The 57671-nt window shown below is 43.9% G+C and carries 37 protein-coding genes and 1 pseudogene (1 of these 38 running past the window's edge); 9 read left to right on the forward strand and 29 right to left on the reverse strand.

The annotated features are described in order from the left end of the window. From ACSQ8O_RS35615 to ACSQ8O_RS35650, 8 genes are all read right to left on the reverse strand, one after another. Positions 1–3101: carbohydrate-binding protein (locus ACSQ8O_RS35615; protein ID WP_436245584.1), on the reverse strand; the 3101-nt coding region annotated here is incomplete at its 3' end. Positions 3102–3229: 128 nt separating this feature from the next. Further along, complete coding sequence (locus ACSQ8O_RS35620; protein ID WP_436245585.1) at positions 3230–4222, reverse strand: S-layer homology domain-containing protein; 993 nt, start codon at positions 4220–4222, stop codon at positions 3230–3232. A 528-nt stretch (positions 4223–4750) separates the two neighbouring features. Further along, positions 4751–5797, reverse strand: a complete 1047-nt coding sequence (locus ACSQ8O_RS35625; protein ID WP_436245586.1) for an ABC transporter substrate-binding protein — start codon at positions 5795–5797, stop codon at positions 4751–4753. A 22-nt stretch (positions 5798–5819) separates the two neighbouring features. Beyond that, complete coding sequence (locus ACSQ8O_RS35630) at positions 5820–7883, reverse strand: methyl-accepting chemotaxis protein (RefSeq protein WP_436245587.1); 2064 nt, start codon at positions 7881–7883, stop codon at positions 5820–5822. A 76-nt stretch (positions 7884–7959) separates the two neighbouring features. Next, positions 7960–8922: a galactofuranose ABC transporter, permease protein YjfF gene (gene yjfF / locus ACSQ8O_RS35635; protein ID WP_236284279.1), complete on the reverse strand. Its 963-nt coding sequence runs from the start codon at positions 8920–8922 to the stop codon at positions 7960–7962. Continuing rightward, complete coding sequence (locus ACSQ8O_RS35640; RefSeq protein ID WP_436245588.1) at positions 8915–9940, reverse strand: ABC transporter permease; 1026 nt, start codon at positions 9938–9940, stop codon at positions 8915–8917. Before ACSQ8O_RS35640 ends, yjfF begins: the two co-directional genes overlap by 8 nt. 5 nt (positions 9941–9945) lie before the next feature. Then, positions 9946–11457 (reverse strand): sugar ABC transporter ATP-binding protein, encoded by a 1512-nt coding sequence (locus tag ACSQ8O_RS35645; RefSeq protein WP_436245589.1) that lies wholly within the window; start codon positions 11455–11457, stop codon positions 9946–9948. A gap of 97 nt (positions 11458–11554) precedes the next feature. After that, positions 11555–12589, reverse strand: a complete 1035-nt coding sequence (locus ACSQ8O_RS35650; RefSeq protein WP_056619125.1) for an ABC transporter substrate-binding protein — start codon at positions 12587–12589, stop codon at positions 11555–11557. A gap of 306 nt (positions 12590–12895) precedes the next feature. Between ACSQ8O_RS35650 and ACSQ8O_RS35655 the strand changes: the two genes are divergently transcribed. The 3 genes from ACSQ8O_RS35655 to ACSQ8O_RS35665 are packed head-to-tail and all read left to right on the forward strand — an operon-like array spanning position 12896 to position 17267. After that, the gene (locus ACSQ8O_RS35655; RefSeq protein WP_436245590.1) at positions 12896–14647 is read left to right on the forward strand and encodes a cache domain-containing sensor histidine kinase; all 1752 of its coding nucleotides are present in this window, start codon (positions 12896–12898) and stop codon (positions 14645–14647) included. A gap of 6 nt (positions 14648–14653) precedes the next feature. Further along, positions 14654–16300: a response regulator gene (locus ACSQ8O_RS35660; RefSeq protein ID WP_436245591.1), complete on the forward strand. Its 1647-nt coding sequence runs from the start codon at positions 14654–14656 to the stop codon at positions 16298–16300. Further along, positions 16293–17267 carry a sugar ABC transporter substrate-binding protein gene (locus ACSQ8O_RS35665; RefSeq protein ID WP_436245592.1) on the forward strand — a complete coding sequence of 325 codons (975 nt, stop codon included), beginning with the start codon at positions 16293–16295 and terminating at the stop codon, positions 17265–17267. Before ACSQ8O_RS35660 ends, ACSQ8O_RS35665 begins: the two co-directional genes overlap by 8 nt. Before the next feature lie 92 nt (positions 17268–17359). On the opposite strand, the pseudogene ACSQ8O_RS35670 reads toward ACSQ8O_RS35665, so the two are convergent. The 9 genes and pseudogenes from ACSQ8O_RS35670 to ACSQ8O_RS35710 form a co-directional block, all read right to left on the reverse strand. Then, positions 17360–17597 (reverse strand): annotated as a pseudogene (locus ACSQ8O_RS35670) (sigma factor-like helix-turn-helix DNA-binding protein); the annotation flags it as partial. A gap of 163 nt (positions 17598–17760) precedes the next feature. Beyond that, the gene (locus ACSQ8O_RS35675) at positions 17761–19617 is read right to left on the reverse strand and encodes a hypothetical protein (RefSeq protein WP_436245593.1); all 1857 of its coding nucleotides are present in this window, start codon (positions 19615–19617) and stop codon (positions 17761–17763) included. 93 nt (positions 19618–19710) lie between these two features. Continuing rightward, the gene (locus tag ACSQ8O_RS35680) at positions 19711–24789 is read right to left on the reverse strand and encodes a CBM96 family carbohydrate-binding protein (protein WP_436245594.1); all 5079 of its coding nucleotides are present in this window, start codon (positions 24787–24789) and stop codon (positions 19711–19713) included. 99 nt (positions 24790–24888) lie between these two features. Next, positions 24889–26484 carry an extracellular solute-binding protein gene (locus ACSQ8O_RS35685; RefSeq protein ID WP_436245595.1) on the reverse strand — a complete coding sequence of 532 codons (1596 nt, stop codon included), beginning with the start codon at positions 26482–26484 and terminating at the stop codon, positions 24889–24891. Positions 26485–26539: 55 nt separating this feature from the next. Then, a complete protein-coding gene (locus ACSQ8O_RS35690; RefSeq protein WP_436245596.1) occupies positions 26540–27430 on the reverse strand; it encodes a carbohydrate ABC transporter permease in 891 nt (296 codons plus the stop codon). A gap of 3 nt (positions 27431–27433) precedes the next feature. Further along, the gene (locus tag ACSQ8O_RS35695) at positions 27434–28408 is read right to left on the reverse strand and encodes an ABC transporter permease (protein WP_436245597.1); all 975 of its coding nucleotides are present in this window, start codon (positions 28406–28408) and stop codon (positions 27434–27436) included. A 153-nt stretch (positions 28409–28561) separates the two neighbouring features. Further along, on the reverse strand, positions 28562–30913 hold the full coding sequence (locus tag ACSQ8O_RS35700) for a helix-turn-helix domain-containing protein (protein ID WP_436245598.1): 2352 nt from the start codon (positions 30911–30913) through the stop codon (positions 28562–28564). A gap of 45 nt (positions 30914–30958) precedes the next feature. Continuing rightward, positions 30959–32578 (reverse strand): response regulator transcription factor, encoded by a 1620-nt coding sequence (locus ACSQ8O_RS35705; protein ID WP_436245599.1) that lies wholly within the window; start codon positions 32576–32578, stop codon positions 30959–30961. Continuing rightward, on the reverse strand, positions 32559–34358 hold the full coding sequence (locus ACSQ8O_RS35710) for a sensor histidine kinase (RefSeq protein WP_436245600.1): 1800 nt from the start codon (positions 34356–34358) through the stop codon (positions 32559–32561). Before ACSQ8O_RS35710 ends, ACSQ8O_RS35705 begins: the two co-directional genes overlap by 20 nt. Positions 34359–34535: 177 nt before the next feature. On the opposite strand from ACSQ8O_RS35710, the gene ACSQ8O_RS35715 reads away from it, so the two are divergent. From ACSQ8O_RS35715 to ACSQ8O_RS35725, 3 genes are all read left to right on the forward strand, one after another. Beyond that, on the forward strand, positions 34536–35894 hold the full coding sequence (locus ACSQ8O_RS35715; protein ID WP_436245601.1) for an ABC transporter substrate-binding protein: 1359 nt from the start codon (positions 34536–34538) through the stop codon (positions 35892–35894). 88 nt (positions 35895–35982) lie between these two features. Continuing rightward, positions 35983–36921 (forward strand): carbohydrate ABC transporter permease, encoded by a 939-nt coding sequence (locus ACSQ8O_RS35720; protein WP_056619091.1) that lies wholly within the window; start codon positions 35983–35985, stop codon positions 36919–36921. Between the two features lie 11 nt (positions 36922–36932). Further along, positions 36933–37772, forward strand: coding sequence for a carbohydrate ABC transporter permease (locus ACSQ8O_RS35725; protein ID WP_436245602.1), 840 nt, complete (start codon positions 36933–36935; stop codon positions 37770–37772). A 78-nt stretch (positions 37773–37850) separates the two neighbouring features. Here ACSQ8O_RS35725 and ACSQ8O_RS35730 read toward each other — a convergent pair whose 3' ends face one another. From ACSQ8O_RS35730 to ACSQ8O_RS35770, 9 genes are all read right to left on the reverse strand, one after another. After that, the gene (locus tag ACSQ8O_RS35730) at positions 37851–38654 is read right to left on the reverse strand and encodes a polysaccharide deacetylase family protein (protein WP_436245603.1); all 804 of its coding nucleotides are present in this window, start codon (positions 38652–38654) and stop codon (positions 37851–37853) included. Positions 38655–38669: 15 nt separating this feature from the next. After that, positions 38670–39581, reverse strand: coding sequence for a carbohydrate ABC transporter permease (locus tag ACSQ8O_RS35735; protein ID WP_436245704.1), 912 nt, complete (start codon positions 39579–39581; stop codon positions 38670–38672). Between the two features lie 2 nt (positions 39582–39583). Further along, on the reverse strand, positions 39584–40534 hold the full coding sequence (locus tag ACSQ8O_RS35740) for an ABC transporter permease (RefSeq protein WP_436245604.1): 951 nt from the start codon (positions 40532–40534) through the stop codon (positions 39584–39586). Positions 40535–40621: 87 nt separating this feature from the next. Further along, on the reverse strand, positions 40622–42301 hold the full coding sequence (locus ACSQ8O_RS35745; protein WP_056619081.1) for a hypothetical protein: 1680 nt from the start codon (positions 42299–42301) through the stop codon (positions 40622–40624). 99 nt (positions 42302–42400) lie between these two features. Next, positions 42401–45190, reverse strand: coding sequence for a sensor histidine kinase (locus ACSQ8O_RS35750; protein WP_436245605.1), 2790 nt, complete (start codon positions 45188–45190; stop codon positions 42401–42403). Beyond that, positions 45190–45969, reverse strand: a complete 780-nt coding sequence (locus tag ACSQ8O_RS35755) for a response regulator transcription factor (protein WP_436245606.1) — start codon at positions 45967–45969, stop codon at positions 45190–45192. The genes ACSQ8O_RS35750 and ACSQ8O_RS35755 overlap by 1 nt, the downstream gene beginning before the upstream one ends. Positions 45970–46090: 121 nt before the next feature. Beyond that, positions 46091–47164, reverse strand: coding sequence for a sialidase family protein (locus tag ACSQ8O_RS35760; RefSeq protein ID WP_436245607.1), 1074 nt, complete (start codon positions 47162–47164; stop codon positions 46091–46093). A 37-nt stretch (positions 47165–47201) separates the two neighbouring features. After that, entirely contained in the window at positions 47202–48152 is a 951-nt protein-coding gene (locus ACSQ8O_RS35765) for a D-2-hydroxyacid dehydrogenase (protein ID WP_436245608.1), read from the reverse strand. A gap of 23 nt (positions 48153–48175) precedes the next feature. Then, on the reverse strand, positions 48176–49345 hold the full coding sequence (locus ACSQ8O_RS35770; RefSeq protein WP_436245609.1) for a mandelate racemase/muconate lactonizing enzyme family protein: 1170 nt from the start codon (positions 49343–49345) through the stop codon (positions 48176–48178). Positions 49346–49741: 396 nt separating this feature from the next. Here ACSQ8O_RS35770 and ACSQ8O_RS35775 point away from each other — a divergent pair, with 396 nt between their 5' ends. From ACSQ8O_RS35775 to ACSQ8O_RS35785, 3 genes are all read left to right on the forward strand, one after another. Next, a complete protein-coding gene (locus ACSQ8O_RS35775; RefSeq protein WP_436245610.1) occupies positions 49742–52177 on the forward strand; it encodes a sialidase family protein in 2436 nt (811 codons plus the stop codon). A 354-nt stretch (positions 52178–52531) separates the two neighbouring features. Beyond that, positions 52532–52717: a hypothetical protein gene (locus ACSQ8O_RS35780; RefSeq protein ID WP_436245611.1), complete on the forward strand. Its 186-nt coding sequence runs from the start codon at positions 52532–52534 to the stop codon at positions 52715–52717. Positions 52718–52851: 134 nt separating this feature from the next. After that, positions 52852–56127: a hypothetical protein gene (locus ACSQ8O_RS35785; RefSeq protein WP_436245612.1), complete on the forward strand. Its 3276-nt coding sequence runs from the start codon at positions 52852–52854 to the stop codon at positions 56125–56127. Between the two features lie 439 nt (positions 56128–56566). On the opposite strand, the gene ACSQ8O_RS35790 is transcribed toward ACSQ8O_RS35785, so the two are convergent. From ACSQ8O_RS35790 to ACSQ8O_RS35800, 3 genes are all read right to left on the reverse strand, one after another. Beyond that, complete coding sequence (locus ACSQ8O_RS35790; protein WP_436245613.1) at positions 56567–56839, reverse strand: hypothetical protein; 273 nt, start codon at positions 56837–56839, stop codon at positions 56567–56569. Positions 56840–56929: 90 nt separating this feature from the next. Further along, positions 56930–57076, reverse strand: coding sequence for a hypothetical protein (locus tag ACSQ8O_RS35795; RefSeq protein ID WP_436245614.1), 147 nt, complete (start codon positions 57074–57076; stop codon positions 56930–56932). A 73-nt stretch (positions 57077–57149) separates the two neighbouring features. Next, positions 57150–57671, reverse strand: the 3' end of a protein-coding gene (locus tag ACSQ8O_RS35800; protein WP_436245705.1) for an OmpL47-type beta-barrel domain-containing protein. Its footprint extends 3948 nt past the window's final position; 522 of the gene's 4470 nt are visible here — the last part of the coding sequence; the start codon falls outside the window, past its right edge — the gene reads right to left on this strand; it ends in the stop codon at positions 57150–57152.

The following is a 57671-nucleotide window of genomic DNA, read 5'->3' on the forward strand; positions in this document are numbered from 1 at the left end:
AGGCTCTGTGCATCCGTAATTGCTGTTGTCAACGCTGTCTTAACCACTGCAATAGCGCCTACTGAAATGCTCTTACTGCCAAGAGCAGCGTCAATCACGGTTCCTTCCGGAGCCACACCGAACTTTGCCTGTGTAGCTGCAATCGTCCCGCTGGTATTCTGAACACCAGCCTTTACCTTGAAGGATAGATTCAGCACGGGTGTACTGACTCCAGATATCCCAACTCCGGTATTGGCGGTTATGAGTCTAACTTTTCCAGCAGTAGCTTTGTCCTCTGTCACGATCTGGATGTTGTTGGCACCTGCCGCACTCACATAGTCAAATACGTTGGAGTCATAAGATATGGTGATGTCCTGCGCATAAACACTTTGTGTCACGTTGTCCGCACTAACAGCCACTGTAAAGCTGCTTCCAGGCTGCACGCTGCTGTCTGCTGAAATCGTAGCTGTAGGTACTAGTGGCTGAGGCCAAACAGGGTCTGTGGTAGCGTTGCTTGTCGTTAAATAGATTCGGTCGATGGCAAGGCCATCTTCTCTTCCCCAGAAGTTCAATTCATGTACGCCAGCGGTAACATTCAAAGTAGCTCCGCCAAACATACCACCGCTAGAACCACTGATATTCGCCCATTTATACTGAGTACCAAGAGTAAGACCCTCAATACCGTTAGTAGTGAATTTATACTGATTATCTAATCCAACGTGGATGGAGTCCGAATCGAAGCCAAGCGTCTTGACAAGTATCCAAACATTATAGGTTGCTGAAGTTGGAAAGTTGACTTTATATCCAAGTCTGGAATTGGCTGCAAGTGAAGCTGCATCCGTACCTGACGCAGTGAACACCGTATTAGGCCCGAAAAACATCGCTTTCGTGGACTGTCCATCAACAAGCGACCAAGTATGACCATTTATGGTGCCATATACATAGGCATTGACTGTGTTTTCTGCTGCTGTTTCTGCCTCAATGGCCACAACAGAAGGCGTATTGACAATTACACTAATTTGCGATGTTACAGCAGCGCCTAATGCTCCCTTAAAACTTACAGTAACATTTGCTGTTCCGCTTGCTTTAGCCGTTATAGTACCGCCCGCAACTTCTGCAATAGCAGGACTTGGATTGGTATACGTTGCTGTTTTGGTTACATCTTCCGTGTGTCCGTCAACATATTCTGCTGTTACTTTAAAGGTTGCAGTTTTGCCAGAATCCAACGTAACTGAACCATTGTCAATGGTAATCTTCTTCACCGTCAGTTCGCTGTTCAAGTCTTTTACAAGCATATTAACTGTATCTGTTTTTCCACCATAGCTTATGTCAATGCTTGTGGAGCCATAGCCCACCCCAGTGACAACTCCGTTGTTTACACTTACAATACCGCCTTGTGCCGGTGTTGCAAGGGCCTGAGCACTAATATCTGAAATTGTTCCATCGGCGTATATGGCTGAAACCTTCAGGTTCGCCTGATTGGTTCCGGAAACAGTATCAATCTTTTGTTTATCAATGGATGCGTTGATTGCAACTAGATCATGAGCAGCTGTCTTTTGCTCGAATTGCCAAGAATCTACCTTGAAGAGATTACCTGTTGATGCTCCCGTGTATACCATATATACATTATGGACACCTGTAGCACCGGAAACACTCGTTGTTTTCGTCTTCCAAACATCGTCTCCGCCTGTGTTGGAAATGGGAAGTGTCCCGATCAATGGGCCAGTAGCACTGTCAAGATGAAGTTCAATGTTTCCACCGCCCGAACCACTTGCAACATTAGCTTTGAATGTTCCTGCGCCTGTAGCTCCAAAATCAACTTTGGATACCGCAGTCCAGTCTCCATCATTTATGCTGCTGACAGCCAGATTTACACTGCTTACCATGCCTCCTGGTTGTGTAGTAGTTTCAGTGGATATTCCGCCATTCCAACCAATTGTTTCGGCCTCAACCCTTGTATAAGGATTCAAATTTTGGAGCTGAGGAACACCTGCGTAATCACCAGTAATAGGATTGATAACACCGTTTGCATCAAAACTTACCTTATTGATGTTTGTATTACGGTATCCATGCGGTTGCCCACCCATTTGTGGATACATACCGCTTTCAGCCATTGCCTTTGCTACGGTCTGTGCGTGGTAGGTAACATACCACTGGTTGTTGAATTCAAAAATCGCATGGTGGTTGTTACCTCCAGCACCAAAGAACGTAGCAGGGTTGGGCAGTATTGTTTTGACAAAGGTAAATGGCCCCATTGGGTTGTCACTTACCATATAGCCAATTGCTCCCGTAGGGATATCCGACGGATGCCCGCTAGAGAAGTTCGTACAATAGGAGTAATAATACTTCCCGTTGTATTTGTGGATACCTGAATCCTCAAACAACCACGGTGGATTGATGCGTCCAAGAGTTCCGCCGCTTACACTCAAATCCAAACTGATCATATCCGCACCAAGCTTTGCAACACGTGCGGTTCCCGGGTCAGCATCTTTTCCGGCTGGAATACCGCCACCGAAATACAAGTAACCGCTTCCATCATCGTCAACCAGTACCGCTGGGTCAAAAAGCCATGTAACATCACTAGCCCCAGGAGTACTTCTGCTTACCAATTGTTTGCCAATTGGATCTGTAAATGGGCCGATCGGACTATCCGCTGTGAGCACACCAATGCCGCTTCCATTATCCGCAAAATAAAGGAAGAACTTCTCCTTGCCATCTATCGTTTTATGTGCAGCCGCCGGCGCCCAGGAGTTGTTTGCCCATTTGGCCGCGCCTTGCGGCCCTGCTACTAGGATTTCCCCATGGTCTGTCCAGTTCACCATATCATCGGACGAAACAACCGTAATCTTATTAATCTTACCGTATCCATTATCCTTAACTGTCCCATCAGCATTGTACTCCAATACATCATTGGTCATGTAGACATAAACTCTGCCGTTATATACCATTGCATAGGGATCCGCACCAAATTTTTGCGAAAATAGCGGATTGTTATTACCAGGTGTTTTAGCCAGCGCTGGAGTGAGCGTCGAAGCTGCTGCCTGCTTCTCCATAACTGGGCTTAATGTGAATGCAAGAGTTAAAGCCATCGTCATCCCCAGCATTTTGTTCAATTTCTTCATAGAACATCCTCCACCTTATTATTTGAATTTTCAATTAATTTTAGATTTGAATCCTCCTGAAAGCACACACCTTCTTTCAAGACAGGGTAGCCATTGACTATTCCGTCTCGGAATGCCGCCATCTTAGTCTACATGTTCAATACCCTGTGTATAATAACGGCTGCTTCTGCTCTTATCGCCGTATCATTTGGCTTGATCATGCCATTGTAGCCCTGAATGATTCCTTCCTTGAGCAATTGAGCCAGGGGGCCTGATGCATAAGCTGCTACCTCACTCGAATCACTAAAGCTGCTTAAGTCTGAAACTGACTCGTCCAGCATTTTTCCGGCTATCTTCATTGCTCGTGCTGCCACCACCATCATATCCTGTCTGGATATGCTTAGCCTCGGCTCGAACAAGCTGTCGCTCGTTCCCTGAGCAATTCCAAGTTTCATGGCTACCCCTACCTCTTGGTAATAATAGTCTGACTGTTCTACATCATTGAAATTGCCAACTACTTCTGCATTAAGATGTAAAGCTCTGACCAGCAAGCAAATGAAGTCTGCCCTGGTAATATTGTCCCCTGGGCTAAAGGTAGTAGCCGACGTTCCTTTGATGATTCCCGAAGATGCTAGCGCTTCTATCTCCGTATTTGCCCACTCATAGCCTTGGAGATCGACGAAGGCAGTTCCATAACTGTATACAGTTGCTGCAAGACTCGAATCCAGTGCCTTCACGGATACCAGCTTAATATTGGCATTTCCCTGGGCCTTCCCTTTGAAGATGATGGTACTCAGGGGTAATTTCCCTTGCACTCCGGCCTTCTTACCAACCTGTGTAAAGGCTATCGTCATTTTCCCGTTATCTACCTTTGGAGGTATGTAAAAACCCTCCAGCTTCGATTCCCCTTTAACCAACTCAACGATTTCAGGATCGAATGTAATCAGCACTTCATATGCATAAAGGTCTTTTAAGTTGTTTCCATTCACCGTAACTTCCAGCTCTTGATCAAGTAAAACGCTTTCAACGCTTTCACTCAGTGTGAAGACGGCATCTCCTTCTGCATATCCTGCTCGGGGGAAGCAAGTAACTATCATCACTACAATTAAATATAATACGAAAGTTAATTTCCCTTTTCTCATGTTAATCTCCTTAGAATGCATAATATCCCATCCCCGGACCCACAGATAGTTAACTTATTCAACTATTTTTGTTGAAGCATACGCAAGGTTAGTAAGATAAACCTTACATTCTTTCGGAAACTAAGTTCCCACTCATTAACAGCTACCATCGTCAGCTTTGACCAGTACTCTGCGCTGAACATCTCCCCCCGAGGGGAGAAGTCTTTTAATAGTGTTTAGATCAAAGATTGAGCAGACCCCATACCTTTTTTCTTACTCATTCTAAGACTCCTCTCGTATTCCATCTTTACTTCCATTTGATTACACTCCTTATAGTAATTTGTAATTACCAAAAATACTGTGGTGTGATAATTACTAAGTTCAGTATAACTCGAACGCAATCAATTCAGAATGTAATTTCTTATTCGAAAAGTGAATATTTCTACGAATATACGATATAAATTCAACCAATAAGTGGATCTTATAAAAGTATACATTTACTATAAAATAACAAACGTTATAATTTTACAATTTATTCCAATTATTCTTCTAATAACTACGAGATGCTATTTCTTTCTCTGCTGTCACTTGTGTAAATACATTTTCAGGGGTAACAATACGTTTCGGCAATGTGCTGCCTTTCACGATTTCTTTCACAGCTTGAATGAGATTTGGCCCCAGCAACGGATTACACTCAACCACTAGATTAATTTTACCCTCATTCATCTTCTCAAGTGCTTTCCTCGTGCCATCTACGGTGATAACCACAATATCTTTGCCCGGAACTAATCCATATTCTTCTATCGCCTCTAAGGCTCCAAAGGTCATATCATCGTTATGGGAATATAAAACACGAATCTCCCTCCCTTTTTCTTGCAAAAATTTCTTCATCACTTCTTTGCCTTTTGCAACAGTGAAATCTGCGTTCTCACTCTTCAAGAATAGCAAATCACCACGCGAAGAAATGACGTCACGGAATCCCTTCCCCCGAGCAATGGATGGCGTCGATCCCTCTGTACCTTTTAATTCAACAATACCTACTGATTTCATCGATTTAGGAATTTTATCTAATAAGTACTTCCCTGCTTTTCGACCTTCCTCATAAAAATCAGAACCAATATATGTCACATACAGCGATGGGTCAGTGACATCTACCAGCCGATCAATAATAATGACTGGGATTCCTGCTTGTTTAACTTCTTTCAGAATAGGCTCCCACCCCGTTTCTACAACAGGAGCAATGGCGATGACATCCACTTTCTCTTTGACAAACTCTCGGATAGCCTCTATTTGCTTTTCTTGCGATTGCTCTGCGTTTTGAAAGTTGAGTTCGACATCAGATTCGACTGCAGAATTTTTAATAGATGACGTATTGGCAAGCCGCCATTCACTTTCAGATCCTAACTGCGAGAATCCCAAGACTGGCTCTTTAATTGTAGGCGTTGTTACAGACTCCTCTTGGCTTTCTTGTCCAACCTTTCTAGTTGCTTCATCTACTTGATCTTGCTCACAACCAAAGAAGCACATTAGAATGCTTAGCGTCACAACCAGTTTGGTAAGCGCTAACAACATACTCTTCGGTCTACTCTTGTACATTTTTTCAAGTCCCCCTTGAAGATTATTTCGTTTGGAAATGAGACATATCTCGTTCTAATTGCCCTGATATTTGATTCAATCTCGTAGAGAGTTCCAACAGTTGCTCGCCGATCGTTAGCTGCCTTGAACAGAGTGAAGCGACTTGCTCCGTTGAAGCTGATGACTCCTGTGATACAGCAGATACTTCGAATATAGCCTGACCGAGTATGGTTTGTACAGCGTTTAATTTATCCAAGGACAAGGTAACATCCGTAGCTCGTGTTAATAACTGCTCCATTTCTTCTTGAATTCGTGTAAATAATTTGAACACCTCAAATACTTCCACATTCATATTTTGAAAGAAAGGAAGTGCATCAGACATAGCCCCTACTGTAGATTCCACCTCTTGTAAAATAATATCTGTATATTGTCCTACATGACCAATGGAAGCATTGGATCGTTCCGCCAGTTGGCGTATCTCATTCGCAATGACTTTAAAACTAGCTCCTGAGGCTCCAGCCCTGGTTGCTTCGATCGAAGCATTAAGTGACAATATCTTGGTTGAATTCGTGATATCTTTCAAGATTTTCAGTATCGCACGAACAGAACTTGCAGATTCCTGGAGACTGTTAACTTTGCGTGCTACAACTCGAAAACTAGCTTCAGTATCCCCAGCTTTACGCAAGAGATCATGTACTGAGTTTCCACCCGTTCTACAAACCTCTTCTACCTCTTGAGCGGAATGAGCCATTATACGTTGAAGTGAAAACACATCAGTTAAAGAAGTACTCATTTGTTCCATACGCGCCGCGCTTTGCTCGGCATTCGAAGCCAAATCAACCGCACCACCAGCTATTTGATCTGTCGCTGCGTGTATTTCTCTTGCAGAGATAACGGTGATTTCGGCTGCACTGCTCATACGCTTACTAAATTCAGTGACTTCAATCACACTTTCTCTAGAGCTCAAGATAAGAGCTACAATATTCTTCATCATCTGCTCGTATGCGAATTCTACCTGTCCAATCTCATCTTTCCGATTCTGAACAGACAATCTTCCGGTTAAATTGCCATCGGCAGCTAACCTCATTAATTTCACAATATGTGAAAGTGGTTTGCCAACCATGAATACAATCCATAAACCAATCATCAAAGCAATCAGAATGTTCAAACCTATAAATAAATAGGTCATTTTCTGAATTTTACTAACAGACTTCGTTAACTCAGCCAACGGTGCAATCGCGATGAATGACCAATTACTGACAGATGATTGGTGATAGGCAAGCAAATTTCGAACCCCACTCACATGTTTATCTATGAAGCTGCCTGAAACTGTTGAATTCGCTGGTAATGAAATAGTATGAGTGTTCGATACCATGTTATTGCTCAAAATCAACTTTCCAGATTGAGTTGTGATAAGCGTTTCCGCGCCATCACTAAGCTGAAAAGCATTGACCATCGTTTGCAAAACATTAGCTTCTATTTGAACGATTAGGATGAAATCCTCAGAGCCTACATTATTTTTACCTAGTAATCTCCCGTAAGCAAAGAGTGGTTTAGGTGAATCTCCTAAGTACCCTTTTTCTTCTATAGGCATCCAGACGGGTTTACCACTCGCATTAAGAATAGTTTGAATCCAACCAGCCGTTCTTAGAGCTGGACTCAACCCTTCTCGCTGTGTACTTATCATTTCAAGTGACGTATGAATGGGAATCAGTGTGATATCTCGAATGCTCTGATCCGATAATGCTAACTGGTCGAATGCATCTCTCATTTCGGAATTTCTTCGTTCCAATTCAGCCTTTCCAATACCAGCATTAGAAATTTGAAATAAATTTTTTGTAAATGTGCTATCACTAATGAGTTGATTCGATAAATCTATGTAAAACTGCTGCTTCATGTCTAATTTCTCCCCCGCAGTTGTAACTAAATCCTGCGAGCTTTTTTTCATTTGATCAATGATTGCGTTTTCAGCAATACGGGAAGAAAATAACCCCATACCTATAACCGAGACACCTAAGGAACAAAAAAAGATGAGGAAAAGTTTAGTACCGATCGACCGACTAGGCCGTTGAAATAGCATCCGCACAATGTTTGTAATATTTGGCATATAAGTTCCCCCTGTGTACATATGAAAAAGGGCACTAGTCGACAAAACCTGTCAATTAATGCCCTTCCCTCAACTTTTACCTACGTTGTGCCCAGCGTCGTTGACTTAGCAAACGTTGTAAGATAATAAACATAAACAATAGAATACCGATAACAATTTTCGTCCACCAAGAACTTAATGTTCCTTCGAAACTAATAATCGTCTGAATAACACCTTGTATCATAACACCAAAGAATGTACCTACAATGTATCCAACGCCTCCGGTGAGAAGTGTGCCCCCGATGACAACCGCAGCGATAGCATCTAATTCCATCCCCATCGCGTGCAAGCCATAACCTGAAAGCATGTAGAAGGTAAAGACCACACCTGCTAGTGCTGAGCAGAATCCACTGAAAGCATAAATGAGCATTTTGGTGCGTCCGACCGGTAAGCCCATCAATATGGAAGATTGCTCACTTCCACCTAATGCATACGTATTTCTGCCAAAACGTGTGTAATGTGCAATATAGAAGCCTAGAAATACAACCAACAAGGCAATGATGACACTAATCGAGACAAAGTTACCACCAGGTAAGCTGATTTTCGTTTGAGCCACACTCGTGTAGAAGCCATTATCGATAGTAATGGTATTAATACTAATGATGTAACACAATCCCCTAGCAAGGAACATCCCGGATAAGGTAACGATGAAGGGTTCAATCTTGAAGTAATGAATGATGGCCCCCATGCCCCAACCAAATAGAGCTCCGATTAACAATACCATCGGTATGACGAGGCCAGGTGGCCAACCCGCTTGGACTAAACTTGCTGAGATCATTGTCGTCAAGGCAATAACTGAACCGACCGATAAATCAATACCACCTGATACGATGACAAATGTCATTCCAACAGCTGTTATTAATAAAAAGGCATTATCAATTAGCAAATTCATCAGTACTTGTAATGAAAAGAATCCTGTATAACGGAAAGAACCAATAGCGAACATAAGCACAAATAATCCCATGGTCACAATGATCGGAATATGCTGTTTCTTAAGCATGCTGTTTGACCTCCCTCTCAGCCGGATAATGGCGCGTTTTCCAACGGAAGGCAATCGATTTACGGAAAGATTCCGATTGAATTAAACATACAATTAGAACAACGAATGCTTTTACCACTAGCGTTATTTCAGGTGGTACACCAATCATATAGATCGTCGTTGTTAAGGTTTGAATAATCAATGCGCCAACTAATGTGCCAGCTAAGTAAAAGCGTCCACCTGTTAGTGCGGTTCCACCAATAACGACAGCTAGGATCGCATCGAGTTCATACCATAATCCAGCATTGTTGCCATCTGCGCTTGAGACATTCGAACTTAGAATCAGCCCTGCAATTGCTGCGCATAAGCTACAAAACATATAAACGAAGAACATAACCGTCTTCGATTTCACTCCGGCAAGATTACTTGCTATTGGCTTACAACCAACAGATTCAATAAATAAACCGAGTGCTGTCTTTCTTGTTAAGAGATAGGCAATAAGGAATACGATCACTACGATGAAGATAGAAAATGGAAGCGTCAATAGCGATCCTGCGCCAATGAACTTATAATGAGGGTTCGAAATCGTTATAATTTGACCACTCGTTATTAATTGCGATACACCGCGTCCAGAAACCATTAAGATTAGCGTCGCGATAATCGGCTGCATGCCAATATTGGCAACTAGGAAACCATTCCATATACCTAGAACAAGTGATATCAACAACGCAGTCCCTACTGAAATAATGACATTCACTAAGCTGCCATCTCCATTACTGATCATCAGGCACGCTATCGCTCCTGAAATCGCTACGACCGAACCAACAGAAAGATCGACCCCTTTCGTAGCCGCAATGACGAGTGTCATACCGATGGATACAATCATTAGTGGAGAGCCAAAGTTTAAGATATCAATGAGACTGCCGTATAGGTGTCCGTCCCGCATTTTGATCGCAAAGAAATCAGGAGAGTAAATAAAGTTAAAAACTAATAATACACCTAAAAAAATTAGTGGCCAAAACAAATGATGCTTCACCATGTCTATTAACCTCCCGCAATTGCCTTCATGACATTCTTCTGGCTGATTTCATCGCCAACCATTTCTTTCACCTTGTGACGATCCCGCAACACGACGATTTTATGACTGACGCGTAATACTTCCTCAAGTTCGGATGAAATAAACAGAACTGACATCCCTTTTTGCGCTAAAGACAATACTAATTTCTGAATTTCAGCTTTAGCTCCAATATCAATGCCTCGTGTAGGTTCATCTAAAATCAACAAACTTGGATCCGTGAGCAACCAACGAGCAAGCAATACTTTCTGTTGATTACCGCCGCTTAAATTTTTTATCAAATGTTCGGGATTAGGTGGATTAATGTTTAATGCGCGAATGTATTCATCTGCCATTTCATCCTGTCGTTTTCTTGAGATCGTTTTAAACCAACCTTGAGACGCTTGAAGGGCTAATATGATGTTCTCTCGAACGGTCAAATCATCAATAATCCCTTCTAATTTACGGTTCTCAGAGCAAAAGGCGATGCCTTGATCAATAGCCTGTCTTGGCGAATGAATCGCCTCACTTGAACCTGCAACTGTCATTCCACCAGAATCAGCTTTATCTGCTGCAAAGAATAATCTAGCTAGTTCCGTTCTACCAGAACCCAACAAGCCTGCTAAACCAACAATTTCACCTTTATGAATCGTGAGATCAACAGGTTCAATGGAACCTTTCTTCCCAAAATCGGTTGCTTGAATGAATACTTCATGACTAATTTGATTAGCTGCATCACCTTTGGGCAACTCTTCTAGCAGCTCAAGGTCCTTACCAATCATTTTAGAAACCAGCTCTATACGAGGAAGATCTTTGGCTAAATATTCCCCAATAAACTCTCCGTTGCGGAGTATGGTTATGCGATCTGAAATGTCGTAAACCTGATCCAAGAAATGAGTAACGAATAGAATCGCTAGTCCTTCATTTTTTAATCGGGTCATGACAGAAAATAGTTGGATAACCTCACCTCTATCTAAACTGGAGGTTGGTTCATCTAGAATTAACACTTTTGCCGAAATACTTAAGGCTCTTGCAATCGCTACAAGCTGTTGAACAGCTACGGAATACGCATGCAAGGGTTGTGTAACGTCTATTTCAAGATTCATTCTCTTCTTCAATAATTGCCCAGCATCCTCATTCATTTTTTTCCATAAAATACGACCGAAGCGACGTGGTTCACGCCCAATATAAATATTTTCAGCTACAGACAGGTTTGAACAGAGGTTAACCTCCTGATAAACCGTACTAATACCTGCGTTTTGCGCATCAAGCGGGCTAAGAATACGAATTGGCTGTTTATCCATCTCAACAATTCCCTGATCAATGGAGTGAACACCCGTAAGTACTTTAATTAGTGTAGATTTACCTGCCCCATTTTCACCCATTAGGGCATGAACTTCGCCAGGAAACATTCTGAAATTAACGTTCGTTAACGCCTTAACACCCGGAAACTGCTTATGAATTCCGGTCATCTGCAATACCGGATCACCCTGTTTCATCATGCCACTCCTCTCCAATATGAACGAGAGCTACTCCATTCTAGCAAGATGGAGCAGCTCCGCCCTTTTTATTTATAATAACTAGGTTATAGACAATGTCTTAGTACTGACGGTTAGGCAATTCACGTTTCGCATCTTCGGAAGTAAATACGCCTTCTTTCGTAACAATACGTTTCGGAAGTTCTTTACCGGCTAGTACATCTTTAGCAGCTTGCATCAATTGTCCACCAAGGAGTGGGTTACATTCTACGATGAAGTTAATTTTCCCTTCACTTGCTGCTACGAAGCCGTCTTTCACACCATCAACAGAGATAATGATGATATCTTTACCTGGCTTAAGTCCTGCTTCTTCAATTGCTTGAATAGCTCCTAGTGCCATATCATCGTTATGTGCATAGAGAACATTAATGTTCTTATTAGCTTTCAAGAATGCTTGCATAACCTCTTTACCTTTAGCACGTGTAAAATCACCTGTTTGTGAAGCAATGATTTTAAGGTTTGGATTTGATTTAATAATTTCGCCAAATCCAGCTTTACGATCATTCGCAGGAGCAGAACCAGTAGTTCCTTGAAGCTCTACGATATTAACTGTTTCTTTCGCATCTTTATATTTGTCAACTACCCATTTCCCTGCGCTGCGGCCTTCTTCCACGAAATCCGAACCAATGAATGTTTTGTAGAGGGAAGTATCCTTCGAATCTACAGCTCTATCCGTTAAGATAACTGGAATGCCAGCATCTTTAGCTTCTTTCAATACAGTGTCCCAACCGGATTCAACAACCGGAGAGAACGCGATAACATCAACTTTTTGTTGGATATATGTACGAATGGATTTAATTTGATTTTCTTGTTTTTGCTGTGCATCGGAGAATTTCAATTCAATGCCTGCTTCTTTCGCAGAATCTTGAACGGACTTCGTATTCGCTGATCGCCATCCGCTTTCAGCACCTACTTGAGCAAAGCCCATAGTGATTTTCTTGTCCGCTTTAGCCGTAGCTACTGCTGCTGTGCTTGGGCTTACCGCTGCTGCTGCAGTTGTGCTACTTGCGGTCTTGCTATCTCCTGAACTACCACATGCTGCTGTGAACATCATCATTGCTGAAGCTACTAATACTACCCCTAGAGACTTTTTCATTTATATTTCCTCCCTTATTTCACCTGTTTGCTTCGGTGTAACTAAATTATAGGATATGAATTAAGCAAGGGTATACGGAGTTTCATAGACACTTCTTGTAAATTATTATTCACTTTTTGAATCCCAAAATTAAAAACAGTACTTTTTTATTCAAAAAGTGCAGTATTTTGTTAAATGATTGCGTTTTCATATTGGTTGATTCATAATTTACAATAAGCTTTCAACACTTTGTAACTAATGAAAGGTATTCGCACGATGGATATATATCGCAAAATTACTTCTAGCCTCCGGGCCAAACTTTTAACCATGTTTGTTATACTCACATGTCTGCCATTAATTGTTGTCGGTCTCATTTCCTATCATAAATCGTACAATACCGTGTTTAATAACAGCAAAGCTGCAACGGTGATGCTTGCAACCCAATTAGCGACAGAAATTGATAACGTGTTTACTGATACCAAGAAACTCCTGGAACTCGAGAAAAATCCCAATGTTCTACATTTTCTATTTTCACAAACAGATTCAAATTTAGATGCACGAGAGATTTTACAAACGATGTCTTCCTATAGACAGACGTATCAATATGATGGCGTACTGAACATTACCATGATTAATTTATATGGCCGAGGGATCAGCGAGAGGAAGGGTGTCTTTCAACTTAATAAAAATGCATTACGAAATCCACATTTTGAATATCTGATTCAAAATCCTGAAGCTGTCTTGAATATCCCGCCTAATGATCCTTCTTCCATAGATCCTCTAGACGGATTTCAATACAAGAATCACAATATTATTTCAATTGTTTCTACAGTAAAACAGCGAGTTACCCACGAAGTCATTGGATTCATAATCATTGATGTCGATGACAACATCGTCAAAAAGTTTAGTGATAACGTCATTATTGGGAAAAGTGGCTTTTTCTATGTCGCGGACAACAAGGGTAATGCCATTTTCTTACCCTCAAAAGCTGCAAATCATACAAAGTGGTTAGAGAACAAATATATTGCTTCTATAATTGAAAACAAAAACAAAGACTATGTGGATTCTTCGGAAGGTAAACCAGAATTTATTGTAACTTCCCCCTCCATGTCCACGGGTTGGAATATCGTTGGGGTGGTACCATTGCAAGAAATTGTGGAGGAAGCCAATTCCATTCGTCAGCTCATTATCATAAGCGTTATGCTTAGCATCGTTTTCGCGATAACCTTGCATTTCTTTGTGTCTACTCGCTTGACTCGACCTGTTCGCATACTCAAAAACAAAATGCAACTCGCCGCATCCGGCTTTCTTGAAGCTAAAGTCGTTCTCACAGGTTCAGATGAGATCTCTGATTTGGGGAATAGCTTTAATATTATGATTGGGAAAATTCGCATGTTGCTAGACCAAAGCATTAAAGAGCAGCAAGAAATCAAGAAATCGGAGCTTAGAGCCCTACAGGCTCAAATTAACCCTCATTTCTTGTACAACACATTGGATTCCATACTTTGGTTGGCGCAATCAGAGAAAAAGGATCAGGTCGTCCAGATGGTTATGGCTTTATCCAAACTGTTTCGAATTAGCTTAAGTAAAGGGAAGGATTGGATAACCTTTGAAAAAGAAATTGAACATCTTCAGAGTTATTTAACCATCCAACAGATGAGGTATCGGGATATTTTGGATTATGAAATTGCCATCGATTCAAGCTTGCATTCGTTACTTATCCTTAAAATGACCTTACAACCCATTGTTGAAAATGCCCTTTATCATGGGCTTAAAAACAAGCGTGGCAAAGGGTTGATACGAATTATTGCGAAGATTGAGGATGAAGATAACTTCCTTATTGTGGTCAAGGATAACGGTAAAGGCATTACGGAAGATCGACTTCAGCAGCTACGGAAGGATTTAATGGAACCCCATACGCCAAAGGAAACTGGAAATGAAGTGTCCGGAGGATTCGGATTGCACAATGTTCATAGACGAATTCGCTTATATTATGGAGAAGCTTATGGCGTACAGGTAGACAGCATAGAAGGTGAAGGAACGATTGTTAGCATTCGAATACCGTGTGATTGGGGATGATATTTCGTGAAAAAAATATTGTTAGTTGACGATGAGATATTAATTAGAGAGATTATTCGTGATTGTATCGATTGGGAGAAGGAAGGATTTATATACTGTGGCGATGCATCAGATGGCGAGGTTGCACTACCTATTATTGAAAGAGTTCAACCAGATATCTTAATTACGGATATTCTTATGCCTTTCATGAACGGTCTGGAATTAAGCAGCATTATGAGCAAGCAGTTTCCTGATATGAAAATCATCATTATTAGCGGCCATGCTGAGTTTGAATATGCAAGAACAGCGATGCAAATTGGGGTAGAAGAATACTGTTTAAAACCAATTAGCCCTACTGATCTGTTGAAGGTGCTCCACAAAGTCAGTCAAGAAATAGACAAGGAACGTGACATACAAACACAACTCCAACTACTTAAAGATAAAGAAAATGAACAAAGTGTCATTTCGCAAGAAAAGTTATTGAATGACCTCTGCAGTGGTTTCATGACCACCTCAGAGGTGATGCATCATAGTGCTTCTATTCAATTGAATATTATCGCTCATTATTATGTCGTAACCGTACTGGATTTACGTGAGACAGAGGGATATAAACATAATGACTTGAATCCAATGTATGAACATGAGCGCTTATTATTGGACAAGTGTGTCCGATTGAAGGTGAATGTTGAGCATTTGATGTTTCAACGCAGCCGCTCTGAAAGTGTTTGGATCATTAAGAGCGATACCTTAGAGAATTTGAAACTTGAGTTACAAGTATTTCAAGATTTACAAAAAGAGATCTCCGAAGAAGCTCACTCTCTGCCGATCTCCATTGGCATTGGCAGTGTGCAAGATCGCCTCCAGAATGTACATTTATCCTTTCTTGATGCCATGGAAGATGCTCACTGGCGGAGGCTATCCCGTCAAAATCGAAATGTGCTAAGTGAGATGAAGACAGAAACATTAGATCCGACTCTCTTTTTGGATCGTGGCGCTTTTATGGATTTTTTGAAAATTGGGTCACATACGAAACTAGAAACCTTTGTCGCGGAATATGCTGCAGCATTAGTCGATATTAATTGGCATTCCTCTTCTATCGGATTTTATATTTTGAATGACGTTACAATTGAAGCTTTCCGTTCCAATAAAGATATGTATCGACACCTAGCTGAACCAGAGAAATCACTTCATCAATTCCAACAAATGATTGGTAATATTCGGAGTTGGGAAGAAACCTGTGCTTATTTAGTCAATTTAATCGAACAGTTCTGGAACTGGCGTTCTCGTATTTACGATAAATATAGCGATATGATTACGAAAGTCAAAGACTATATGCAAATGAATTTTGAGAGGGATAACTTCTCGTTGCAAGACGCTGCCGAGTATGTCAATCTGAGTCCTAATTACTTGAGTCGCGTATTTAGCCAAGAAACCGGGCAAACCTTCATTGAGTTTTTGACCCAGGTACGCATTCGCAAAGCGATGGACCTCCTCAAAAGCACGTCAGCGAAGTCATATGAGATCGCCTTTTTGGTGGGCTATAATGACCCCCATTATTTTTCAAATTTATTCAAACGCTTAACCGGCATGACCCCCAAAGAATTTAGAAAGAATGGGACTGCAGGTGAAGTTCTCGATAGTACGAAGGGAGATTCTCTTCATGAGGATGACTAAATGGATAACACTTGGAACGGTAATGTTAATGTGTTTAACGGGATGTAAAGAGTCATCACCTTCCGGTCCCGAAGTATCTTTTTCGACATCAAGTTCGCCAGGTTCAACAAGCTCAAACACCAAACATACAAATAAACTCACATTTGGTATCATTTATCCGATGACACACCCCTTCTATGAAATGATTACTGATTCCATAGAGAAAGCGATTGAACCATATCCCGTTCATTTAATTGTCAAAGCACCTGATGTAATTAACATAGAACAGCAGATGAGGATGATGGAAACCCTCATTGCCCAAAAGGTTAACGGCATTGCCATTGATCCAATCGATCCTGATGCACTGGTGCCAATCATTAATAAAGCAACGCAAGCAGGCATTCCAGTTATTTGTTTCGAGTCAGATGCACCTGACAGTAAGCGTTACTCTTTTATCGGAAGTGATCCCCTTCAAGAAGGTACACTCATGGGTCAAATGGTAGATCGGTATCTTAAAGGCAGAGGAATGATCATGATCGAGGGAAGCATGTCGGGCTCTCTTCAAATACGCCAACGACTTCAGGGTTTAGAACAATATTTAAAACAAAAAACGGAAATTCAAGTTCTTGAAAAAAAATATCATAACGGTGATACTGAGAAAGCTATTTCAGACCTTGAAACCATGATAAATGAGCATCCTCATTTTGACGCACTAGTTCCTTTGGATATTATCTCCAGTTCCAATGCAATCCTTGTTTGGAAATCCCAAGGATTAAAACGCTACGCTATCACATTCGGTATGACACCTGATGTCAAAGAAGCCTTATTAAATGGCCAAATCAACGCTGTGATTTCTGAGAATGAGCATCTATGGGGAGATAAAATTATCGAACAACTACTCGCGGCGTCTAGCAATGCACCTCCAACTACTTGGGTCGACACTGGTTTTGTGGAGATTAAACAGAGTGATATGGCGAATGAGTATTAAAGTTCTATGCAACTGAAAAAGAGCAAAAAATAGCCCTTTAAAGCAATTGGCTGTTTTTTGCTCTTTCGTATTTACGCGGGTATCATTTCTTTTTACAGTAATTTCCCATCCCGAAACCTTACAACCCGCTTCGCCTTATAAAATTCATGATATAGCTTCATGAGTGCCATTTTCTCAATACGCGACACGTACGAAACGCGAAATTCCCAGCTACTTCGCTATCTCCCGCTGCGTCCGCTCCTCGCCGCCGAGCTCCAATCCAAACCGACCGACAACAACTTCCTTCTCGCGGTCGTCCAGTATTTCCAAATTCCTGTAAATTTTCCATTTCTAAATCTTCAGCATTCAAACTACCAAGAGTATCTGGCCTATTCTCTTCCTATCCCACGTTCTCCCGCTACTTTCATCGCACAAAGGGTGTGTCGCGGCGCGATTACCGGGAGCAGCCAAGGCGAGAGGGCTAAATCTCTGCTGAAAAAGGCGCCTATGAAAATCACTTTATTACCTCCACCGACCGAATGTACTCGTCACTTCCGTCGTAATAATTGCCAATCCGAAAATCACTGGTATTATTCTGCAAGTTTCTAAAATTAGCGTCCGTTATTGTAAATGCAGTTTCCTTCCACATATTGGTTCCTGTTTTAACAATTTGTAATGGTTTGTATATAGCGTTAAGCGCATTGTATTGAATCAATATGTTGTCGGTTCCGGAATCATAATACGAAATCTTGATCGTCAACTGTGTATCTCCTGTTCGAGCGAATCCGTCGGATACCTGAAAATAGAAATATTTGTTGTCGCCCGATATTTTGCGCGCCTCCACACCGCCGATTGTCTCCACCGTCGTATACGGTTCTTTGGTTGGATCGCTCGATTGAAATTGTTCCATCAACGTGTAGTTGTTGACATTTTTCAATATGACTTTCGCGTGGTTGCTTTGTTTCTTCACCTTTACCCTGCTAAAGGATTTTATCCCATTGTTATCCGCATAAATACGAAAATCGGAAAAACTATTTTGCCTATTGGCGAATTTAATGTCGTTCAGGGTATACGTTTGGGTTTTCCATTGGCCTGTATTGCCTATATATACTTTAGCCATTGTTGTATAGGCTCCCCCTTGACCATCGTATTGAAGCTGCCATGAACCGGACCCGCTGTCCAGATATGTTACTTCTATCGCTGCCGTTGTATCGAGCCCCTCGTTCGTGTCATAAAGCCATTGATCGTTCAACCGAAAATAGGCGTATTTATTGGGGGAAACCTGGATATAAGATCCATAGCTCGTTACTCCGCTGTCTGCCGGAGACGTGTTCATAAATAACGTGAGCGCACTTTCCACTTGCAAGCCGAAGAAGCTTTCGGCACCGTTCAACGCTTGAAAATGGTACAAAGCCATTAACGGTGATAAATTTTTAGCGACCAGACCGAAATTGTCCTCTTTAACATTGCTCGTATCTGTGTCTCTATAATTATACCAAAATACTTTGGCGACATTAGGCCATCGTTTATTCATCACGTACACTTGATCCGCGTAATCAGCTTTTTGGTATTCATTAGTTCCCATCGAAGAATAACCGGTTTCCGTTATCCAGATGGGTTTGCTTCCCAAGGTCGCACTGTACTTATTTACGATGTCCATCATCCCGTTATATTTGCTGACCAGAAGCGGTGATGAACCGTATGCATGGTAATTAATAATGTCAAAATAGTTACCTGCTCCCTTGCTCATCAACGTATCGAACCATGTTCCGAGACCATAACTTGATAGAGCCAATCCCCCCATTAATACGGTATTGGATGAGTCTGTCGCTTTGACACCGTTATAAGCTTTCTGCAGAAGGGTATTGTAATCGTCGATACTGCTCTTCCAGAATCCTAACGAGTCCTGCTCATTCCAAACCTCCCAATTGTTGATTTTCCCTTGATACCTTGTGGTAATAAAACTGACGTAGCTTTCCCAATCCGCCCAATTGGCTGGTTTATACCTAGCTATATCCGGTGAAGGAAGCCCTGGCATGGAGGAAGCCCAAGGTGCTGTATAACATAAAATCCAGACAATATGGACGCCCTTTGCGGTCAATTGATTGACCATATTATCCAAATGATTCAAGTAGGCCGTGTCATATACACCTTTGGCTGTTTCAATCCTGCCCCATTCCGGGGAAATGCGGATCCACTGAATTTGGGAATCGGCGATTTGATTGATTTCCGTTGTGTAATCGGTTGTGTAGCGTTGCAAGGGGTCATTCACCCCAAAATAGTCGGAATCGATGGCGTTGGCTTGGTTAAGCTGTAAACCGATGATGCCTACAAGACAAATCAAGAAAATCCCCATCTTCCTCAGAAACATAAAAAATCCCTCCATTCAATTTGGAAATAAAGTTTGGATCGCCATGTATAAGGAAAGCCCCGGGCAGAATTGCTTCCTAACCGGGGCAGGCCATCATTCTAGCGCGTGGGCAAGTTCAATCAAGATGTCTGCCAACTCGTTCACAATCCGTTCTCCTTTTTGCGCTGATATCTCGTTCACATAAGCGCCATACTGCGAAAGTTCCAGCTTTTTGACAAGCGAGTTGATCACTCCATTCGATCCTGCTCCGGTTACGAAGCGCTCTGTTAATGCCACTAAGCTGTCCCCTGTTACTTCAATCGTGTAGCTGGATGTTTCGATTGTAATGTGGCCTGCCGCATCCTCTGCAGAGGCTGATACCTGGTGTGTGCCCACGCCCAGCATATAGGCAGGACTATCAACTAATAGCCCATTGCAATTGCTGTACACAACGCCCGACACACTATCCGCAGCCGCACACGCTATCTTCACGTTCTGATCAACTGTAAACGTGCCAACGCCGGAAATTTGTACAATCGGGGAAGTCTGATCAACCTTGAATGTAACCGACTTGGCTTGCTCTACATTTCCTACACCATCGGTTGAGCGATATAACAACGTGTGTGCTCCATCTTCAGCAAAATTAAGTTCCTGCGTGTATGGCTGCCATGTGGCACCGCCATTCAAACTATACACGGACTCTGTCACACCGGTCCGATCATCCGTAGCGTTCAGGCTAACTTTGACATCAGATACATACCAATCGTTATGTTTCGTTCCGACAAGAGCAGCAACCGTACTCGGCGGTGTATTATCTGTTACGATCCACTGCATGGAACGGAATTTATTGGACAATTTGCCGTCGCCGATCCCGCCTCCCCACTCGATCCAACCTTTCCTGCCGTTACCATCATTGTCATTAACCAATAAAGAGAAGCTGATGACCCCGTTCCTTTCCGCTTTGATCGGCGTTAATTCCGACCAAGGAAGCGCCAACTCGTAAATTGTCTCGTGCTGATTTTCATCTCTTGTCACGACAAGATCGCCATTTGTCACCAAACCTTTACTTACTCCCGGAGGTGTAATCCAGCGATAAATTTGCGGACCGTTTGGTGTTTGGGAAATCCCGTATTCATACCAACTGAGACTCTCTCCCGGGAGTCCGTTCGAAATTGCGAATTGAAAACTGTCATTTTTATAGACGTCCGCTCCGGTAAAGGGCGCAGACATGGTGTTATCTTTGACCCTTGCTGTGATATACAGACGATTCGAATCGAAATTAAGCCAAAATTTCCCGCTTAAATCATTTGCGCCTTGATAACCCGTCATCTTGACCGTACCCTTGGACAGGTCGATCGTGGAGGAAGCGGCTGCCGTTTCTGGATCAAGCCCTCCGCCAACGTTTACCGTCCCTTGCATAATGGGGTTGAATTCAGCCGTTCCTTCATAAGTGAACAGATCGAATTCATCAAAGTAGACCGTGACTTTAAGCGCATTGGTTACCCCTAGACCGTAACCGGTAAGCGGAATATCAAATACATCTGCGGAACTGGACTGAACCACAGCATGTAATTCCTTCGTTCCCGATTGCGTACCGAACTTCCATTCAACTTTTTTAACTTGTAATCCTTTGGTCGTAGAAAGATTGTTGATCTGAATTTGAAGCGTTTTGCTCATCGTATTTACGTCGGCAAAAATGGGACGAACCTTGACTTCATAGGACTGGAGAGCTGTAACCGCGCTCCTTATCATGCCAATCTTGTCATTCCCTTTCATCAAGAAACCCTTAACCAAGCGGTTTCCGGGTTCATTCAAATTCGAGACAGTCAGCATTTGGGTAACCTTATGACCACCCTCGGCAAATACCGGATATGACTCGCCTTCAACCTTCAAGTTAAATGAATATGGTGCAGATGTTGTATTATCGATTTCCAATGTCAGATTGATCGGATCACCGACCCGAGCGGAATCTCCATGCAGGGAGAACGTGGAATCCTTTTCGACTCCGGAGATATGCCCTTTTATAAAAAACGGCTCATCGTTTAAAGTCACATACACATTCCCATTATAGGGAACGTAAGTTTCTGTATTTCCCATCATATCCGTGATTTGGATCGAGTTGGAGGTATGAATAACAGCCGGAACCGACGAACCTACTGCCCACAAAGCTCTTATTTGTTCACCGTCCTTTTCAAAAACGTAACTTCGGATGTCAGTATCCGTGGAATCCTGACTAACGAACTGTGCACCGCCAAGTGCTCTTGACATGGTCGCATAAGCCGCGTAGGCTGGCTTAGGTGTGTAAGCGCCCAGTTTATCATTCGGATTACGGATAATGCCGAAATTATCTTCGTTATAATTGAGTTGAACACCATCGTTCATAAAATCATACCACATGATTTTATCAATACCGTTTGCGATTGAAACGACGTAACCACGAATCAGGTAGTCTGCCTGCTTCTGCTCATCCACTCCGCGACTGTCCAGTTGCGTCGGCCAGCCTGTCTCGGAGATCCAGATTGGTTTCAACTGCCCATTATTGTAAGTCCGAATCAAGTCCTGTAAGCCTTTTATTTGACTTTCCAAATGCTCCGGCTCACCCGGATATACATAAGGATGAACGGAAATGACATCCAAATATTGCATACCCCCAAGCTGGAATACTTTTTCCATCCAATTCAAGTCGATAGCCATGACCATGCCCACGACAGGCATGTCAGGATGCGCAGCCTTGACTGTTTCATACGTTTTTTTCAGCAATGGAAAATAGTTTTCCGGTTTCGAATCTGCCGGACCGTTTCCTCTGTCCCCGAAGCTTCCGTTGAATTCGTTGAAAACCTCGACAGCATCAAGCTTGCCCTCGTAACGATCCGCATATGCTTTCACATAATTGGCGAATCCTTCACGGCCCTCATCGGTATAGGGGGTGCTATTGTTATCGTAAAACGGGTTGTTGAATCCGGAAACAAACGTGAAATCAAAATGATCATCATTCAACTTCGCCATGTAATCATCAGGAGATGGAGAAAAGGTGTATGAACCCTTTTGCTTTTCAATACTGTTCCATTCTCTGCCGTCCCGAACCATATCAATTCCGGCATATTTCATCATTTTTATCATATTAGCCGCATCTGCCGGCGGGATACGGTGCAGATGGGTAGCCATCCCGAACGGAGAATTCTCATGACCCGATTGATCTAAGGGAGAAAGCACGGCAAACGGAGTTTTGATGGAAATGGGATCGCTGATATTCGATTGGACCTTAATTTGTAGAGTGAAATAACCGAACGTTGTAAAAGGAACGGTCAAAACGGCCTCGCCCTGTACAACCGGACTGATCCCATCGGAAACCGCAGCTCCTTGATAATCATAGACTGCCCAGGATACGTTTGGTCTTGTGGTTATTACCTTAAACTGAATAGCTTCATCATTAATAAACACATTGCCCGGACGAAGCTGTACCAGACTGGTGGATGGCAACATCTTTGTAATAAAGGGTCCATCCGTGCTCCATTGATTCAAGCTGTTCACGGCCTCAACCTTAAACGTGTACTTTTGATCGATTTGCAGCCCCGTAACCGTATAAGAGCTTACAGTACCGGCAACCGTCCCCAGGAGGATTCCGTTTTGATAGATTTTATAACCAGTTACGCCAACAGGGTCCGCCGCAGCCGACCAGTTTAATTGCAAGCCCGTTTCATTGGAATTCGAAACGGTGAGGCTTCCTCCGGACGGCCAATTGGGAGCGTTTGTATTTACTCGATCTGTGGAAAGTTCCAGATACGGCCGGTTCAACGTGTTTTCCATGCTGTTAATTTGCACAGCATGACCTTGTGCAGCTTGCTCCAAGAATGCGAAACTGATTGTCTGATCCAACGCCTTTTGCCTTTTCACAAAAGCTGTCACATCGATTTCATACCAGCCCGCTGTTTTGCCTACATCGATATTGGCGATGTAAGTGTCGATAGTTGGCTTCGTATTCCAAGTTACCGTGTTGGCTTTCCATGAATCGTCCTCCATACCAAATACTTGGACACCAATTGTCGAATTCTCGGTATCAATGGCATAGATCTTTAATTTGGCCGACCCAATCTCGCTGGCATAATATTTCAAATCATACTTCATATACGTTTGCCGGTTTAAATTGGCATCTGCATCAAAATTCTTCACACCTAGCAACGCAGCTGTTCCATAGTTATCATTCGCGTTCCCTCCGCCCCGGACATAGGTGTCCTCGAGTGGCAGAATAACCGTCTGTTTCGGGTTGGGCAACGTTACGGTCACATAGGGCCCGTCGTTACTCCATTGATTCAGGGCATTACCGCCTTCAACCTTGAACGTAACCTTCTGTCCGACCTGCAATCCTGTCACCGTGTACGAAGTTGCCGATCCGCCAACCGTCCCGATGACATTTCCGTTTTGATAAATCGTATAGTTTGCCACGCCTGCCGGGTCTGTAGCCGCCGACCAGTTCAATTGCAAGCCTGTTGCGCTTACATTAGAAATGTTGACGGATCCCCCTGACGCCCACTTGGGAGCGCTTGCATTTACTCGATCAGCAGAAATCTCCAAATATGGACGGTTCTCCGTATTCTCCACACTATTGATGTTCACAGCATGACCTTGTGCAGCTTGCTCTAAGAACGCGAAGCTGGCTGTCTGATCCAACGCTTTCTGCCGCTTCACGAATGCCGTCACATCGATTTCGTACCAGCTCGCTGTTTTGCCAACATTGATATTGGTTATATAATGTTCGGGAAACGGCTTGGTATTCCAGGTTACCGTGTTTCCTTTCCATGCGTCGTCTTCCATGCCAAACAATTGAACACCGATCGTTGAATTCTCCGTGTCAATGGCATATATCTTTAACTTGGCCGATCCGATCTCACCTGCAAAAGAGCTTAAATCATATTTCATGAAAGCTTGTCGGTTTATATTGATATCTGCATCAAAACTCTTTACACCTAGTGTTGTAGAGGATCCAAAGTTCGTATTCGCATTCCCTCCATTTCTGACATAGGTGTCTTCGCTCGGATTTAATTGTGAGATAACCGGATTAGATACCGCAGCTAAAGCAGACATTTTATCGTTTGCATAGGGAACAAGCGGAGCAACAAAACCTTGGAGCAAAGCAGCTGTCATTGAAAAGGCTAAAACCATACTCGTTATTTTCAATTGTATCTTTTTTATCATTTACTCACCTCATATCGTTATTTTAAAATACTTGCCAAGCGCTTTCCCCGGACATGATGGATATCCGGAAAAAGTACTTGCCAATTTCGGTACAGATTGTTATTTAAAATTGTTTTTGTTCTTCTGATACCAATCCTGAACCTGTTTATCTACGTTGTCTCCGCCGAGGCGCTTCCATTCTTTGCGGAGGTCGTTCAGTCCATCCTGGGCTGTTATGGACTTCCCACCGGTAACCACTTTCGTTTCAATCTGAACAGCGATCGGTGAGAACGTAGAGATCAACTGGGTTAGTTCAGGAATATCTGGGCTGTATGGTATATCCCTCCGGTATGTATTCTTCATCGTCAATTCGAGCGATTTCGCCTTCAACTTGGCATAGTTCTGAGATATCTCATCTTTCGCCGCCATGTCTACGATTAATTTAGGTGTCATCATCGAATCGATCATGAGCGCGTATTCGCCAGCATAACTGACTTCCTTGACAAATTTGTCCTGATTAATTGTCTGCCGAACGCCATCAACTGTTTTATAATGTACGTTCTCCTCCCCATACTTGAGAGGCACCCATCCATCCTTCAGCATCCAGTCTATAAATTGAATGGCCGATTTGATTTGGTCTTCCTTCATCTTGCTGTTAAATACCGTAAATACGCTCGGTGGCGCTTCCTGATATAAGCCGTCCTTGCCATACTTGGTACTGACCGATTCAAGCGGAGTCAACTTCGCATCTGGCACATTTTTCAGCAAATCGCGATAGGCGTTATCCATGCTCCCCGCACCCCATTGGCCCAAATATATCCCTGCTTTACCGGTCGTCAACAACTGGGTTGAGCGCTGAAAATTAGTGTCTGTAATATATTCCTTGTCGATAAGCCCTTCGTCAAAGAGCTGCTTCTGGAATGCAAGCGAATCCGCGTAACGGTCAAGGAGCCTGCCGTATTCCAGCTTACCACCTTCCACATACCACTGATTTTCCTGGGTGAAAAATAAAGCGCGCAAAATACTGACACCGCTACCACTTAATGAAATCGGTACCGTGTCCGATTTGCCGTTGCCGTCTGGATCACCGTCTCTAAATTTGCGAGCAACATCAAGAAATTCCTCTGCCGTAGACGGAGCCTTTAGACCTAGCTTATCCAGCCAGTCCTGACGAATCCACATGCCGTGATTGGCGACCGTATCTCGCGCGAACGAAACCGCATACGTTTGACCGTTGACGTTCAGATAAGGTTTAAGCTCCGGGTGCTTCTCCAGATAAGCTTTATACGTCGTGCTATATTTGTTGATATAATCGCCGATCGGCTGAATTACGCCTTGATTGGCCAACTGGCTGATGTAATTTCGATCATATTCCCAGATCAAATCAGGTGCTTCACCAGAAGCGATCAAGGCGTTCAATTTGGGCTGCGCCTGGCTCCGGGTAACGGGAACCCATTTGACATTTACAGGAGATTTCTCGTTGATCCACTTTGTCCACCGGTTATTTTCATAAGTACCTTCCTCCGTCGGCACTGCACCGCGATCAAACATCGATATGCTGATTTCCTTCTTAGGTCCCGTGCTTGGAACGGTGGTGGAGCCAGGTGAAACTGAAGACTGTACCGAAGAAGTATCATTGGAACTACATGCGGCAAGCATTGTTAAAGACATGCTAATAGCGAGAATAACTTTTCCCGCTTGTTTCAACTTGCTCATTCTTTCATCCCCTTACATGTATAATATTTATATCAGAGCAAGTTCACTCTGGATATCAACCTTTGACCGATCCGATCAAAACACCTTTGACAAAATATTTCTGGAGGAATGGATATACGCACAGAATCGGCAACACGGCTATGACAACAGCCGCTGCTTTAATTGCTTCCGGAGTAAGTAAAACTCGTTCCACGGCATCATTTCCTCCAATATTGTTTAATAAATTCTCGTCCACCTTGTTAACCATCTGATACAGCTTCACCATAACAGTCAATTTGGTCGACTTTGTGATATAGAGCATCACGTTAAAGTAGCTGTTCCACCAATTAACGGCATAGAACAAAGATAATGCAGCCAAAATAGGCTTGCAGAGCGGGATAAAAATCTGTATTAATATTCGCCAATCACCAGCGCCATCCATCGCTGCAGACTCTTCAATTTCTTCCGGCAGCCCTTCCATAAATGTTTTCATCACAAACATGTTGTAGGTACTGATCAATCCAGGCAGCCAGACGGCCCAATAGGAGTTCATTAACCCCAACATTTTGATGAGGATAAAGTTGGGAATAATGCCGGCGACAAATATCATCGTAATCGTGATCATCATTAGCAGCGCGTTTCGACCAAGAAGTCTCCGTCTAGAAAGCGGATAGGCTGCCAGAATCGTCATGATCATATTAAGCACCGTTCCAACTAACGTGACAACAACCGTGTTGCGCATGGCTACGAATAACTGACCATCGTCAAACAAACGTTCATAGGCGACTATATTAAACTCGATCGGCCATAAGAAAACTTCGCCGGAATTAATCGCCCTGCTGCTGCTGAAGGATGCCACAATTTCGTACCAGAACGGGAACAAGGTCATTAATGAGATTGAGCCGAGAATGAGGTACATACTTATACTTGCCAATCGAGTTAGAATCCCTTTGTTGGTTATACCCATTGCTTACCATAGCCCCCGTTCCCCGGTCATTCGAATCATCCGGTTAACGCCAACGATCAGGATCAAGCCGATGACCGATTGAAACAGTCCGATCGCCGTTGTATAGCTGTAGCTCATATTCTGTAAACCTACCCTATATACATAGGTGCTAATTACATCTGCAACATCAAGTACGGAATTGTTTTGTAGAACGAGCGTTTGTTCCAATCCCACATCCATCATTTGACCCATTCTAAGAATAAGCAGAACGGCAATTGTACTGCGAACACCGGGTAATGTAATGTGCCATATTTGGCGAAGCTTGTTGGCACCATCCATCTTTGCTGCATCATAAAGCTGCGGATCAATCGAGGCCATTGCTGCCATATACAGAATCGTTCCCCACCCTGCTTCCCTCCAAGTGCCCGATAACGTATAGATAAGCGGCCACCAGAACGAATCGGCCATGAAATAGACGGATTCCCCACCGGATATTTTCTTGAGGACCATATTCACAACTCCCGTGCTTGGTGACAACACGGCAACCACAATTCCGCCCAGCACTGCCCATGACATGAAATGGGGTACGTATAACATATTCTGTACAATACTCTTGTACCATTTCCTGCGGACTTCATTGAGCAGAAGAGCAAGGACAACCGGAATTGGAAATCCAAAAACGAGACTGTACAAGTTAAGTACGAGTGTGTTTCGTAATATCCGCCAAAAGTCAGGGCTGGCAAAAATCATTTGAAAATGCTTAAATCCAACCCACTGGCTTCCGAATACACCGTCAGCGAACCTATAATTCTTAAAAGCAATGATTTCTCCGATCATTGGAACGAATTTGAACAGCAGATAAAAGCTGATCACGGGCAGGAGCATCATATATAAATGTTTATCCTGCATCATCCTTCTCCAAATCGACTGTCTAAACGTTCTCGCTTCAACCCTTTGCTTCCCGGTCCGCAATTCTGTTGCCGGGAGTCTAGCCTTCATATCGTTTCACCCTCTCGTTAAGTCTTTTCCCAAACCTTTCGTTCGGTTACAGTTTGATTGTAGGAGGGCTGACAAGAGAAGGAAATAGACGTGTTATGAGGTATGTGCCTTTTTTTGTATATTGCCTGGTTACATTTCTTTAGGGTGGTACCTTTATCTTGGGTTTTTGCTCATTAAAGCTTGCTCCGACGCAGAATTCGCTTCAAATCCGAGCACCCACTCCCGATATTCGGTGGGCGTCATGCCCGTATATTTTTTGAAAGCCCGAAGGTAGCTGCGTGTATTAGTATACCCAACCCATTCTGCGATATCGTTAATCTTGCGGTTCTTAACAACAAGCAGCTCCTTGGAAGCATTGATCCGGATCTCAATCAAATAATCAATGAAGTTTTTCTCCGTATATTCTTTGAACAGCTTGCTTATATATGACGGATTTAATTGAAATTTTTCGGATAGCAACTCGAGGGAAAATTCACTCTCACGATAATGTTCTCGAATGTAAAGCAACAACCTGTCAATTGTCTTATTGTTTCCCCGTTGGCTGCGTTTCCCTTCAATTTTACCCGCTAATCCTTCAAGTACAGTTTTGACGATCTGCTGCATATCCTGCCAATTGTCGCATTGATGAATCCGTTGGTGGAGATTCCCCATCTCTTCAAGCGATTCCTCCGTATTTATGCCTATCGAAGCAACGACCTGCAATGATTTCATAATCAAATCGTAGGAGAGCTGCCTTATCAAATCGGGAGATAAGCTGCCACTTACCGCTTCTTGAAACAATTCCGTTATATATCCCTCTAATCTCTCGCTTTCTGTCTGCTTTAACGCTTCTACAATTCGATCCGTCATCTTTATCATGCGGTAATAGTCCTGATTATCATGCCCCAGCAAATCTTCTATAGAAATGACCGAATGACTGCCGATGACCATTTTGTATTGCAGGGCTTTTTGCGACTCTTCGTACGATATCGGGATATCCTTCATATCCTGATAGCATCTTCCTACACCAATGGTCACCTGAAGCCCGAATTGCCTCTTCATGACATCCAAAACCAACTCGAGGACAGCCAATGCACGCAAATGGTTTTGTTCCATATCACCTTCTGCAAAGCTAAAAACGATGGCGGCGAAACCCGCTCCTAAATCAACTGCAACCCCCGCATTTTCCATATTCATCAACTCTTCTGCAACATTGCATAACGCATACGTATACAAGGTTTCATCTTTCAGGCTAACGCCGCCCTCCTTACCGATCTCGGCTGTACACACGACAAACCATTCAGAAAACAAGTTGACTCCAGTAAATTCCATGTGATGCCTCACGGATGCATACTCCGTTCTATAGCCCGACAGCATGTCCAAGATGATTCTCCATTTCAATACTGGCTTGGAATCCCGGACCTGCTTCTCTAGTTGTTCACGATCTACAAACATTTGGTCGAATACCATTTCAAGGTAACCCAGCCCAACAGCACTTCTCATCGGCTCTTCTTCAGGATGGACTGACTTGAACGCTCCTGACATTTTCCCGGCTAATCGATCCAAGGGCTTAAAGGTCCGCCGGTTTACGTAAAAAAGAACAGTTAGACCTAAAAAAACCATACCGACGGCAAACGCAATCATTAAACTTCGTATAGACTCCAAAGGCTGATATACGTTAGATTTAGGAATAACGCTGACAATTCGCCACCCCGTATATGTAGAGGCCGTATAAAATATCGATTGCTCAATCCCCTCCATTTTCACTGTGAAATATCCGCTCCCGTTATGGCTCAGAATCTGCTGAATATAGGGAATGTGTGTCAAGTTCTTATATAATTGCGTTGCGTCGTCATGAGTCACTATGTTTGCTTGATCATCAATAATGAAGGTATGTCCACCCTGGTCTTCTTCATACACATCCTTGATCATCCGATAAAGAACATCTTCACTGATATTGATGGCAACAAGTCCCTTTCGATATTCAGGGCTGCTGATCGATGGATAGGAACGAATCAGCGTGACGACATCCTGTTCTTTTTCGCCATCCCATACTTTATGAGTAGTCAGCCATTTTGAATGCCCTTTCATTTTGATATAAGTAGCCAACCAGCTGTCTTCCGAGTCACTTCTTTTCATATACGTTTTATCAGTCAGTATATCGCCACTTACCTCTGAATAAAGGAATATTGAAGCAAACAGTTCATTCGTGTGCACAACCGTTTTCAGTTTGTTTGATAATCCAAAAAAATTCGCATATTTCTGAGCTGCATCATCATAACTGTCATACATAAAATATACATACTCTAACTCCTGCGACATATTGAGCAGATCTTTCTCCGTTTGACGGAACACGATCTCGATTTTATCATCAATTTGCTTCAGCAAAGCAACATGAGTATTCTTCAGATCCTGCTCCAATCGTCCTACGGTACCCGTATAAGACACCCAAAAAGATAAAAAAATAATCGTTATGAAAACCAAACTGTAAACAAGCATGACCTTTCCTGAAATGCTGAATCTCATGGACTACCCCTCTCTATTACAATCACTCGCTTTATATCGCTAGTCTTATTGACGGAATTCAGTAGGAGTCATCCCAATCTTCTTCTTGAAAAGCCGACTAAAATATTTTTCGTCTTGGTATCCCACTTGATTGGCGATTTCATAGGTTTTGAGATTAGAGCCGAGCAGCAGTTCCTTAGCTTTATCCATCCGAACCTGGGTTACATAGTCAGTTAAATTTATGCCTTCGACCTGTTTAAACAAAAAGCTTAGATAGACAGGCGACACAAAAACTTCTTTGGCAATGGTATCCAAAGAAAGGTTACTTGCATATTTGGTTTCTAGCATCGTTTTAGCAGCTTCCACAACGTTATTCCTGCCGGATTTTCGCAAATCAACGGTTAACTGGAGCAAATAACGAAGAAACGTTTTGCAGATTTGACTAAGTTCCTGCAAGGTAGCAGCGGCTACAACGTATTGAATTTGCTCGGCCGTCAATAGATGATCCAAATGCATCTTGGGATGCAATTCGGAAATAACGCTGGCGCCATATATCATGGCTTGCAGACTTTCCGTTTTCGTTAATGGAATCGTAATCTCCTTCTCTTGTAGTTCATTGAAAAATGAGTGCATCCAATCCTCTAACTCCTGAAGGTTGCCTATCTTAAGCGCCATTCGCAGCCTTTCATAAGCAGTTGATATTTCTTCAGCTGTAGACGCTTCAGTTATTAAAGACCCCCGTCCATCGTTCTTTCTCTTGCTCTTTGACATTTCCCAATCTAAGTCATCAATAAAAATGATTTCGTTCGGTCCAGTATAATATTTATATTCCAAGGCCATTTGAGCCTGTTCATAGGCCATCTTCCCTTCGAGAACCAATTGTTCGTTATGGGCTGAGATCCCGACGGTAACAAAGTATTTTAATGTTTGCTTTATATTTATCACCAAATGCTGCAGGTCACGGCGAAGTTCCTCCATAGCAAATGACATATTAATAATCATCACAAACTGTCCCGATTTCTTCAGAAACATGCATTTATTTTCCCATCGTTGCAACGTTTCCTCAGCAATATTCTGGATAGCGAAATTCATCAGTTGTTGATCTTCATAATTATAATTTCTGAGGGTTTCGGGATCCTGCTCGATTTGCAGCAGGACTATTCGGAAAGGCTCCACGGTCAATGGAACCTTCAGGTAGGCAGTTTTCTCCATAAACAACTTCTCGTTGAGTCGAGCTCCTTCCAGTAAGCTTCTTAAAAACCTGTCACGGATTAGAGACATATTTTCCTGTAGTTGGTGGTTGCGTTGGTTTTCTTCCTCCCATTCTTTTTTTATTTTAATGAGCACTTCTAACATCATATCTGTGTCCGGCGGCTTAAGAAGGTAATCCGAAGCTCCAAGCTGAAGTGCTTGTCTGACATAGTCAAATTCATCGTGGCCGCTGAGAATGATGGATTTCATTGACCATTTCCGATTGCGAATTTCTGTAAGCAATTCCACGCCCCCCATGATTGGCATTTGACAATCCACTATAATCAAATGGGGCATTATGCATGCCATTTGCTCCAAAGCCTTCCTCCCATTTTCAGCCGGCGGAAGCCATTCAAAGCCGTATTCCCCCCATGGAATTAACATGCTCAATCCTTTTATAACAATCGCTTCATCATCAATGACCATGACTTTCATATAGTTTCCCCCATTGTGTTTCATTTTCGATGATTGGAATTCTTACAATCACAGTGGTGCCGATATCAGGAATACTGTTGATTTGCAGGGCATATTCAGGACCAAACATCATCTGCAACCGTTCGTTCACATTTCGCAAGCCATAACCGCCTTTACTTCGTACTGGTATGTATAACAGTTGTTCCACCTGATCCGGATTCATTCCATTACCATTGTCTTGAACGATCCAAACAATATCACTTTCTTGAACATAAGAACGAATTAATAGAACTCCTTGGCGATCCGTAGGCGGTTCGAACGCGTGTAGGATGGCATTTTCCACAATAGGTTGGAGAAGAAGCTTCAACGTAATAAAATGACCAATGGTGGAATCGATATGATAAATGGGAGTGAATCGACTAGGAAAACGTGCATGTTGAATATTGATATAGGCTTTGATTTGATTCATTTCATTTTCTATTTTGTAGTAATCTTCACCCTTATTCAGCGAAAGCCGGAACAATTCGCTCAACGATTGAACGACTTTAGCCGTTTGGTTATCTCCGTTGATTTTTGAACTAAAGAAAATGTAATCCAACGTATTGTACAGGAAATGTGGCTCAATCTGTGCTTGAAGTGTTTTCAATTCAATCATTTTCTGATTCGTTTGACTGATATAAACTTTCTGAATTAGTTCATTCAATTGGGAGACCATTTCATTATACTTTTGCGTGAGCAGCCCGATTTCATCTTTCGACTCCACAGGAACCTTTTGATTAAAGTCCCCTCGTTTAAAATTGTTCATAGACCGAAGCAATTTCTTAATAGGCAGTGTAATGCCTTTAGAAAGCAATATAGACATCACAATCGCAACTAGCAGGAGTGAGAAAGACAATATGATCGTGCTGCTGAGCACAATGCTATATGTCTTTTGGATGTCTTCCATCGGAGTAAGGCTCACAATATGCCATCGATATATCTCAATAGACGTGTTCGCAGCTAAATATTTTTTATTACCTATTTCATAGATCCAGGTTTGATTGGGCTGAAGCAGTTTTTTAATTCCGTTCACATTGTCTTTAAAATGCTTGCTCATTTCTTTATCATCCAACTTACTTGCAACGAGTCGATAATTGTCGTCGAAGAGAAGCAGATTAGTCGTCCGACTGATCTGCACATCTTGGATAGCATCTCTTATGGCATCTCTATTAATTCCAAGAAAAAACATCCCCAACTTTTTGTCTGCATCATACAAACTTAAAATACGTCTGCCTAGTACGATATCATTGTAATTATGTGCGTATATAAACAGAGAAGAGCCCGAATAATCCAAGTGAGACTGGCCGTTACGCGCAGCCGTAGCCATATATAATGGGGATTCTTTAAATTCTTCATAGGGTACCACCTGCCTGAAAAACTCCGAGAAATCCTTAAACATAAAATCATTTTCACCATACAAAACAATAAATGATATATATTTTTTAGCTTGTTTTAAATTAGATAAATAATTGAAAATTGTCTTTTGTGGATCTCCTATATACGAAGGAGCAGTTTGGCTTAGCAGCGATTGAATGGTTTCGTTCCCCACAATAAAGGAAGAGAGGTCGGTGGCATCATCCAGCATATGCTTAATATTGTCGGCAATAAGCCGGATGATTTGCATTTGATTCTGCATCGTCTGTTTCTCCAAAAAACGGGTTGCTATGTAGTATGAAAAGCTGCCAAGGCCAATGACGGGAATAAGCACGAGCAAAATGAAGGAAACAAGCATTTTGGTTTGCAATGTTTTGAATTGAAGCATCCTGTTCTCTCCTCACTTATGTTAATTACTTGCATTATAAAGCTTTGCAAACGTCTAAGGTATAGCCATTCTCCACTTGCTTGAATAAGTCCACTAATCCTTAAAATCGTCACATTGTAATAAAATTCGAGAACATTTACGATAAATTTGTATCCAAATCATCAAGGAGGGGTAAACATGAAACAGTTAAAAAAGCCTGCAACGATCCTAATCAGCCTCGTAGTACTGGCAAGTGTAGCGTTGACAGGCTGTAGTTCTAACAAAGAGGAAAAGAGTGCATCGAACACAACTCCGGCAGCATCAACGAAAGAAATCGACTGGAAAACCGTGAAAGCGGATATACGTTTCGTCTATCCGGGGACATCAGAGGCAGAAAAAGAGTTAGCCGATCAATTTAAAACAAAAATGAAAGAAAAGTATCCAAACGTCAACATTGAGTACATGTTCTTATCCTGGCAGGATATGGAGAAGAAATTACCCATTATGCTATCATCCGCCGATTATCCGGATATGACGATGACCCAAGACGTCACCAGCCTTGTGCAGTTGGACGGGTTGGAGGATATTTCTCCCTATTTGAATAAAAAAGGCGCAGCATTGAAAAAAGATGATTTTCTCCCAGGCACACTGGAATATGCGTCCAGAGGAGATAAAATTTATTCCGTTCCGAATCTTGCCAACTCGTTTACCTTAATGGTAAATGAAAAAATGTTGAACGAAGCCGGCATGAAAGTTGAAGAATTAAAAACTTGGGAAAGCGTGGAAAAGGCAGCACAACTCATGACCAAGGGTGATAAGTACGGCTTTGGATATCCAATGGGCGTAGCTCGGTTTGCTTTCAGAGTTCCTTTCACCGCCGCATATAGCAATGGGCTTCTGCTCAGCGATACATCAGAAGCATCAAAGAAAAAATATATCGAGACACTGGATCACTTCAAAAAACTAGAAGCTTTTGAGCCTAAGGCACATTTCACTTGGGGCTATCCGGAAATGTGGCGATCATTTAGTAACGGAGAAGTGGGCATGGTTGCTGCAGGAACCTACTTTTCTGCTAATGTGTACAGCATCAATCCGGACATCATTAAGGTAACCAGAGCGATTCCTTATCCGAAAGGACCTTCCGGGGACAAGGCACAAGCACCGGTATCGAGCGTTGGAGTAGGCATGTTCAAAGGCAGCAAAAATAAAGATGTTGCATGGAAGCTAATCGAAGAGTGGTCCTCTTCCGAGTTTAATACGTCAGAAGCTGCTGTAGTAAACGTCACTGCTATGAAAACTGCAAATTTGGATGAGATCGTTAAGAAGGCTGAAAAAGTTTACCCAAAAGCCATTGATGGTCACAAGCGAATTTTACAAGACTTTAACCAAATTCTTGTCAACAATGGTGTACCCATGGCTACCATCGTAGGGCAACCCGAGATCGAGACACTTGTGCAAGATAATATGACGAAGCTTCTCACGGGAAAAACGAGTACGGAAGAAACGTACACGGCTATCAGAGATGGGATCAATAAAATAAAAGATAAGTTCAAATAACGTTTGTAAGCATGTATCGGGGAACCGACAGGAAGTTAAAGTCGCTGTTCCCCGTTTTTTTTACTCTTATAAAGGAGGTAGTTCACCTATGGACACGCCAATCAAACAACCTGCTTCTTCTATTGCATTAAGAAATAAACATAACCGTTCCCTTATCAAACGGTATGCTTTCGGATATTTGCTGCTTGCGCCAGTCGTATTATATGTGGCCTTGTTTCAATTTTATCCGTTGTTCGATACGCTTCGTCTCAGCTTCTTCAAATACTCACTGCTTCATGGCGGTGGCACGCAATTTACGGGCTTGAACAACTATAAAGAGTTGATTATGGATGATGATCATTTCTGGTTTATTCTTAGAAATAGCCTTGTTTGGGTTATTGGTTCAACATTGCTCCAATTTCTTATAGCCGTTCCAGCTGCACTTATCCTGAATCAGAAGCTTCGCCTCAGGGGCCTTTGGCGTGGGTTAGTTATGGTTCCATGGGTTTCTCCAGTTGTTGTGATCGGTATCATTTGGAAATGGATTTATGACGGACAATATGGGTTGCTCAATTACTATTTGAAGCTACTGCACCTGCTTCAAGACAACATCGTTTGGCTTGGGAACGAATTTTGGGTGTGGCCTTCATTGCTGCTCACTTCTACTTGGAAAGGGTTCCCCTATGTTACATTAATGCTGCTATCCGCACTGCAGGGAATTTCCAGTGAGATGAAGGAAGCAGCAGAAATTGACGGGGCGACCAATTGGCAGAGATTTCTTTATGTCACACTACCTTCGTTAAGACCCATCATGTATGTCACTGGTATGGTTTCACTCATCGCTTCTTGGACGAAGTTCGAAATGATCTGGGCATTGACCAATGGTGGACCGGGTTATACAACCAGTATTTTGCCGACCTATTTATACACCCATGCATTCGTTTATTTGGATTTAGGTAAAGGCGCTGCTATTGGAACTTTATCGATGCTGATTGTGTTGATTATGGTATTTGTTTATGCAAGATTGTTTGGTAAAGATAATAGTTAAGGGGCGAGAACATGAGAGAAACTTACTTGATGAGAATATGGAAATACACGATTTTGTTTCTATTATTAGTTTTTACCTTAGTACCTTTTCTCTGGCTTTTGGATACTTCATTCAAGAGCGACGAAGCCATATTTGCCTCTAAACCGACTTGGTGGGTATCACCTTTTACTTTGGATAGTTATACATGGGCTCTAGGAAAAAAAGGGATCCAGCTTGGAAAACTGTTGTCCAACTCTCTGATCACATGTGCGATTACCGCGCTGATAACGGGTTTGATAGCTTGTATCAGCGGTTATGGTTTAGCCAGATATAAAGTTCCAGGGATTAAACTCATATTCGTACTGCTCGTATTGGCGCAGATGATTCAAGGACCAATGATTATGATTCCATGGTATAAGTTTGCTTCCTCGATGTCGCTTTTGAATACCAAGACAATACTTGTCATGATTTATTGTACGATGACAATTCCTGTTGGCGTCTGGATCATGAGCGGTTTTTTCAAAACAATCCCGATCGATTTGGAAGAAGCGGCCTACATGGATGGCGCATCGAAACTAAAAACATTGTTTGTTGTTGTGATTCCCCTTGCTTTGCCCGGGTTAGTCGCCATTAGCCTCTATTCCTTTATTCTTGGTTGGAACGATTACCAATACTCGCTTATATTAACGAACTCCCTTGCTGCGAAAACTGTCCAGGTTGGCATCGCTGAGGTGATGGAAAGTATGGGTTCGACCAATTGGGGAGGCATTCTGGCCAGTGGTGTAATTATCATCCTTCCAATTATTCTGATCTTTGCTATCATTCAGAAATTTCTCATTGAAGGTTTAACCGCCGGAAGTGTTAAAGGATAATTTCTACACAATAACGAGTGTTAAGAAGGCTTGTAACCTTTAACACTCGTTTCAAAGTTTCTATCACAAACATCTATTTCACACGAATAGTCTTTTAGTTTCTCCAGGCTTTATTTCAATGGCTTGTCCTTCCAAGCTGAACCACACGGACAAGGCAGAAGGATTATGAACCAGTTCCCCTGACACAGCAAACCGTAATTGGTGCAATGCTTTGACGTAAAGGACGATTTCAATATTGGTCGCATACCATATATCGGGATGCCAACCGATCAATTCACCAAATTGCTCAAGCTGCTCCCAGTTTTGATTGTTATTAAATTCATAACTGTGACCCCATACATATAGCAGAGACATTCGAGGATGACGCGGTCGATCATTAATAAACTTTTGGCCGTATTCCAGCATATCGCGATGGTGGCAGGTAGGAGACCACAGCAACCACTCCTCCGGCATGTCAAAGCTTCCATGATTGATCGTAGTTCGCGCATACTCCACTCCCAGTGCAGGAAGCAGCGCCACAACCTCCTTGTTCCAAGCGCCGTGAGGGTAAGAAACCCCCTTTACTGGATATTCGGCAAGCTGCTCCAACTTCCGGCGATCCTGCAAAATCTCATCGACAATTCGTTCCTTTGGTGATAAATTCAAAAACGGATGGCTGACTGTATGAGCTGATACCTCATGCCCGCCAAATAATCCTTTCACTTCCGAACGTTCCAAATACCCTGGCTTTCCCAAGAAGCCGGAATTCAAGTGAAACGTCCCCCGGATGCCGTAATGATTTAAGATGCTAACCATTCTCCGGTCGAATTCCCGCCCGTCATCGTAACTTAGCGTCAGAGCTTTGCACTTTCCACCAGGAAATAGGTCAAAACGAATACGCATACAATCCCTCCAAATTCAACCTTTTACGGAACCTATCATAGCTCCCTTAATGAAATATTTTTGCATCCATGGATATATCAATATGATCGGCCCTATCGAAAGCAGCGCAATCCCAGAACGAACATTGCTCATCGCAAGCTGCGCTTGCTGCGCATTATTATTGAACATCAAATCATTGCTTTGTTCGCTTACAGATGCTAGCATTTCACGCATAATCACTTGGATAACCGTCAAATTGCGGTTGCGAATATAAATCATGGCATCAAACCATGCATTCCAATGCTCAACGGCGGCCCAAAGTGCTATAGTTGCTAGTACAGGAGTTGACACCGGCAAAATAATTCTAAACAAGAGTGTCAAATAACCCGCACCGTCGATAACAGCGGATTCCTCAATAGCTGTATCCAGTGACATAAAATAGTTCCGCATAATGATGATGCTGAATATGGCTACAGCCCCGGGAATAATGAGAACTAGAAAATTGTCCAGCAGTCCCAAACTGCGAATGATCAGATAAGTCGGAATTAACCCTCCGCTGAAAAACATTGGGATGATGAAATACGTGGTAATCCCCCCGCGAAATGGCAGTTCTTTCTTGGCAAGCGGATAAGCGGCCAGGATGGTAAATAAAACCTCCAATATAGTCCCTAAGGCGGTACGTAAAATCGAGTTCATGTAGGGCCGAACGATCTCCCCAGAAGAGAGCAAAAACCGATAGGCTTCAAAAGACCAGGTACTCGGCCAAAAGTGGAAACCGAGTGTAGTTGCTTCTCTTCCGTCTGAGAAGGATAGCACCACCACCTGCCAAAACGGATAGAGAATTACCAATGAAAAAATAACCATAAACATGCTATTTAAACCAACAAACCACCAACCGGGTTGGAGTCTGACGCCGATTCCGCCTGTTCTTTGCTGCACTTGCCTCATTTTCACCACACCCCATAGTCGTTGAATTTGCGCACTATCTGATTCACCGTGACGAGCAGAACAACCCCCACCAGGTTTTTGAACAATCCGACTGCTGCGGAATAATCTAATCTAAATTCGACGAGACCCGTGCGGTACACATAGGTATCAATAATATCCCCAACTTCATAGACTAACGGACTATACAAATTAAGGATTTGATCAAACCCGCCAGATAATATGTGACCTAAACGAAGTAAAAATAAAATTGTAATTACAGGTATAAGCGAAGGCAATGTAATATAAATCATCTTGTGAAAACGGTTAGCACCATCTGATTCTGCCGCTTCATAGATTTCCGGTGAAATCGAGGATATCGAGGCCAAATAGAGTATCGAGGCCCAGCCTACTTCCTTCCAGGCATCGGAAATAAGCAGAAGTGGGACAAAATAAGCTTTACTTGATAGAAAGTTGATCGGATTTCCGCCAAATAACGAAATGATATAATTGATAACTCCCCGCTGTGGGGACAAGACCTCAACAACCATGCTGGCAATAATGACCCAGGACATAAAGTGCGGTAAATACGAAATGCTTTGTACGGTTCTCTTGAATGTCTTGTGCATGATTTCATTGATAAGCAGGGCAAAAATGATCGGGAATGTAAAGCCAACCACCAATCGCAGAACGCTGATAATAATCGTATTGCGTAGTGCTCTTATAAATACGAAATCATGAAACATATTCTTAAAGTGTTCAAAATTATTCCAAGGGCTGTCCCAAATGCCAAGCCCGGCTTTAAAATCCTTAAAAGCAATGATCACACCATACATCGGCGCATAATGAAAGACAGCAAGATGTATGACAGGCAGAAGCAATAGAACGTACAACATTTTCATTTTTTTTACTTTTTTCCACTTGAGTGCTCGGGTAGATTGCGATTTAATGTGTGATGCCTCAACTGAGATAGCCATGCTTCCTCCGCCTTTCTAAAAAGTGGGGAGATTTGTCAACGACAAATCTCCCATGTTCCTAACTTATCTGTTTATCTATATTTAGAATTACTTCTTACGGAGATCGGCGACCTTAGGCGCTTTTTCCAGTTCGGATAGAAGTTCATCTCCACCACTGCTGCGCCAATTTTTCACGTAAGCATCCCAAGCAGAATCGACATTCAGCTCACCTGTAATGGACTTAAACAAGAATTCATCCGTTATTGTTTTTAATTTTGCAGCGTATTTGGTATTCAACTCATTGTATTTCGTTTGATTGAAATAATCCCACTTGAAGGGACGATAAGCAATTTTCCTGCCTGCTTCGGCACCAAAATACAGATCTGTCAATTTGGAAACGGCAGCATTACTATAGTACGCATTGACATTCCCTAATTGGATCGGCAAACTGTAGTAACCTATACCATCTTTTTCACGATCAGCTTCTGCTGCCTGTTTAGGAATGACAGCTGACTTATAGGGCTCAGCTTCCCACGAATAATCTTTTCCTTCTTCACCGAACGCTGAGAGCATGAGCCCATCTTTGTCCAAATTAATATAGTCAAAGATCTGGAGAATACGAGCTAACTTTTCATCCGAGACATCCTTTTTGATGACCATCGCGTAGCCAAATCCATCTACAGGCGTATATGCGGCTGAACCCTGCTGACCTTTAGAACCGATTGGCGGCGGGGTAAAAAGAAATCTTGCATTGGGATCCTTCAAAACGAGATTTCCAGGCGGGCGATTGAACGTAAAGGGCACCATGCCTGCCGCTTGAACCTGTACCTGCGCAGCACCGTATTTCCCAGCAGCAAACTTTTCCCAGCTTTTAGCACGGTTTAATGTGGTGAATTCCGGATCGATATACCCCTTTTTATTTAGAGAAGCCATATATGTCAGAAACTCTTTATAGTTTTGGCTGATCGCATAACCAACCACTTTCCCATTGTCCTCCAGATTATAATCCCAACCAAAGCCAAACGCCCCAGCTTCCGTATTTAAAGCCCAAGATGCATCGCTATTATTCAGAAGCAAACCATACGTATCCTTTTTACCGTTCCCATCAGGATCATTATTGGCAAAAGCTTCAAACATTTTCTGCTCTTCATCGAGAGTAAACGCTTGCTTTGAGAAGAAAACTCTTTCGGCACCACCGGAAGTACCCACGGGTACGATTTCCCCTTTAGGCTTAAATCCGAGTTTTTCCATCCAATCCAAACGATAAACCTGACCCCATGTGAGATTATCCCAATCTTGTTTATAACCCGTAAGGGCATAATATTCACCATTCTTGCCTGGGACCTGATTCACTTTCCACCCCGTCGGCTGATCGCTTAACACTTTTGCGTAATTAGGTGCGTATTTCATGATCATTTCCTTGGATATGCTCCGAGTGACAGCATCCGAATATAGCTTATCCGGTGCATCCATGAAGGCGATATCAGGCAACTCTCCCGAAGCTACCATCAGATTTTTTTGTTCCTTGTTGTTTACGTCCAGTTTTCGATTCTTCAATTTCACATTGAATTTCTTTTCAATCATTTGTTGAACCTGGTTGTTGTCTTCAATCTTACCTCTTGCCCCTTGGCCAACCCAACTGATTTCCAGCGTTTTTGTGGTTTCGGCAGGCTTGTCTGATGCACCGGTAACGTTCGGTTCGCTCGTTGTTTTTCCCCCCGAGCATCCCGATGCCATCAAGACCACGGCCAAGCTTAGTGAGGTAACGCTTACTGTTTTACTTTTCATATTCATCCCCCTACTCTTATCGCTTGCCTTACCTTTTCATTATAAATAAGAAGCCCCTGAGATCTGTAACACAATCATCAGGGGTTTATAATACGAATCTCATACATTTGAGGACGCTTCCATCGAGTTGACGCTCTGGTACGGAAGACGGATTGTCACAGTCGTTCCAGCACCAGCATTATGAATCGACAAGCCGTACGTATCACCAAAATGGAGCTTAATTCTACTATTCACATTATATAATCCTACATTTCCCCGTTCTCTATTCTCCAAACGAAGACGAATTTCATCTAGCTTATTTTGTTCTATGCCGGGCCCGTTATCCTTGACGACCACTTCGATATGATTTTCCTTTTTCATACAGCTGACCCTAATCCTAATCTCGCTGTTATTCATCTTAAGCGTATGTCTTATTGAATTCTCAATAATGGGCTGTAGGATCATCTTATTAACGACACAATCGTTCAACGATTCGTCCATATGCCATTCGATATAAATCCTATCCTTATAGCGGTAGCTCATGATCTTCGAATAGGACTGGCAGTAAACGATCTCTTCTCTAAGCGTGGTCAATGAGCTGTCTTTCCCCATGGCATATCGAAACAGACGACTCAATAGTCCAATCATATCTACAGCTAAATGGCGTTCTCCCTTTTCGATCATATACATGATATTTTCAAGTGTATTGTAAAGGAAATGGGGATTAATTTGTGCCTGCAGCGCCTCCATGTGCAGCTCCCTTTTCTCAAATTCAAGGGTTAGCTTTTCCTGATTCGCATCCAATGTATCCTGTACCAACCTATGAATCCTCTCCAGCATGTGGTTAAAGGAAATTCTTAGCTGTTCAACTTCATCAATCGCAAAACTTCTATGGAGAGTTAATTGATTAACACGATCAAGATCAATGCTCAGATAACGGTTTTGAATGGAAGCTAATGGCTGCACTAAATACTGTGACATCAAATAAGAAAATAGGAGAATCAGCAAAAAAAGAAAGACCAACAAATAAATATCATCGAAAAAGAGACGTATTACCTGATCCCTAATCGCCGAAGCATCGTATCGGGCAACCACATACCAGGGTAAAGCAGCGATTTTCTTGGAAAAATATATGGCGTTATCCATGCGGAATAGGGTCCCCTCCGATTGATTCAATTGAAACGGAATGTCGGCTTTCTGCCCAATTCTTCCCGTATCCGGATGGGAGATTATACGTCCATTTTCATCAATGATAAACGCTTCACTCCCGTTCCCGTTCAGATCGGCATACAGATTGGTGAAGAAAGCACCGTTTATATCCGTTTTCATATAAGCAATCGGGCTTGAATAGCGATTAATATCTACGATGCCTATACTTAAACTTACCGTAGAGGAGGCCGTATCCGTCGGTGGAAGCCAGTAAAGAATAGGTTTACGGCTAATACGCATTTGTTCGAAAAAAGATGGATCAATTTGGGTCGCATGCTTATACCGATTGCTGTAGATCAATTGATTATTTATCGAATAGATGCCAATGGTATCCTCACTGAGAATTGGCAAAAAACTATCATAAATGAGTTGATCCATATGCTGTTGCAGGTTATTGCTCGGTTGATCTACGTAGGTTACAACAAACGCATCGTAAGCCAAGCGGGTCATGGCAGACTCTTTTTGATCGGCAAATAACTCTACCCTATGAGCTGTCTTATCAAACAGCGTATAAAAGGTTTCTTCCAATTCCTGCGTAATAATTTTTGATGATTGCACATAAAAAACCGTAACGAAAAGACAGATAGGAAGTAGTATCGTAATTAAAAAATAGACAAAAAAACGGTCCCTCATCGTAAACCTATTGTATCGATTCCGTCCATCTTCGACAGGTTCCCATCGTTCCTCCAAACTGCGCTGCCTGCCGATCCAACTAATCAGGCTGTGCAAGGGGAACAAGATTTTGCGGCCAATTAAATGCGATAGAAAAAAAGTAAGCAATGCGCTGCCGCCTAGTATGATGAGCGAATATCCCCCAAGCGCCAGAAGCTGCCTTTTATGAAACCCAGATTCGTTTTCAGCCAAAGCGATGCAGATATCATGAAATCCGATATCCCGAAAAAAATAACGTTTCCCCAAGAGTGGAATTCCGTCCATTTGCTGCGTATTCTCCGTACTTTTCAGCATTTCATTGATTTCTGGCGTAACTGCGCTCCCCTTAAATAATACTTGGTCCTTTGCATCTAAGACCGCCAGAGATTCACCGTATGGAATAATATGATTGAACGCACCTGCATTTAAATTGATCGTGAGTATTCCGAGTGAACCTTCTGGACCTTTAAGAGGACACATAAAGTAACTCGATTTGTTCCATGCGTCCAGTAGATTTCGCAGCGCGTCATCTTTGATGTCCAAGGAATTTAAACCAAATGCTTGATACGTCTGGTTTATAGAGACGAACCTGATCTGATTGTCCAGGTTGGAAAGTGACAATTGATTGCCTTCAAAATAATAAGAGGAATACTTGGCATTCGAACTGTACTGGCCACCCCTTGTCCAAACCGTGATGCCACTGATGAACTCATTTCCTTTATTCAAATTAAATAGGGAGGACTCTACATTTTGTGACAGACTCACCTTTTCATACGAGGTTGCATCTTGTCGCTCTAATTTGTCCAACGATTGGATTAATATGGTGTTATTCCGCAAACTATCTATGGTTTGGTAAATATCTTCGAATTGTTTGCGCACATCCGCGGTTGTTTGATTCAATTTCATGGCTTGCATCATATCGGTTTTCTCATCAATGTAACGGACGGTTTTCACATAGAGCACATAGCCGATAATGATGAGCATTAGCGAGACGATCGAAAGGGAGAAAAGCAACAAAAAACGATTCAGCTTTATCTCTTTTCGCTTCATTACATGCCTTCCTTGGACTGGAAGACCGATCCGCCAGATTCTCTATAGGTTTGCGGCGTAACACCGCTTATGCGTTTGAATATTTTATTGAAATACGAAAAATTGCCATAACCGACACTCATCGAAATTTCAAAAACTTTGTAATCGGTATGCAACAATAATTTCATGGACTCGTTGATTCTAACCTCGTTCAGATAATCAATAAAATTCTTTCCCGTTTCCCGCTTGAATAATGTGCTGAAATAGTTCGGATTGACGTGCAGCCGTTCCGAAACGTCTTCAAGCTTGATTCGTTCTGGATAGTTTTCAGTAATATATTGCTTCGCAACAGCAACATACGAATTGCGATCTCCATTCGTCTTTACGACCATATTTTTAACGGAATTAACGGGTTGTCCAGCTTCGTTCTTTAAATTACTGGCGACATCTCGGAACAGCTCGAGGAATTCATCGCGAATAATTGGCTTAAGCAGGTAACCTTTCACCCCAAAACGTATCGCCTCTTTAGCATATTGAAAATCATCATACGCACTCATAAGTGCAACCTTGATGTGTGGAAATTCACTTTTCACGCACTGTGCAAGTTCTAATCCCGTCATATTCGGCATTAAAATATCCGTCAAAATGACATCCGGATGACATTCGCGTACCATTTGCAGAGCTAATTCTCCATCTGAAGCACACCCTGCCACTTCAAATCCAATCTCAGCCCATGGCATGTTATTGATTACCCTTTCGCGAATAAACTCCTCATCATCAGCAATCAATACTTTGTACATCGGATCCCTCCCCCCTGTTATAAGCGCTTACAAATAGAGAAGATTGTTTCTCCTTATAATTAGATGTTACCTTGATAAGTATGAAAAAACAACTACCGTCTATAGACGGTAGTTGCCTTGCCTAAACCATTTTTTCGAAGTCTACCACTGCCGCCATTAAATCAATCCCAGTCCGTTTGAAAGGTGGATCCGTTTCTGGCGCCTGAAATGCCGGATCCTCAACCTGCATGTAAGTAATGATGGCCTTGCCGGATTTCGTGAACATACAATTCAGATTGGTATATTCATTCGGTCCCTCCGCAATATTCCCCACTCTTTTCCAGGATTCCCCGCCGTCTGTAGAAACTGCTGCGCTTAAAGGTGTACGTCGTCCGAAATGATGCTTGCCGGGTTCGTACTGACTATCGTTCCATAACAGAAGGAGTACATCGGTGCCGGGAACTCGCCGTAAACAAGTGCATGATTCCGGCGATTTCAAACCGCTTGTTTGTGGTAAGCTCCACGTGTTGCCGCCGTCCATTGAAGTACACATAAACACCGCGCCCAATTGAGACCTGATAGACATGAGAAGACGTCCGTCGCTCATTTCAGCAACGGAGGATTCCATTGCGCCACGCATAGGCAAATCTACGGTACCAGCTGCACGGGTCCATGTAAATCCGTCATCATCGCTAAAGTAGCATCCTATCTCATTGTGTTGACCACCTTGATGGCCTGTGCCGAAGTGGAATGGAAGTAACAATCGACCGCTGGACAACTGGTTGATATGGTTCGCACCGCCTTGCAGCCACTGACCCTTTGTACGTTCCCAAATGTGCGCAAGAAATCCCCAAGTTTCGCCTCCATCCTTCGAGACATAGACTTCCATAGTGGAGCTGGATCCCCCCTGATGGCCTCTTAAGCAATGGAGAATTAACGTTCCATTGGGAAGAAGACACAGACCAGGGGCCTGCACATTATGATCTTCCGGATTGACATCGATAAGCATCCGCTCGCGTTTCCATGTCATTCCGCCGTCCGTAGAAGTTTTGGCATAAATCCGGCATAAATCGAAATCGCTTCCAAAAGAACCATCATACTTGTGCCAAACGGCTAACAATGTGCCATCCTCCAACTCAGCGATGGAAGCCGTATCATTCCTTGGGTTATTTGTAGCGGATTTCGCAATTGTCGCGTATTTTATTGTATTCATCATGTCATTTCACCTCGTAAATGGTCATTGTTGTCATTTTTTATAAATTCACCTGATTGAGAAATGGTTTCCCCTCACGATAATTCATCAGATTGTTCAAGAGCAAATGACAGAAACGATCGAATTCTTTGACCGACCGTCCTCCTGAATGAGGTGTAATGATCACATTATCCATTTCCCATAACGGACTTTCCATTGGAAGCGGTTCTACCTCGAAGACATCAAGCCCCGCGCCCTTCAGCCTACCGCTAATCAAAGCCGCATGCAGGACATTCTCATCGACGATACTTCCGCGAGCTAGATTATAGAAATAGGCCCCATTCTTCATAGAAGCGAACATTTTATAATCAAACAATTTCTCGGTCTGTGCGTTGCCGGGCAAGATCAGGATCACATGATCAGCTTTCGCTACAGCTTCCTTCATTCGGGAGCTTGGGTATATTTCATCCATGTAAGGATGTGATTCCCCGATTTCACGACGTACCCCAATGGTACGAACGCCTAATAAGCGCAGACGCCGCGCGATTTCTGTGCCGATGCCGCCCACTCCGACGATGCATGCTGTGCTGCCATACACCTCTTCATATTCTGATTGACGACTCCAGCTATGCTTACTCATATCGCGTATGTGATGCGAAATACGGCGCGTCAATGCGAACATCATAGCAATTAAATGCTCTGCTACAGCAACAGACATGACACCGCTAGCATTGCAAAGCGTAAAAGAGGGATCATCTTGATGTGTGTTACCCACGAAAGCGTCATAACCAACGCTTCCTAATTGGACAAGCCGAACCGGGCTTCCTGCAAGCCATTCCGCTTTCGGCCAACCAACCACAATATGAGACCTGCTTATCTTTTCACGGAAAACAGACTCAGAAGTTTCTTCGTCTATTCGTTCCATTGACGCCCAACCGAACAAAACTTGCCGGATACGTTCCATGTGTTGTTCCGTAAAACCATTAACTGCAACCAAGACATGAGGTTTCATGGTTTATTTCTCCCACCTTCCTATTAGGAAACCGTCAACGGAACCCGATATACAGAACCTGGCATGTATGGATATTTTTCTTCCAGCCCTTCGGGCCAATATACACCCAATCCAGGGGTTGACGGAACCTGTATACATCCGTTCACCATTTTCAAGGGTTCAACCATCATTTCCACACGTAGGGGATTCGGCACATTGGAAAGTTCCAGAATTGTGCAATTCCTAGAAGCAAACGCAGCGTGAAAATTCCCCATGATACCCACTCCTCCGCACCATGCATGAACGGCAATTGGAATGGACTTACGTTCGCACATTTGCGCTACTTGGCGAAACACGCTCAGTCCTCCGATAACAGCAGCATCAGGCTGGAACAGGTCGAGCGAATTCGCTTTCAAATACGATTCAGCTTCTACAAGACTTGTAACCGTCTCGCCTCCTGCAACCGGGATGTTGACGTGACGGCGAATTTCTGCAAATCCTTCATAGTTAGTTACCTCTGCTGGTTCTTCCATCCAAAGGAGGTTGTATTTCTCAATGCGTTTTGCGATCTCAATTGCCTGTTTGACGGACCATGGATATTTCGCTAAGCCTTGCGCTGCATCGACAGCCAGCCCGATATCCGGGCCAAGTGCTTCACGACACACGGCTACCTTCTCTTCAATCGCGTCGATATCCGGGAGCAGGTTGATACGAATTTTCACCGCCCGGAAGCCTTGCGTCACATAGTCACGCATTTCTTGTTTAAGCTCGTCAATCGGCTTATTATTACCACCGCTCGCATAAGCCCTAATTTCATTATGCACCTTGCCACCAAGTAATTCGTACACTGGAACGCCAAGTGCCTTGCCTTTTAGATCCCAAAGTGCCATCTCGATACCGCCAATCACGCATTGCGTTAGCCCCATTCGACCTAGATAATAATTAGCAACCCGCATTCGATCGGACATCTCAAGAACGGACATGGGGTTTTGCCCGATCAGATCGTGCTCCATTTGTTCCGCTATTCCTCTGACTGCTTCGGGTGCATAAGTGCCCGCGTAGGTTTCACCCAAACCATAGATGCCTTCATCGGTTTCCACTTTCAGGAAGGCTGTTGGACGGTACCCTGTTTTCAGACAAATTTCGCGCTCCGCATCTCCTTTATTGGCGTACGGAGCGCTGACAAGGATACATTTAACCGCTGTGATTTTCATTCCATTTTTACCCCCTCGATGTTCAATTTTCACCCAATAACTCGTTTACTCTGCTATTTATTATATAGAGGAAGCACGTGAACGCCGTAACACAATCCTTAGAGGTTTATAATACAATTTTCACCGATTACTTCCTTCCATCGGAAGGCCGGATGTCCAATCAACCTAATAGTACTTGAATAAATCCACCAAATCTAAATTTCATCCCGTTATCGCAAAGTGTACCTAGTGATATTATGAGATAAACCTCTATCCAGGTCTTTCAAAAATGAGCAACCGCGCTTAGAGGATTATAAATTCTAATGGAGGGGGTCTGACAGCAGGTATCTACTTTTGAATGCGCTTTAATATTAACTATGATTCATGGCAATTGATATGTTGGGAGGAGACTTTATCATGAAAGAAAATCAAAAAATACTTCTTTTTAGCCTCTGCTTCACTTTCATCTTTACCTTGACACTTGGGTGCTTCATTGTTGTAAATTCATCTGTTGCTCATGCGTCTTCACCATCTTCTTACATACTTGATGAAAAGGTAGCTTATCAAAATGATGGTTCAAATAACTTTTGGTGGACTCACATGCGATGCGCGACCATTCCGGGCGGTTCAAGTCCCCAAATTATGTGTACCGTTTCCAAAGATAAGAATGAAAGCCCTACCAATTTATCGGATGTCTTTTATGATATCGCTTATACGTCCAGCACGGATTTAGGTGAGACTTGGTCATCGCTGACAACCATTCCTCAATTTCAATGGAAGACACTGCCGGATGGTTACCAAGGTATGCTAATTGATCCCGTACCCGTGTATCACAAAAAAACAGGAAAGATCATCCTGTTCGGCATGGCCCAATCCTATGGCCTTAATTTTGCTAAGAAACATAACTACCCCGCTTATGCGGTATACGATCCTGCCACTTCAACTTGGAGCAGCGATTGGTATTTATTGGACTGGCCTAATATTTACGGACATACCGGCAGTGTTTATCCTTATGAAGCTGAGGATGGTACAGGAGACATTCTTTGGCCAATCAATTTATTGGACGGAACGGGCTCCGTAAAGGTTGTTAAAGCCTCATTTAACGGCACTGCGCTTTCCTACATCAACCAAGGTACGTCGGTACCTAATTCAGGGGGCAACGGAAACCGTTCCGGTATTGAAACATCCCTTACCAAGTACAATAACGAATACTTTATGACCCTTCGCGATGATATCCAGAACAGATTGGCCAAAAGCAGCGACGGTTTAACTTGGCAGTCAGCAGTGACTTTGCAATGGGAGGACGGAACAGCTGTAACCGGAAGTATGAATACGCAGATGCACTGGGTGACACAACCGAATGCACTATACCTGGTCTATACCCGACAGGACGCTTCTAACACGGATATCCTCCGATATCGGGCTCCCTTATGGATGGCTGAAGTCGATCCGGTCACGCTTCGCGTCAAGAAAGACACAGAACAAATCGTGATGTCGATAACGGACAACCGGGCGCAATTGGGCAATTTCGGAACCACTGCGGTTACACCTGATTTGAGCATTGTGACAAGCAACGAATGGAACTCCCTCGTTCCGAATCGAGCCATTGTTTCGAGAATTTGGTGGAATAAATCTAACATCGGTACTTGGAGCTTAGATGAAACCTCAGGAACGACAGTTGTGGATTCCGCTGGCGGCCTTAATCCCGGAACCATTGTGAACGCGACGCGAGACACAAACGGCAAATTTGGAAACGCTTTACACTTTGACGGCAGCGGCGATTATGTAAACTTAGGCAATCCTTCCAGCGGTGCGTTTGACTTCGGAACCACACAAAACTTCTCGGTCTCTGCTTGGGTGAAAACCAGCGTAACGGGTACAACCCAATATATTTTAAATAAAGGAGATACAAACGCTTCATACTGGTTACGATTCGAGGCGAACAATACCATTAAATTCCTACTCGACTATGGCAGCACCTTTGACGCCGCTCAATCGACAGCCACCTATACGGATGGGCTATGGCATCATGTTGTTGGTGTCGCTGACCGAACAGCGGGACTTAAACTATACGTCGACGGTGTATTAGTTGGGCAAGATACCAGCCCTGCAAGCGGTACCATCTCCAACTCCCTTCCATTAACCATCGGAATCAATTCTACAAGTACAATGAATGGTTTCATTGATGAAGTAAGCGTATACAACTATGCTTTGAATTCAACGGAAGTGGGACATTTATACGGGTTGAGTGGATATTGGAAGTTTGATGAAATCACAGGAAGTACCGTGCTGGATTCTTCCTCCAATGGCTTTCATGGAACCATTACGAATGCAGCTTGGAGCAATAGCGGTAAATTTGGAAGCGCTTTGAGCTTTGACGGAAATGGCGATTATGTATCTTTGGGAGATCCCTTCAGCAATGATTTTGATTTTGGTAGCACAGGGGACTTCTCCGTTTCCGCATGGGTGAAGACAAGCGTCCCTGGTACAATCAAATATATATTGAATAAAGGAGATTCAAATGCCGCATATTGGTTACGATTTGAAACAAATAATACGATTAAGTTTCTGTTGGATTATGGTAGTACCAGTGATGCTGCACAATCGACAGCAACCTTCGCAGATGGGCAGTGGCATCATGTTGTAGCTGTAGCCGATAGAACTTTGGGGCTTAAGCTATATGTCGATTCTGTTTTGGTCGGCCAGAACACTATACTTACGGGTGGGAATATATCTAATGCATTTCCTTTGACCGTAGGCGTTAACTCCGCAAGCTCGATGAACGGCCTGATTGACCAAATTAGGATTTATGCTTATCCATTAAGTGCAGCAGATGTCCAAAGCTTGCAATAGAATTCCAACAATCACATTTAAAAAGGTAGTTACTGCGTTAGAGCAGCATCTACCTTTTTTCATCTTTTCAGCTGTCGCCTATTTGGATCATACGAATTTGTCCGTTCCATTGTCAATGCTAATATGGAGACTATGCTCATCGTCCCCACTCAAGAGTATCAAAACCAATTTCTCGGAAACCATATTTTTTCCTAATATTGGATACTGGTCCGTGGTTATGTAGACCATCCATTTTCCTACCTCCTTTCAGCTCATCAGCATCCTCCGCCGTAAACCTCTCGCCAACAAGCCTTTTCTTGATGCCGGAAGACATTTGAATCATTAATAGCATATGGAGCAAGAAAAGCATAGTCCATGGGAGCAAAGAAAGCAGTGGGGCAGCAAAAAGTGACGCTTTCCAATGAAGCGTGCAATTGCTATGGTGGGATCAGGCCCCGATCGAGCAGGCTGACAATGGAAGGGAGAGTAACGAATGACACTCGCACAACAAAGCTGAGTGACGGATCGGGGAAAGGTTTCGCAGGCGTTCAGATCAATTAGAAAGCGCTTACAATTAAACAGGCAATTTGATTTCAGATCAGGATAAGGGAGTGAATGTGATGTCCGTGAAAAAGTGTATGATCCGTTTGATGCTTGTTCTGATTGTGCCAGTCATGCTACTTAAGGAGGTCCTCATGCGATTGCAGAGTGTGAGAAATCGCCATCGTGGATTGAGGGCGGCCGCGGCCGTGATCGCTGTCACGGCGAGCGTTATTGGGGGAGTAGCACCCCAGGCAGTAGCAACCATGCCGCAGGCCAAAGCAACTTTGAGTTCGCCACCAATTTATAGCGGTATAAACAAGGCTTGGCCCGGCGATGCAGACAAAGATCCGACGCACGCCGCGACTATCAGGAACGGTACGGCGTGCTGGACGACGTCACAAAATCCATTAAACCCCTACGTCTACGTTGATGTCGCAAGCTCCACGAAACCTGCAGGCGCAACGTACGCGATTGTGTCCGTTGATTACTTTGACGCAGCGGCGACGACCATGGCCATTGAGTATGACGGCCAGGGCAACGCATACCAGGCCACCCCGTGGATGCCGACAAGCGGCAGTCAGACCTGGAAGAACCAAATCTTTGAGCTGAGCGGAATAAAGTTCGCCAACGGAACGAACGGCGCAGATTTCCGTCTGCGTGTTCATAGCCTGGGCGGCGTCATCCCGGGAATCTGTTTCGCACGAATCCAGGTGACCTTTGCAACGACTCCAGCGCTGTCATTGATGAACCCGAGCCTGCTCTTTACAACCAATTCCGCAAACCTGGATTTTGGCACGGTGGGTGATTCGGTTTCATATGACATTTCAGATGATCAGGGCGTGAGTCTTCGCACGGGATCTATCCCCGTAGGCACCGACGGACATGCTCCGCTATCCGTGATTGACCTCGGGCCGGGGTTCTACAACCTCACTTTCTCAAGCGTGATTGATGACCAAACGGTAACGCGCACCACAACGTTTGGCATTGTGACCCCGACGCCAGTGGGCGCCTTGAGTCCTGACTCCTTCTTCGGAATCGACACCCATTTTGGTCACTACAAATCCCTCGAAGATGGACTCATGAACGCATTGGCGACAATCGGCTACGGCCACATTCGAAGTGACATCAACTGGTCGCTAATTGAAAAGCAGCCAGGTGTATACAACTGGGCTGGGTATGGCTTTGAATCCAAGTCACAACAGTCTCTTGACCTCGGCATGACTCCCCAGGGAGTCGTGGCATACAACAACACAAATTATGACAACGGGAAAACGCCGAGCTCCGTGGCTGGTCTGGCCGCATTTGGTCAGTTTGGGAAAGCTGCCGCCGAGCACTATAAGGGCAAGGTCAGCGATTTCAACATCTACAATGAGTTCAATGGCACCGGCTTCAACAACGGCGCTTGCGGTACTACCGCAGCCTGCTATGTGCAGATGCTTCAGGCCATGTACGGACCGATTCACGAAGGAAATCCAGATGCGAACGTCATAGGCCCGATTACTTCCACCATTGATGATAACTGGAATAGTGCCTTTTTCGCTGCCGGCGGTATCAACTACATTGATACGTTCTCGACGAATGTCTACGGCTACGCTCTGGAGGGGGCAAACACTCCGCCCGAGCGCACACTGTTGGTATCGAAGCTTCCTGCGTTGGTGCAGCAGGTGAAGCAGGCAGCTGGAAATCGGAACGTCCCAGTGTGGATTACGGAGAACGGTTGGCCGACGTATGCCGCCGCCTCCACAGAGCCCCAGCAAGCGGACAACCTGGTGCGTGCTCAGGTGCTAGCGAAGGCAGCCGGCGTGGACGTCTTCAGCTGGTACTCGGCAATGGATGACGGTACGGACCCCAATAATAGGGAACATCACTTTGGGTTATTCAGGCAGCCCGTCGCGGGTGTACTCGGCGTAGCTCCGAAACCTGGAGCTGTCACAAACGCCGTGCTCATTCGCGCGGTGACCGGAAAGACGATTGGCACTCGCGATGGCCTCGGCTCCGGTACCGCCTACTCGTATCCGTACACGGGAGGAGGCTCGACGACTCGGGTGATGTGGTCCACCGGCTCCGAGAACATTGCTTTGCACACTACCCAGCCTCTTATCATCACGGATGAATATGGCTCAACGCAGACGGTAAATCCGACAGACGGCACGGTCGTTCTGACGCTCAACGGCAGCCCGATCTATGTCACCGGTAACATTGACAGCTTGGGCGTGACGCAGTCTGCGGTCACGATGAAAGTCGCCGACCAGTCGATCAAAGGTGATACGGTCGCTGTTACGGTGACTGCAGACCGATCGAACCCCAAGACAGACCTTCCCAATGAGTTGACAATCACTGCGAACGGGGTGCAGCCTGTGACCCTTCGTACTTCTCCGGGCAAGGTAACGAACGCTACCATCAGCGTTCCTGCAACCACGCTCCTCGGCCAGCGGACTGTGGCCGTAGACGTGACAAAAGTGAAGCCTGAGAAAGAGAACCACGACAAGCACCATCCGAGTCTTGTTGCCGACTTGAGGGCAACGACAAATGTCGTCAAGCCGTTCGAGATCAGCGTCCAACCGACGATCACTTCGGATGCGACGTCTCGAAGCTACTTTCTCGACATCGCGCTGAAGAACAATCGAACCAGCGCCTTCACACCGACCAAGGTTGCCTACCAAGTAGGGCCGGCATCAGGGACTGCGACGGATCTGGCGAATGTCCCTGCAAATGGAACCGCGTCGATGCGCGTCCCGCTTTCCGACATTCCGTTGTTCGACTCTCTGAGCTATAACGTGGCCGTCGACAGTGCCGTCGGTTCGGACGCTTCATCTGGATCGATTTCCTACGCTCCCATCGAGCCCACGAACCACCAAACCTTGCCCGCAATCGACCTGGCGACGCAAGCGAGTTGGGTATCGATATTAGGAACGCGCAGTAGTAACAGCGACCTAAGTGGGCAACTGCATATCAACTACAACAGCGAAGCACTTGTGATCGACGCCACCATCACAGACGACAGACACTTCGGCGCGCGCATACCAAACACATTATGGCAGACCGATTCCATCCAGTTCAGCACCTACGACCGAGTGCCGGGACAGGCCGGCGGCAAGCGCGTTGAAATCGGCACAGCGCTTCTCGACAGCGGACCGGCGGTTTACACTTTCGCAGCGCCGGCTGGCCAGCAGGCGGGACCAACCCCTGGCGTCCAAGCGAACATCACTCGAAGCGGCAGCACCTTGCACTATGTCATCTCTGTGCCGTGGACCTCGCTTGGGTTTAGCGGGCCACCGACGCAGACCATCGGAATGTCGTTCCTGGTGAATGACGATGATCGGGGCTCCACGGGCGATTCTCGCGATGGTTTCTTGCAATGGGGATCGGGAGTCGGAACGACGCCGAAGGACCCCTCACTGTTTCGAAACGCACAACTAGTTCAGTAAAGGACGGATCTGACCCGAAGATCATCAGGCCCGACCCGAGAAATGGAAAACAGCTGGTCACCAAGTCGGTTTCGCCCGTCACGGATCGGCTACTTCCCTTTGCTGATTCGTTTCGCCAGCCGCGTTGAGCCGGCAGTCGGAACGCGCAGCGTGGAAAGAAAATTCCCGAGGTTGCCGCCGTGGTCTTGTTGAGGTTTGTCACGGCATTGAGGTAATCGACCAAACCGGGGAGCATCCTCTAAGTCGAATGACTTGGGGATGCTCCCCGGTTTTGTAATAATTTTAAGGATAGGCTCAGGAGGATGAATTATGAAATATCGCAAGAACTTGAAATGGATATCGTCGTTTAGCTTCGTTAATGAAGTACGAATGGGGTAGGTTCGCATCGCATCGATTCAGGTATCAATGAGGTCGGGGCGGATTGTCATCAAGTGGAGAATCATTTTGTACGACAGCGCCGACAACGCGTCGTGATACGAATGCTGTAGCGCGCCCAAATCTTGCCATCTTCAAAGCTGATCACCAAACCGTCCCGCGCTTCAATAACGATCCCTCGGTACTCGGTGTTAATCAACTCCTCCGCCACATTGCATAGCGCGTAGCTATATAAATGAAGATCCTGCAGAGTCGCAATCCCCGATTTTCCATCGAACTCGGCTGCCATCACGATATACACAAGCCGCCATTTGCTAACTTGCTGTGTTTCGCGCATTTGCCTGTACTTCCGATTACTGTCCGCCAAAATGTACAACAAGGAAACTTCGAAACTGCTGAATTCGTCGTCTGCCGTATGGTCGCTTTTTCATTCATTTCCGCCAAACGCCTGCAGTTGTTTCATCACATTCGAGAGAACCCGATTCACTGGCCGGAACATCCAGCTTGGAGCACCGGTCGGTCGAGCTTGTAAGGAGTATGTAACTGGCAAATGCTGAATATCGATCTTCGACATAATGGACCACCTGGCTATCGTATTTAGTAAAAAAACTTGCTCCCAATAGGGAGCAAGTGTTCAGGAAATCTTGTTATGATTTCAAATCATTCACAAACTTCAACAAGTAATTCGCAGCTTCTTCGGGAATTTTCTTACCTTTCTGCGCATGAACTTCGTTGATGAAGGCATCAAACTGTCCATGCCGGAGCTTAGTTCCAAGCGAGTTAACTATACCTTGGCTGCCATTGCTGGTGACCCAAGCTTCGATAAGTCGGATCAGGCTATCCACTGTCACCTTGACGGTAACAGTGGTTTCTGCCGTTCCGGAATTGCCGGCAGTATCGGCCGCATATGCTGAAACGGCATTGTTACCCACGTTTAATAGATAGGCTGGGCTGCTCAGCAAAGGAGCCGAGCAGGAGCTATATACCACGCCGGATACGCCGTCCGTAGCGGTGCAGGTGATCGTTACCGTCTGATCGACGGTATAGGTTCCCCCTCCGCTGATATGAACGGCCGGCGCGGCTTGATCAATTGCGAAGGATGCCGTTTGCGACAGTTCCTTATTACCAAACTGATCGGTCGATCGGAACGAAATCGTGTGAACGCCATC

Origin of the sequence: Paenibacillus sp. LjRoot56 (genome assembly GCF_964253335.1) — a bacterium.
In the GTDB taxonomy this organism is placed as follows: Bacteria; Bacillota; Bacilli; order Paenibacillales; family NBRC-103111; genus Paenibacillus_E; species Paenibacillus_E allorhizoplanae.

Excerpts from the sequence above, each read along its gene's own strand:
- ACSQ8O_RS35795 (WP_436245614.1), bottom strand. The coding sequence starts at position 57,076 with ATGTCGAAGATCGATATTCAGCATTTGCCAGTTACATACTCCTTACAA.
- yjfF (WP_236284279.1), bottom strand. The coding sequence starts at position 8,922 with ATGCTTAAGAAACAGCATATTCCGATCATTGTGACCATGGGATTATTT.
- ACSQ8O_RS35770 (WP_436245609.1), bottom strand. The coding sequence starts at position 49,345 with ATGAAAATCACAGCGGTTAAATGTATCCTTGTCAGCGCTCCGTACGCC.
- ACSQ8O_RS35715 (WP_436245601.1), top strand. The coding sequence starts at position 34,536 with ATGAAACAGTTAAAAAAGCCTGCAACGATCCTAATCAGCCTCGTAGTA.
- ACSQ8O_RS35745 (WP_056619081.1), bottom strand. The coding sequence starts at position 42,301 with ATGAAAAGTAAAACAGTAAGCGTTACCTCACTAAGCTTGGCCGTGGTC.
- ACSQ8O_RS35705 (WP_436245599.1), bottom strand. The coding sequence starts at position 32,578 with ATGAAAGTCATGGTCATTGATGATGAAGCGATTGTTATAAAAGGATTG.
- ACSQ8O_RS35755 (WP_436245606.1), bottom strand. The coding sequence starts at position 45,969 with ATGTACAAAGTATTGATTGCTGATGATGAGGAGTTTATTCGCGAAAGG.
- ACSQ8O_RS35695 (WP_436245597.1), bottom strand. The coding sequence starts at position 28,408 with ATGAAGGCTAGACTCCCGGCAACAGAATTGCGGACCGGGAAGCAAAGG.
- ACSQ8O_RS35785 (WP_436245612.1), top strand. The coding sequence starts at position 52,852 with ATGCGATTGCAGAGTGTGAGAAATCGCCATCGTGGATTGAGGGCGGCC.
- ACSQ8O_RS35625 (WP_436245586.1), bottom strand. The coding sequence starts at position 5,797 with ATGTACAAGAGTAGACCGAAGAGTATGTTGTTAGCGCTTACCAAACTG.
- ACSQ8O_RS35650 (WP_056619125.1), bottom strand. The coding sequence starts at position 12,589 with ATGAAAAAGTCTCTAGGGGTAGTATTAGTAGCTTCAGCAATGATGATG.
- ACSQ8O_RS35665 (WP_436245592.1), top strand. The coding sequence starts at position 16,293 with ATGACTAAATGGATAACACTTGGAACGGTAATGTTAATGTGTTTAACG.
- ACSQ8O_RS35685 (WP_436245595.1), bottom strand. The coding sequence starts at position 26,484 with ATGAGCAAGTTGAAACAAGCGGGAAAAGTTATTCTCGCTATTAGCATG.
- ACSQ8O_RS35730 (WP_436245603.1), bottom strand. The coding sequence starts at position 38,654 with ATGCGTATTCGTTTTGACCTATTTCCTGGTGGAAAGTGCAAAGCTCTG.
- ACSQ8O_RS35720 (WP_056619091.1), top strand. The coding sequence starts at position 35,983 with ATGGACACGCCAATCAAACAACCTGCTTCTTCTATTGCATTAAGAAAT.
- ACSQ8O_RS35735 (WP_436245704.1), bottom strand. The coding sequence starts at position 39,581 with ATGAGGCAAGTGCAGCAAAGAACAGGCGGAATCGGCGTCAGACTCCAA.
- ACSQ8O_RS35775 (WP_436245610.1), top strand. The coding sequence starts at position 49,742 with ATGAAAGAAAATCAAAAAATACTTCTTTTTAGCCTCTGCTTCACTTTC.
- ACSQ8O_RS35630 (WP_436245587.1), bottom strand. The coding sequence starts at position 7,883 with ATGCCAAATATTACAAACATTGTGCGGATGCTATTTCAACGGCCTAGT.
- ACSQ8O_RS35690 (WP_436245596.1), bottom strand. The coding sequence starts at position 27,430 with ATGGGTATAACCAACAAAGGGATTCTAACTCGATTGGCAAGTATAAGT.
- ACSQ8O_RS35710 (WP_436245600.1), bottom strand. The coding sequence starts at position 34,358 with ATGCTTCAATTCAAAACATTGCAAACCAAAATGCTTGTTTCCTTCATT.
- ACSQ8O_RS35760 (WP_436245607.1), bottom strand. The coding sequence starts at position 47,164 with ATGATGAATACAATAAAATACGCGACAATTGCGAAATCCGCTACAAAT.
- ACSQ8O_RS35675 (WP_436245593.1), bottom strand. The coding sequence starts at position 19,617 with ATGTTTCTGAGGAAGATGGGGATTTTCTTGATTTGTCTTGTAGGCATC.
- ACSQ8O_RS35740 (WP_436245604.1), bottom strand. The coding sequence starts at position 40,534 with ATGGCTATCTCAGTTGAGGCATCACACATTAAATCGCAATCTACCCGA.
- ACSQ8O_RS35750 (WP_436245605.1), bottom strand. The coding sequence starts at position 45,190 with ATGAAGCGAAAAGAGATAAAGCTGAATCGTTTTTTGTTGCTTTTCTCC.
- ACSQ8O_RS35790 (WP_436245613.1), bottom strand. The coding sequence starts at position 56,839 with ATGCGCGAAACACAGCAAGTTAGCAAATGGCGGCTTGTGTATATCGTG.
- ACSQ8O_RS35655 (WP_436245590.1), top strand. The coding sequence starts at position 12,896 with ATGTTTGTTATACTCACATGTCTGCCATTAATTGTTGTCGGTCTCATT.
- ACSQ8O_RS35725 (WP_436245602.1), top strand. The coding sequence starts at position 36,933 with ATGAGAGAAACTTACTTGATGAGAATATGGAAATACACGATTTTGTTT.
- ACSQ8O_RS35640 (WP_436245588.1), bottom strand. The coding sequence starts at position 9,940 with ATGGTGAAGCATCATTTGTTTTGGCCACTAATTTTTTTAGGTGTATTA.
- ACSQ8O_RS35645 (WP_436245589.1), bottom strand. The coding sequence starts at position 11,457 with ATGATGAAACAGGGTGATCCGGTATTGCAGATGACCGGAATTCATAAG.
- ACSQ8O_RS35680 (WP_436245594.1), bottom strand. The coding sequence starts at position 24,789 with ATGATAAAAAAGATACAATTGAAAATAACGAGTATGGTTTTAGCCTTT.
- ACSQ8O_RS35780 (WP_436245611.1), top strand. The coding sequence starts at position 52,532 with ATGGGAGCAAAGAAAGCAGTGGGGCAGCAAAAAGTGACGCTTTCCAAT.
- ACSQ8O_RS35620 (WP_436245585.1), bottom strand. The coding sequence starts at position 4,222 with ATGAGAAAAGGGAAATTAACTTTCGTATTATATTTAATTGTAGTGATG.
- ACSQ8O_RS35765 (WP_436245608.1), bottom strand. The coding sequence starts at position 48,152 with ATGAAACCTCATGTCTTGGTTGCAGTTAATGGTTTTACGGAACAACAC.
- ACSQ8O_RS35700 (WP_436245598.1), bottom strand. The coding sequence starts at position 30,913 with ATGAGATTCAGCATTTCAGGAAAGGTCATGCTTGTTTACAGTTTGGTT.